This is a genomic window from Saccharospirillum salsuginis, assembly GCF_014651855.1.
Classification (GTDB): Bacteria; Pseudomonadota; Gammaproteobacteria; order Pseudomonadales; family Natronospirillaceae; genus Saccharospirillum; species Saccharospirillum salsuginis.
This window is the reverse complement of record NZ_BMXR01000001.1, coordinates 346,029-402,889: the sequence shown is the minus strand read 5'-3', so window position 1 is coordinate 402,889 and position 56,861 is coordinate 346,029. Positions and strand designations below refer to the sequence as shown.

Below are 56,861 nucleotides of genomic sequence, written 5' to 3'. Positions count from 1 at the left end.
ATCGGAAGACATGGATTCCTCGCTCTGAAAAATAGTGGACACAATCAGGGGAAAAAGGCCCGGCGTTGGGCACAGATGTAGGCAGGTGTGGCCCGACGTATCTCAAGTTTCGTGCCAGGGTGGGGTAGGGCATTGGGGGGTGAGGGATTAACCCGCAGTGTGGCGGTGGTTTTGGTGGGGTGAGTCTGTGAATGTGTTGGGAAATGGTGGACGGGTCGGGCGATTCGAATGCACCAATGTGTGCCGAAACAGAAGCCCCCAACCGAAGCGTTGCACCATACTGGTTCCAGGCTGGCACCACCTGTAGGGCAGAAGAGGTGGAGCCGATATCTGCCGTGGGTAGAATACCGGACCTAAGTATCCGCCATTGCCACCGTATAAACGGCAGATGTCGCTGTCGCTCTTCTGCCCTACTTTATTGCCCTACATTTCACACCAAAATCATGAGATACTGCGCATAACTTGACCGAACGACCAGGAATTTCGCTCATTCAGCATTCACAACCTGAATACTGACTATCACAACGATAAATTAGCGAAATTTCGCTGAAATCCCTAAACTCGGACTCGACAAGAATAACGAGGTCGGCCATTTTTCATTCGAAACGGTCGTCCCAGCCGAACCGAAGAGGCCTATCCCTATGACAGAACGGACCCAAGAAGGCGGCTTGCAGATCGCCTCCTCCCTGCATCGACTGATCAACGACGAAATCGCCCCGGGCACCGGCATCTCCCCGGCGCATTTCTGGCAACAGTTGGAAGCCATCCTGACCGACCTGGCGCCGCGCAACGAACAACTGCTGCGCCATCGCGACACGCTTCAGGCCAAAATCGATGCCTGGCATTCCGAACGCTCGGGCGAGCCGCACGACGCGGCCGCCTACAAAACCTTCCTGGAAGAGATCGGTTATCTCATTCCCGAAGGCGACGACTTCACCATCACCACTGAAAACGTCGATACCGAAATCGCCGAACAGGCCGGTCCGCAGCTGGTAGTGCCGGTCAAGAACGCCCGGTTCGCACTGAACGCGGCCAACGCCCGCTGGGGCAGCCTGTACGATGCCCTCTACGGCACCGATGCGATTCCCGAGACCGACGGCGCCGAAAAAGGCTCCGGCTACAACCCCGTGCGCGGCGAGAAGGTTATCGCCTTCGCCCGCCAACATTTGGACCAGGCCGCACCGCTGGCCGATGGCTCCCACGTTCAGGCCCGGGCCTACCGCATTCGCGATGGCCTGCTGAGCGTCGAACTGACCGACGGCAGTGAAGTCGGCCTGGCGAAGCCGGAACAATGCATTGGCTACCAGGGCGATGCGGAACAACCTTCGGCCGTTCTGTTGAAGAACAACGGCCTGCACATCGAAATCCAGATCGACCGCGACAGCCCGATCGGCAAGACCGACGCCGCCGGCGTTAAGGACCTGCTGGTCGAAGCCGCTTTAACCACCATCATGGACTGCGAAGACTCCGTCGCCGCCGTCGATGCCGAAGACAAGGTCGAGGTGTATCGCAACTGGCTCGGCCTGATGAAGGGCGACCTGAGCGAAACCTTCGAGAAGGGCGGCAAAACCCTGACGCGTACCCTGCATGCGGACCGCGAATACACCGCCCCGAATGGCGAGACCGTCACGCTGCACGGCCGCAGCCTGATGTTCGTGCGCAACGTCGGCCACCTGATGACCACGCCCGCCATTCTGGACCAGCACGGCCGCGAAATTCCCGAAGGCATTCTCGACGGCATGGTCACCGTGCTGGCCGCGCTGCACGATCTGAAAGGCAACGGCAAGGTCAGCAACAGCCGCACCGGCAGCGTGTACATCGTTAAACCGAAGATGCACGGTCCCGAGGAAGTCACCTTCTCCGTCGAACTGTTCGAGCGCATCGAGCAGGCGCTGGGCTTGGCCGAGAACACCCTGAAAATCGGCATCATGGACGAAGAGCGCCGCACCACGGTCAACCTGAAAGAGTGCATCCGCGCGGCGAAAGCCCGCACCGTCTTCATTAATACCGGCTTCCTCGACCGCACCGGCGACGAGATCCACACCTCCATGCTGGCCGGTCCGATGATCCCGAAAGCCGAAATGAAACAGAGTGCCTGGATCGGCGCCTACGAAGACAACAACGTCGACGTCGGCCTGACCGCCGGCCTGCCGGGCAAGGCGCAAATCGGCAAAGGCATGTGGGCCATGCCGGACGAAATGGCCGCCATGCTGGAGCAGAAAAAAGGCCACCCGCTCTCCGGCGCCAACACCGCCTGGGTACCGTCGCCCAACGCCGCCGCCCTGCACAGCGTGCACTACCACCAGATCGATGTGGCCGAACGCCAGCAGGAACTGCGCAGTCGCGAACGCGCCAGCCTGGACGACATCCTCACCATCCCGCTGCTGACCGACCCGTCGCGCCTGTCGGCGGACGACATCCAGAAAGAACTGGACAACAACGCCCAGGGCATTCTAGGCTACGTCGTCCGCTGGATCGACCAGGGCGTCGGCTGCTCCAAAGTGCCGGACATCAACAACATCGGCCTGATGGAAGACCGCGCCACTCTGCGCATCTCCAGCCAGCACATGACCAACTGGTTGCACCACGGCCTGTGCAGTGAAGAGCAGGTCATCGAGACGCTTCAGCGCATGGCCAAGATCGTCGACCAGCAAAACGCCGGCGACCCGACCTACACCCCAATGGCGCCGAACTTCGACGACAGCGTCGCCTTCCAGGCCGCCAAAGCCCTGGTGCTAGAAGGCCGCGAGCAACCGAACGGTTACACCGAACCGTTGCTGCACGCCTACCGCCAAAAGGCCAAGGCGAAAGCCTAAGCCGAGGGTTAATACACCCTGTAGGGCAGAAGAGGCTCAGCCGATATCTGCCGGGGAAGCATACCAGGCCAATGGCCAACCCACCGCCTCGGTGTGCTCCAGTAGGGCAGAAGAGCGACAGCGTTATCTGCCGTGGGGAGTATATGTTGCCGTTGGATAGGCCATTGGCAGAGTATTCTCCCACGGCAGATATCGGCGTAGCCTCTTCTGCCCTACGGGTGGATATCGAGCCGGTGGATAGGCCGGTGGCTCGGTGTTCTTTCCTTGGCAGATAACGCTGTCGCCCGATGTGTCGGACCACTTCTGCCCTACGGTTTATCTCACTACCCACCGGCTAGGTATGCTACCTCCGACAAAAAACGCCTTCGGCTCATCCACCCTACAACCCCACGATTCAACACCCTCCCACCGATTATTAACAAACAGGACAAAGTGTATCCGCGCCTGATGAATGCGGATGGTCGCCGCATCCCTTAGACTCGGCGATTCCGATGTTTTGTTACCGATTCTCAAACCCATGCAGCTGTTCAACGACATTCGATTCGACAACCTGAAAGGCGACATCTTCGGCGGTCTGACGGCGGCGGTGGTCTCGTTGCCCATGGCGCTGGCCTTTGGTGTGGCCTCCGGTGCCGGCGCCGAAGCCGGTTTGTACGGGGCGGTGCTGGTCGGTATGTTCGCGGCCCTGTTCGGCGGCACCTCCACCCTGATCTCCGAACCCACCGGTCCGATGACGGTCGTGATGACGGCCGTACTCACCACCTTGATCGCCGACAACCCTGAAAACGGCAAGGCCATGGCCTTTACCGTGGTCATGATGGCGGGGGTGTTCCAGATCGTGCTCGGCACGCTCAAGCTCGGCAAATACATCACCATGATGCCTTACAGTGTCGTGTCCGGCTTTATGTCGGGCATAGGGATCATCCTGGTGATTCTGCAATTGGCGCCGTTCCTCGGCCACCCGAGTCCCGGCGGCGGGGTGACGGGCACGCTGGCGGCGTTGCCCGGCATGCTGATGTCGATCAAACCGGTCGAATTCATTCTGGGCGCGGTGACCCTGGGCATACTGTTCTTCGCGCCCAAACAATGGACACGCTACATCCCCGCTCAACTGATCGCCCTGATCGTGGGGACGCTGCTGTCCTTGACCGTGCTCGGCTTTTTCGAGATCCGTCGCATCGGTGAAATCGATCTGGGCCTGCCGTCGCTGATCGTGCCCACCTTCAGTTGGGCGCAATGGAACCAGATGATCGTCGACGCCCTGGTGCTGGGCACCCTCGGCTGCATCGACGCCCTGCTGACCGCCGTGATCGCCGACAGTCTCACCCGTCAGGAACACAAATCCGACAAGGAACTGGTGGGTCAGGGCATCGGTAACCTGGTCTCCGGCCTGTTCGGCGGGCTACCCGGCGCCGGCGCCACCATGGGCACCGTCGTCAACATCCAGACCGGGGCGCGTTCAGCGTTGTCCGGCGTGGTGCGGGCGCTGGTGTTGCTGGTCGTCGTTCTGTGGGCCGCCAAATTGACCGAAAGCATTCCGCTCGCGGTGTTAGCGGGCATCGCCGTGCGGGTGGGCATCAACATCCTGGACTGGAGTTTCATGAAACGCGCACACCGCGTCTCCTGGAACGCCACCCTCATCATGTACGGCGTGATGTTTCTCACCGTCTTCTTCGACCTGATCGTCGCTGTAGGCCTGGGCGTGTTCATCGCCAACGTCATCACCATCGAACGGCTCAGCCGCGAACAAACCCGCAACATCAAAACCATCACCGACTCCGACGACGCCATCGCCCTCGACAGCGAAGAAAAACACCTGCTCGACAACGCCCAGGGCAAACTGCTGTTGCTTTATTTGAGTGGCCCGATGATCTTCGGGGTATCGAAAGCCATCGCCCGGGAGCACACCGCCGTCATGAACTGCACCGCCATGGTGGTGGACATCAGCGACGTGCCATTGGTGGACGCAACCGTATCGCTGGCGATCGAAAACGCCCTCAAAGACGCCGTGGAAGCGGGCAAGGACATCTTCATCGTCCGCCCCGAACAGGAAACCTCCCGCTTCCTGGAAGGCGCCGGCGTCTACGACATCGTCCCGAAAGACCACATCTGCGCCTTCCGAGTAGAAGCGCTAAGACTGGCCGCCAACGCCATACGCAAAGCCTAATCGCCGTAAACCAAAAAGTAGGGCAGAAGAGGCTACGCCGATATCTGCCGCAGGGAGAATACTTTGCCAATGGCGAATCCAACGGCTCGGTAACCACCCGTAGGGCAGAAGAGCGACAGCGTTATCTGCCGTGGAAGAATACCGGGCCACCGGCCTATCCACCGGCCCGGTATCCACCCGTAGGGCAGAAGAGGCTACGCCGATATCTGCCGGGGGAGAATACCTTGCCAAAGGCGTATCCAATGGCAACTTATACTCCCCACGGCAGATAACGCTGTCGCCCGATGTGTCGGACCACTTCTGCCCTACTTTTCATCTCACTACCTATCGGCTCGGTTTCCTCCCCACGGCAGATATCGGCAAAGCCTCTTCTGCCCTACGGTTGGGTATCCTCCGCACGGCAGATAACGCCCCACAAACATCCCTACAACCGCTCCCCAAAAAACCGGGCAATCTTCTCCACCACCCCGTCATCCTTCAACACCCGATAATGCCCAAGCCCCCGGGTAAAATGCGTCTCCGCCCCGGTCCAATACCCGGCGGTCAATTCAAAATCCGCCCAATCGACTTCCTCATCCTCCCGATCGGCCACCAACAACCCGTTCGGTGTCAGGACCTGTCGCGCGAAGTCATGATTCAACCGATCCCAAATCGCCACCGGCTCCCCGAGCCAGGTCTCCGCGATCTCGATCGAATACGCCGTCAGTTCATGCTTGAACGCCCGCTTCACCCGGTCCGACAGTCCAATAAACCCACTGAACCGATCCACCATGGCCTCAATGTTCAACCCGGGCGACACCAGGGCCAGATACCCGGGCTGCAAACCCTGCTCCAACGCCTGCACCACCGTCTGACAGCCGATGGAGTGAGCGATTACTCCCGCCGGGCGGCCGAGCTGGTCCTGAATGGCGAGCAACACCTGCACGAACTCATACAAATGAGTCGACCGGCTCGGGTTCAGGCCGTGTCCGGGCAGGTCGAACAGGCACACCTGATACCCCGCCTCGACCAAAGGGCCGACCAACTGCCGGAACTGGCTGCCACTGCCACGCCAGCCGTGCACGCCCAGAATGACCGGTGCCGTAGGCGGCCCCCAGCAATGCAAATCAAGCCCCTCCGGACCAATGTGCATCGGAATGCGCCGGTCCGCGCTGTTCCAGAACGCCCGGGTGCGTTCACCCGGACGGCCGTGTACCGGCGTGAACCACATGCGGTTCAGCACCCGGCCGGCGCTGACTGGTGACACCCAACCCAGAACGTTCAGGGCCGAGCCGAGCGCGCGGTAGCGTTTGGGCATCGGGCGGCTTTGCCGGGTTCCGGTTTCGGGCGAGCGGGTCGACAGTTGGTCGTTCGTCGCGGTGCGGTGCAAGGTCATTCAAGGCTTCCTCTGCAATCTGTGACGGGTCGCAGTGTGCGCCTTGCCGACCGGAGCAGTAAGTGTCATATTTGACATCTTACTGGCGAAAAGGGTCATCCCATGAAAGTCGTGATTCTGCTGACGGACCGCTGCGCGGGCTCCCTGGCGGTCAGCCTGGTCGACGCGCTGATTACCGCGAACTACTGCCACATCAAGTCCGGCGCCGAAGAACCCTTGTTCGAATGGGTGCTGACCTCCATGGACGGAAAGCCCGTCATGCCGTTCAACGGCATCCCCCTGACGCCGGACTGTGCCATCGAAGCGGTCTACCGGGACGACAGCACCCCGGTGGAAGACCAGATCTGGGTTGTCCCGTCGATTTACGACGCCGTCTCCCGCCAGCACAAGATCGCCGACGCACTAGAGCGTCTGACACCGATGACCGAGGTCGTCCGCCATCACTACCAGCGCGGCGGCCTGCTGGCCAGCTGTTGCACCGGCTCCTTCCTGCTCGCCAGCGCCGGCATTCTGGACCACTACCCCGCGCTGATGCACTGGCGCAGCGAACTGAACTTCAAGCGGCTTTTCCCGCATCTGAAAATCGACACCCGCTCACCGCTGGTCGATTACGGACGCCTCGTCTGCACCACCGGCGGCGCCCAAAGCTGTCATCAACTGGTGATCCACCTGGTGGAGAAATTCCACAGCGACACCCTGGCGCTGGCCGTGGCGAAAATGCTCCAGGTCGACCGCTACCCGACGCCACCGGTGGTCTACGGCGTAACCGACGACGACCCGGGGCACAACGACGAGAAAGTGCGCATCGTCCAGGCCCGGTTCCGGGAAAACCTGCACAAGCCCATTTACATCGAGCACCTGGCCGAGGATTTGAACATCAGCGAACGACAACTCGTCCGCCGGTTCCGCCAGGCCACCGGCCTGTCACCGCTGAAATACTTGCAGAAAGAACGCCTGAAACGCGCCTGTCAGCTACTGGAAAACAGCCGTCTGACCTCGGCGCGTATCGCGCTGGAAGTGGGCTACCAGGACGAGAGCAACTTCCGCCGGTTGTTCAAGCGGGAACTGGGGATGACCATGGAGCATTATCGCAGCCAATTTGGCGGGGCGAGGGTGAGTGAGGAAAAGCTGAGTGAGGAAAAGCAACCGGCCCGTTTGTGAATTCCTAAAAAGGACAACGAAGGTCATGGATCACTCCCATTTATTGAGCGACCTCTAAGGTTTGTAAGGGTTTACCTTTCAGACAACACAGTCCGCGATTTTGTGCTTTACTTCAGGTAGAGCGTTGTTTTGATGGGCAATAGTGTGAATGTACAGTCAAAGGCTCTTAATTCAGTCGGTTATGTAATCCGATCGAGGTATGTATTCGGCGGGGCCGTGAATGCCTGAGCCGAATGCGCCCGATATCCGGCACACTCATGACGTGAATCGAAAGATGGGCTTTGTTCACCGTTTATGGTGGAGGTTCGTAACCGTTAACGGGTATTTGACCGAAGAGGATCCCGAATACCGTCGTCTTTACCTGATCAACGTCATGCTGCTGTTCACCTTGATGGTGACGGTCACCTTTACCCAGGTTCATCTATTCTGGACCGGTATCACCGCCCTGATGGCGTTGAACCTGATCGGTTTTGTGGCCACCCTCTCGGCGACCGTCTATTTGAGGGTCAGCCACAACCTTGAAAGAGTGGCCACCTTTCTGAATGCCATCGCTTTCGGAGGGTTGGCGACCTATCTCGTCTTCAGACAGGATTCCAACCAAGTATATTTATGGGCGGCCGCCTATTTCCCGTTTGCTTTTTTCCTGAAGGGCCGTCGTGTCGGTGGTTATTTCGCGGGTGCTTTTTATGTTCTGGTCGTGGCTGGTGCGACGGTGAATTTCACGCTGATCGACCCGGTACCCACAACGACGCTGATCCGTACACTGCTGAACATATCGACCAGCCTGCTCGCGGTCTGCGGTATGCTTTACTATTACGAAGCGACGCGGGCCGATGCAATTCAGCGGCTTTCGCGTGCCAGCGACGAGCTATTCACATTATCGACGACCGATGCGCTAACCGGGCTCTATAACCGCCGGTACTTCGACGATGTACTTCCGGTGATGCTAGCCAGAGCCCAGCGGGATGGCGAGCTACTGTGCATGCTGATTATCGATGCCGACTATTTCAAAGCCTATAACGATTACTACGGTCACCCTCAGGGCGACCAGGCGCTGAAAACCATTGCGAATGTCATGACCGATGCGCTCAAGCGGTCCAGCGACTTGGCGTTTCGGTTGGGTGGAGAGGAATTCGGCGCCTTGTATACCGTCAAGGAGCCCGACCAGGCGAAAACCCTGGCTGAACACATCCGAACAGATCTGGAACGCCAGGCCGTTCCTTCCCCGAAAAGTTCGCTGGGGAAACTGACGGTATCCATTGGCCTGCGGCTGTTCGATGGTTCGGTTGAGACCAGTGAGCTTTCGGCCTGGGACTTGGTGTCCGAGGCGGACCAGGCTTTGTATCGGGCGAAAAGCCAGGGCCGTAACCGAGTGGTTGTTTATCGGCCCGAATAAAGACTCAATCGACCGTGCATCGGAGCGTATTTCGCTTTGCGCAGCCTCATGGGCTGCGCGCGAGACGCTTGCTCAGGGTTTCGATGACCGTCACACCCACAAACCCGGTGAGTGCGCCCGTCAGGAAGGCCCCCGCCTCCGTACTCACGACAAAGACCGGCAGCGCGAGATAACCGACCCCCAATACCCCGGCGACATAGGCGATGATCGCTACCGCCAGGCCTTCAGCGATGCGGGCGCCGCCGGACCCGGACGTCGCTTGCTTGCTGAAACGCCTGGAATAGCCCCCAAGGGCGCCGCCGAACAGGGCGGCCAGCACCGGCCCAATGGGCCATTGTTGCCGAATGGTCAGGGTGTCCGAAAGCGGACCGGCGGTCACCCGTACGGTCGCATCCGTCATGCCGCGCGAGCGGAGGGTGAACTGTGCTTCACCGTCTTCCAGGGTAAGCGTGGAAGGGTCGGGCACGGCGGTGCCTGAGGTCACTTCAACGGTCGCGGTTTGACGGCCCGTCGTGGTTGCTGTGGAGCCGTCGGGCCGCAAGCGAAGCACCCGCACAAGCACTTCGTCCAGGCCGAGACCGGTCATTGCATCCCGGACCGGTCGCAACTCAATGCGGGGCATGGCGTCCAGCGGAAAGTCGATGTCGGTAATGGCTGAACGCAACTCCAGTACCGGTTGCTCGGTGGTGGGGAGAAACAGAAAATCCAGATGTTTTTCGTTCTCGATACCGGCGCGCTCAAGCGTGACGGCATCGAACGGCTCGGCGATCAGGCCCCGAAAACCGAATTGAACGGTGACGGGTTGTTGCAGCGCCGCGTTCTCGGGCAGGTTTTCGCCGCGCAACCCCAGCGACAGCCGCATTTTGTAGCGGTTCAAATCGTCCTGCCAGACCGCGGGCGTCGGGCTCGCCTCCAACGTGGGCTGAAACCAGCCTTCGGAGACGGACGAATCGGCCCCGTCAAACCGGGTAACGGCGACACCGCCCGGCAGATCAACCGCTTCCCGAGTCAACTTCAGGGAGACCGTTTCGGCCGGACGAACGATCACCTGAGTCTCCGGTCGGGTCCGATCCGCCAGGGAATAGGTGCCGTCGTTCTGTAACCGGGGAGACAAGGCTTCTCGAGAAATAGTACGACCCTGGAAGTCCGTGATATTGACCTCCAGCCCCTCGAAATCGGGCCGCTCGATGATCTGCTGCAATTGCGTTGCAACAGCCGGGTTGTCGATGGCCAGAGAGGGCCTGTTGATCAGGGTAGATTCCTCCGCCGACGCCGGTACCGAAAAAAGCGCGGGCAGGATGGCAATGATGAATCCGGGCAACAACCGCCACGCAACCGTTTCCACGACAATCCCTCCTGGACAGTGTTTGCGGGCAGTATAGCCGGGGTTGGCGAGGTCGCCACCTCGGTCCGTGATGGCGGGCTGGTTGCTCTGACTTGCGATTTGTAGGGGCTAAATCGGTTTCCTGAAAAATACTCGGTTAAAGCCGGCTTCGAGTCTGCGGTCGACCTCGATATATCCCATCCTGGTGTACATGGCCAGATTCTCGGTCATTACCTCATTGGTATACAGTTCCACGGCTTTGTACCCGGCATTCAAAGCGTGGTGCTCAACGTGCTCGATAAGCCGCTTTCCAACACCTTGGCCGCTGCACTCCGGCCTTACAGCAACACTCTCAAGGTGGAGATGGTCGCCTTTGGGGTAGAACACTACATAGCCTGCGAACTGTGAACCTAACGTTGCTACGTCTACATAGCCATTGGTGATCTGAATACCAAATTCGGCACTCATTGGTGCAGGTTCTCTATCCATGCGCTCGACATACTTCGCATACGCTTCGAGTGCGCAGTTTTGAATGTCCGGTAGATCGGTTGTTAGTGCTGGACGAATTTCAACTGTAGTCATGATCGAGTCTTCTTTCTGTTACTGTGGTTTGTACGATCTTGCCTATTTATTAGCTCTAACCAAGCCAAACCCGACCAGAATGGACAGAACACCCGCAGTTGTGGAGCCGATCAATATACGGGAGCCGAAGAACCACGTATTCCCTGAGACGGAACCCACCGTAATGTAATGCTGTACAATGATGGCCCCCAATATCACAAAGTAAGTGACTGGTACTGCAATCAGAAGCCAAGTAACAACTTTCACTTTTTGCTTCATGACATTCTATTTTGTGACTTTTTCTTAAGCATATAACGCGAGCAACAGTGGCCAAGCGAAGCGAGGTCCTGGCTCGCAGGGCTGAACTGCTTGCAATTGCTATTCATTCGTTTCTCTGACCTTTGCCTCACTTCCAGGCCATGACTTATATTGAGGAAGTCCGTCAGTAATTTCATACCATGAAGCCTTTGAGGCTGTGAATATATTTGCTTCAGGTTTCGACTCCACGCCCTCCAGAGCCCCTATTGCAATACCAATTACATTGGGCCTATCAGCGTAAGTACTATGGAGCGGAGACCCACAGACTTTACAAAAAAACTTGGTGACGTTTTCCGAGGATTTGAAAGTTGAAAGGCAATTCTCCCCGGAAAGCAATTTGAACTGCGAAACATCGATTGATGCCCTCGTCCTGAACGGGGCACCGTGCCATCGACGACATTTAGAACAGTGGCAATTGTAGACAGCACCCAGTTGCCCGGAAATTTCATATGAAACTGCTTCACAAAGACACTTCCCCTGGATGTTGCTCATGACACTGCTCCGAATGCATTACAGTTTATTCATCTTCAACTGCGCCTCTTATTCCGGCACATTGCTGTTGTGACGATATCATACAGAATTGACCTAGCCCAGTAACCACGGTACCTGCAGGCTTTTACAGGGCACTCCATAACCTGATATCGACTTGCATGGACACTCACTCTCAAGCTTGATGATCTGCTGCAATTGCATTGCAACAGCCGAGTTGTCAATGGCCAGAGAGGAGATCATGTGCCGAATATCGTGAAACTGAGACTTACATATACACCGTAGCCGAGCAAGAGCAGTGCTCCTTCGAGCCTGCTAAGCCGACTGCCCGTATATAGAAAAAGCAATAAAATCAGCGATGTCCCCAGCATTACCCATTGATCAAACTGAAGGATTCGCTCATGGACTGGAAGCGGCTGTAGCAACGCGGAAAATCCGAGTATTCCCAGGAGATTAAAAATGTTGCTGCCCAGGACATTACCGATAGCTACATCGGCATGCTTGCGGAATGCCGCGACAACTGAAATCGAAAGCTCGGGCAAAGACGTGCCAACCGCCACAAGGGTCAATCCAATCACAGCTTCTGAGACGCCAAGCGACTCGGCTATTCCCACGGCTCCTTTTAGTAGTACTTGTGAACCGGCTATCAGCAGGAACAAGCCCAACATAACCGCCATAACTATCCAGAGCGCTGTTCTTGGCAAAGAAGTAACTTCCTCCCCTTCAGCTATGTGTAGTCCTGCGGAAGGCGCCTCTCCCGAGCGTTCCGTCCAGTAGGCCCAAATCAAATAAGCGGCGAGCCCCGAGAGCAATATGGCAGCATCAGATGTTACCAAGTCATTACCACCGACAAGAACTAGAAACAAAATGCTTGCCGCGACAACTGTGACGCTGTCGCGTCGCAGTACGAGTGGCTTTACAGCGAGAGGCGTTATCAGTGCGCACAGGCCAAGAATCAGCAAGATGTTGCCTATATTGCTCCCTACGACGTTTCCGATGGCGATGTCGGGCCGCTCATTAAGAGCGGCATCGATTGAGACCACCAACTCCGGTGCAGACGTACCGAAACCGACGATCAATAAGCCGCTGAGCAGAGGTGAAATGCCCAGCCGATGTGCTGCGGCCAGAGATCCTCTGATCAGAGCCTCTCCACCACCTGTTAAAAGCAATACCCCAATAGCAACGAACAACAAGTTCAACATATTCTTTGGTTTCCGGTAACGAACTCAATAAAATGGTTGCATCAGTTTGGATGACCTCTCTTCGTATAGCGGCCGCGCTTAGCAAGGTCCTGCGTAAGAAGTGCCCCTTTCCCGGGATACCCATGCCAACACTTGAACCAAACCTGACTGCTCTGTCAATGTAGCGGGTTCTGTGGAAATATCAGGGGTGAGAAAAAGTAGTTGTCGACCGGTGAACGACTCCCTTCAAAGGCGTCGTCCTGACCCACCGATACCTCGACAATACCCGCGAGGAAGAGGTTGAACGGGAGGTGGTTACGCCTTCAGGGCGGATTCTCCGGAGTTTTCTTTTAAAATGGCTGTCCTGTCTGTTTTATTCAGCGAAACGAACGGCGGTCCCGATAAGGTATTTTCTCATCAGCCGCACGAAATCCATTTTTCAGTGCGATGCGGTTGTTCTTCCGAAACAGGATGCGGGCCTGTATCCAGCGTTCCCAGAACAGGGCTTTCCAGGTACCGGCCTGCCAGGTTTTATTGAACAGGACCTTCGCCGCCGAAATGGCATCCGGAGATTGATCCGCTATGGAGTTGGCCAAGGATTCGGCTTCAGCCATCGGGTCATCGGACAAACGGCTGACGAGGCTGAGCGCTTTAGCCTCGGTACCACTGAACTGCCGACCGGTCCAGGTCAGTTCCTGAGCGACATCGACAGAGGTGAGGCGAGACAAGGTGGCGGCGCCGCTCATGTCCGGTATCAACCCCCACTTGATCTCCATGATCGACAGATTGGCGTCAGGCCGGGCGATGCGGTAATCCGTAGCTAATATCAGTTGCATCGCGGCACCGAAACAGTTGCCGTGTATCACAGAGATCACCGGAACCGGCAAGTCGCGCCAGCATTGGTTGACGTGCTGAGCCGCATTGGCTTTCTTCCAGGGCCATTTCAGGAACAGGCGCGGGGCCATGGTCTTGCTCTCTGTCAGCGCTTTGAAATCGAGACCGGCACAAAAGGACTCACCCTGGCCACTGATAATGACGCACCGAATACGCCGATCACGCCGGATGCGGGAGGCGGTCGAGATGATGGCCTGGATCATCTCCATATTCAGGCCATTATGCTTTTCCGGTCGAGATAGGGTGACATAGGCAATGTGCCCTCGAATTTCCAGGGTTACCAGCGATGTGTCGATCATTCGGCGGGCCTCCGCGGTTAGCAGGTCGGTATGAGTTGAATGCAAGACTACCGGCACGCCTGCCGCACAGGAAGGATAGTGTGGAGAGTGATGTGCTGACGGTCGGGAATAGGGCGGTTTTAACCGGATTTATTGCTTTTTTCTCAGGGGCGTAAGCTATTTCCTGGGTTTTCCACGGTAATATCATCAATACTGTTCGTTGCTCGTTTATTGTATCGGTGGACAACTTGAACCCTGTTAGAACCAACATTTTAGTTGTTGATGGTTCTACGCTGGCCTAATCTGGTGCTCACAGATACGACATGACCACACGTCCGCTCTGATCGCCAAGCATTGTGCAGACTGGGTATGAATCACAGAGCCTCTACACAGTTGTAGAGGTTACGACACATCGAACAAGGAGAGATAAAATGCCGGACTGTATTAAAACCTTCTTTGAAGCTTGGCAGATAGAGGAAGCCGAGGCTCGGCTGACCAAAATAACCAGCGCGGTGACCGAACACATCGAATACGTCGACCCTCGTACGCCCCAAGCGGTACATGGTGTTGCTGCACTGAGCGATTACGTTGGGATGTTCAGTGCCAATGCACCTGGGTGGTCAGCGAAAGTCGTTGCAAGCGATTCCGTCGCCAACTTTGTACGAGCCAAGGTCGCGTTTAGCGGTAAGGGGCCGGATGGTGCAGAACAAGTCCAGATCGGGCAGTATTTTGTAGAACTGGAAGGGGACTTGATTTCCCGCATGGTTGGCTTTGTGGGTACTGGAGAGTAAACATGGATCCACCCCGTTGCTTGCGCTGCGGATTATGTCTACCGCAACACAATCCGATCGGATTCCTGACTGATCTTGTTCTGTTTCAATAAGCGGCCAATGGCCTTTTTGAAATTGCCTTTGCTCACCTGGAAGGCTTTGTAGATCACCTCCGGACTGGAGCGGTCGGACAGCATCAGCACGCCTCCATTGGCCTCCAGTTCTTTCAGGATTCGGTCGGCAATGTCGAGGCGGGCTTCGTGACCCTGCAGTTGAAGCATCAGGTCTATTTTATTGTCGGAACGCACCGTTTTTACGAAGCCTTTCAACCTCTGGCCAATACTCAGTGGCTGGAGCACGTCTTCATTGAACACCATGCCGAGGCACTTATTATCAACCACCACCCGGTAACCCAGGTTCGTTCGACCAGCTATTAGCAGATCAACCGGGTCATTTGCGCGGTAGGCATCCGTCTCCTCCGGCAGGAAGTGATTCAGCTTGGTGCTGCCGGTTATGCGTTGCGTCAGGCTGTCGACAAACAGGTACACCACCTGTTTCTGGCCGACTTCCATTGGCTTACGCTGTTCGCTGAAAGGGACCAACAGGTCTTTTGGAAGTCCCCAGTCCAGAAAAGCGCCAAAGGGCGTGAGCTCTTTCACTTCAAGAGTCGCACACTGGCCCACCTCGGCTTTCGGCTGAATGCGCGTGGCGATGAGCCGATCTTCTGAATCCAGATAGATAAAAGCCCTGACGGAGTCACCTTCTTGAAGGTTCTCGGGACATTGTTTTTTGGGTAACAGAATAGAACCGAGGTTCTCACCATCGAGGAAGGCCCCGAAGTCGGTGATGGAAGTAACCTCCATCGAATTAAAGGTGCCGATTTTTGCCATGGTGGGGATAGTCCTGATAGATCGCGATTTAGAAGTGGCTCACGTACGTTTAGATTGCACTGTACATCGCTTCATAGGGAACATCCAGTCGGCAGTGTCGGGGTGATCATTGTAGTTAGGGTAGAACAAAAAACTTGGACTCGTACTCAAAGCCACGCTAACGCCCTGCGACCCAATATGGAGCGACTGCACTTGGAGCCGGAAAAATAGCTTTATACCGCTATCCATTATTAGCGTTCTTTCAAAGGCTTCGTCGGAACGGTTCGGTCTATGGTCCTGATTTGCCGGCGTTTGGGCTATCAACAAACGCCTGGGCTTGTTTTCAGGGCTGGTTTTTCGGAGCCTCCTTTCACAATGGTTGTCTTGATTAATTCACATAGAACGAAAAAGGATAGTTCAAATAGTTTTAATTATATGGAAACTCTTGCAGCCACCATGCCATATGGCTATGGTGCCATCCCTTTCGGTACTTATCTTGGGTGGCAGGCTTGACCTTATTTTCACTTTACTTGGGCACGATCTTTTTGATCATTGCCACACCGGGACCATCTGCGCTTCTTGTAATCCAACATGGAGCATCCTATGGGCCCAAAAAGTGTCTGTTTAATGCAGCAGGCAGTGTCAGCGCCTCCTTAGTATTGATTTCTTTATCTTTAGGCGGGCTGACTTTTATTGCAAAAGGATTTTGGATAGATATTCTGTCTATCGCTGGCGCTATTTTGTTACTGTGGATTGGTGTACAAAGCATAAAACCCATCAATATAGCGCCTCAAGAGGACAGTAAAAAGGAAGGGTGGCCAATCTTCAAAGCTGCTTTTTACACCGGGATCAGCAACCCCAAAGATCTGATATTCTTCGCCACTTTGCTACCTCAATTCATACTAGTTGACATCCCCTACTGGCAGTCTGCGATATATCTGGCTCTCGGTTGGTGCTTTTTTGATTTCACGATCATGATGGCATACGCGTTTGCGGCGCACACGTTAACTACAAGATTTAGCCCTTCTGCAATAAATAACACCAGAGCTGCAAGCGGTGCAATGATCATAATTATCGGCTGTACACTATTATTCAAAACGGCAGTACATCTCGTCTAAGCAATACCCAGTTTGCATGGACACCCATTCTCAAGCTTGACCGAGGCAAGGGCTAATTGCCAATATCGCCAAGTGCTGGATGTATATCAAGTTTGAGCGATATGCCAAAGCCAAGTAAAAGCCTCGTTTCACTAGACGCCATGCCTTATAACGCTGTGTGGCCCGATGCGTACGCCGCGTCTTCCCCTGTGGTCAGGATACCATGGCCGGAGCCGACTACGAGTATCAGAGTGCCGTTGCCAGGACACCCATCATAACTAATTGCTTTCAGGGCTGGTTTTTCGGAGGTTTCTTTTGCAGTGGCTGTCCAGTTTATTCTGTTGGGGAAATGTCAAATCTGGCAAAGGCGTAAAGTTGGGTTCGATAGGCATTGTATGGACCAGAAATAGGTGATTAAATTGTGTTGGGTGTCCTGGCTGCTTTTCCCTGATTGTTACTTCGTCATCATTGGAGAAGCCCGTACAATTCTTTAGGCATTATCCAGATTAATACTTCATTGCTTCTCGTTGGAACCGTATCCGTCGTAATATTGAGAGGTGTTGGCACACTTCCTATTGTATGATTTGCTGAACGGTTAAGTTCGAAAATGATTTCTGAAAGAGGTTTTCTCCCATTTGATTCGCCTTCCACGGAAACTGATTCAAGGTTGAAATCATAGATGTCTGCAATCATTGCCTTAACTGCTGCTACTCCTTCAGCGCTTGCTGGGTTAAACTGTATCAGTTTGTCCTTGGTTTCCCTTAATACATAATCCTCCAGATGCCACAGCGCAATTGTTGCCCCAGTCTCAGAAATACGTTTCTTGATCTCTACCGCTTCCTGCAAATATTCAGTCGTGTACACCACCCATATTTCTAATTTACTGACAGCCCGCACTACCCGTTCATCTATATTATTACTCTCGTCCTGCATTAACATGGCGTAGTTTTCCTTAAGCCTCTTTAACTCCAGTTTATACTTCTCTAGTTGCTCCTTAGTTTTGCTTAGTTCATCATCGATTTTTTGCATTCGCTCAATTTTAGTTTGTGAGTCAGTATCGAAGTTTGCTACTTCAAGTATAACTCTGACTGCTCCGACGCCAGAGACGAATCCGACTACTAATACAGACAGAAATACGATAACTGGATTTTGCTCGATGCGTTTTCTTATATCCATAAAAACTAGCTGATACTAACTTTGGGTATATCGTCTGCAGCACGTGCGGCTTTGTAATGACTGTGTAGTCCTAGCAAGAATGTCGCCGTTGTGCCTGCACATGTATATTCAAAACACCCCGATTGAGGGAGTTCAATGAAGCAATATAGTTGAAGCACACAATGTGTAGCCAACTTTCAGTACAATGGCTCGGTACAGCACAGACTCATGCATAGTTTAGACCGTATGCAAAGGTTAGTGCTGAATTGGATTTCTTTTATATCGAACAGTCGAATGGCTGGTCCGAGTTTCGGCTTAAGTCTGAATGTAGCAAGGGTAAGAAATGAACTCAATTCCAAATCGTTACAGTATGAACAGCTACGCCATGTCGGCTAGACGAGGATAAAACCGTTCTTGTGTCTACATCTAAGGCTCAACCACTCTTGGTAGACGGTTAGCGGTGAGAAAGTAATTAAAGAGTATTTTGTTAGACATAATCGCTATAAGATCAGAGGGGCTGGGAACAGAGGCTGAACTGTGGGGTGGTCGAAGGGTTGGCCACCCAGTGGCGTGAATAACTCATGAGCATTATCTGGTTCAGGAGCGCCCTGAACGAGCGGATTGCTTGCCGAGCCAATGCAGAGGACGCGCTGTACGGGCCGATTCTGGAAATGTGTATGCACCATGTTTTCAGGACTGGTTTTTCGGAGATTTCTTTACTGTGGCTGTCCTATTTGTTGTTGGGCTGCAAGCCCCATTCCGTTCGTCTCGAGAATTTTCAAAAAAAAGTTTCATAACCTGTCGATTTCCCGAAGGCGCCAACGACTACTCTGTGACACCACACATCAACACCCAGGAGCTGACTATGAGTTATATCGACGGAATCGTTACCGCTGTGCCCAAGGCCAACAAAGACGCCTTCATCCAACATGCGGAAACCGCTGACGCCGCCTTTATGGAATGGGGCGCCCTCCGGGTTCTGGAATGCTGGGAGGACGATGTACCAGACGGTAAGGTCACCGATTTTCGGCGCGCCGTACAGGCGACAGACGACGAAGTCGTCGTGTTCGCCTGGATAGAATGGCCCGATAAAGCCACCCGTGATGCCGGCATGGCAAAAATGATGCAGGCCATGGACAGTGACCCGCGCCTCAACCCAGAGAAAAACCCGATGCCGTTCGACGGTAAGCGCATGATTTTCGGAGGCTTTTCGCCCGTCGTGGATTTCAAAAAGTAGGGGCCGATACCCGCTTAAACTAAAAGGAGAACACCATGCCCAACCAACACGGTGAATTTATCTGGTACGAGCTGCTCACCACCGATATTGAAGCGGCGTCTGCTTTTTACAGTAAGATTTTGGGGTGGCAGGTGACCGACAGTGGTCAGCCTGGCATGGACTACCGCATCCTGAGCGTCCAGGACGAAGAGACCGAAGAACAGCATGATACCGGCGGCCTGATGCAATTGACTGACGAGATGTGCCAGCAGGGTGCCAGGCCGATATGGCTGGGTTATATCGGTGTTAACGATGTGGACCAGACCGTCTCCGGCATCCTCGAGATGGGTGGCCAGGTACAGGTGCCGCCCACCGATATACCCAATGTGGGCCGATTGGCCATGGTGAGCGACCCACAGGGTACACCGTTTTACGTCATGCGGGGTAACAGCAATGAGGCAAGCCTGGCCTTTGCCTCGGACAAACCGCGTATCGGACACTGTGCCTGGAATGAGTTGGTGACCACCGACCCGGAAGCGGCGAAAGCCTTCTATTTCAAGGCATTTGGCTGGACCAAGGACGGCGAGATGAGTATGGGCCCGATGGGTACGTATGAATTCATCCGCCACAATGGCTTGATCGGTGCGATCATGCCCAAGCCGGACGAGATACCAGTGCCCCTGTGGCACTACTATTTTCGTTGTGCGGATATCGATTTGGCGGTCGACGCCGTTACCGCCATGGGCGGAAAAATCCTCCACGGACCCGAAGAGAGTACCGAAGGCGACTTCATTGTTAAGGGCATAGACCCGCAGGGTGCCCTATTCGCCTTAGTGGGCGGTAGAAAATAGCCGAAATAGAGCCTATTCGGGGAACGAATGTTTCCCCGAGCCTTTATTTACAATGTCCTGTTTGAACCCTGTTTATTGTCAGGAAGTGCCGTAGTTTTTTTACGCCAAACCCAAAAATGTGGTATTCTAGTGCAATAAGTGACTGGGAGAGCACGATGCTGCATAAGTTTTCCGTAAAAAACTTCCGAAACTTTGCCGATTGGCTGAATTTTGATCTATCTAGCCAGCAATATGAATTTAACAGCGATGCAGTGCGAGACGGGGTTGTCGAACACGGTATGATTTATGGGCCTAATGGCGGCGGTAAATCCAACCTTGGGCTTGCCATGGTTGACCCTGTGCTCCACTTGGTTGATTCCCCCAGTTATATCAACACTCTGGACAATAACTATCTAAACGGTGGCATAGGGGTCGGACTGGCTGAGTTCGTCTTTGATTTTCGTATTGACGGAGTTGATATCGTCTATAGCTACGGCAAAGAATCTCTCGACAAGCTGGTGTATGAAATCCTAACGATTGATAATAAAATCGTGCTCGAAATCGACCGGCGCAATACATCAAAAGCTAGTATTTGTTTGCAGGGGGCTGAATCACTTAAGACTGATGTCGGTGATTCTAAAATATCCTTGCTGAAATATGTAAAAAATAACACGTTTCTAGATGACACGCCCACTAATAGACATTTCGAAGCATTGATTGAATATATTGAAGGCATGGTCTTTTTTCGATCGCTAAATTCGACGCGTACCGGCGAGTATGTAGGCAAAGATATTGGCGTTAAACGCCTTTCACAAAGCATTATTGAATCTGACTCTGTGAAAGACTTTGAAGACTTTTTAAATAGCGCAGGTATAGAATGTTCGCTTACTGTTGAAGCGACCACTAATGGTCAGAAAGGTATATATTTTGACTTTGGTGAAACCAAGCTTGAGTTTGGCAGTGCAGCCTCTACCGGAACCCTATCTCTAGGTATTTTTTATTTTTGGTGGTTGCGTTTTCAAAGCAATAAAATTACCTTTGCTTATATTGATGAGTTTGATGCTTTCTACCACCACGCGCTGGCATCGAGCATAGTCGAAAAGGTCGCCCAAGCTGATTGCCAAACTATTATGACCACCCACAACACCGGGGTCATGAGTAACGACCTGCTCCGACCTGATTGCTATTTTGTGCTGGATAAAGTTATTAAGCCGATTACCGCCTTAACCAATAAGGAACTGCGTAAAGCACACAATTTAGAAAAAATCTACAAGGGCATGTCCAGCTAATGGAACGCACGCTGTTTGTATTTGAAGGGGAAGTGCGCGAGAAACAATATTTTCAGAGTCTCGAACGCGTATTTTTTAGTGGTGAAGAAAGCCATATATTGGTAAGCTTTAAAAATGACATCTACGAGTTATATAAAATACTTTCAAATGACAAGGATTTAGACCCTTTTGAGCTTATCAAGGAGATGAACCCAACCGTTCAGCTTCAAGAAGAACTGGCTACATTGAGACGTGATCAAATTGGTCAAATCTATCTCTTTTTTGATATGGAACCATACGACGACTTCTATTCCGACCAAAACCTGATGGAAATGCTTGAGTTGTTCGACAACGAAACTGAACACGGAAAGCTCTTTGTTAGCTACCCTATGGTTGAAGCCATGCGAGATATAGACGACCATACACAGTTCCTCTACCGAACCGCCAGTTTATCTGACTGCACTGGGAAAAAATATAAACGTTTATCCGCTGAGCGAGGTAGTAGAATCTATCAAGATGCCAAGAAAATCGACAAACAACTTTGGCAAGGCTTAGTCACAGCAAATGTTAAAAAAGCAAATGGCTTGGTCAATAGCGAGTTTAGCGATACACCAATTCTAGATCCAATGCTTATTGCTCAGGCTCAGCTTTCCAAATTTTTGCCAAATGAGTATGTAGCGGTATTGAGTGCCTTTCCAATATTTTTGGCAGACTATTTTGGACGGAAGATATACGAATTTTAAAATATATTAAAATATCCCGGTATTTTCCTCTCAGATCACTTGGATAAAGCAAATTCCTTGATATTTTTCTTTCGAGCAGTTTTTTAGACCTACATTCATCCGGAACTGGGATTATCTCAATTCTGGTGCGCCCCTCGTCGGTATCCCCTTAAGGAAGTGCCGGAAGGTTTGCCGTTCCGTCTTCAGGACTATCTGGAACTACTGGACTGGACCGGTCGGCAGTTCCGTCAAGGCAAACGCGGTACCATTGATGAATCCCTGCCGCCCATTATGGAGCGACTGAACTTGGAGCCGGACAAGTGGCTTTATACCGCCATCCATTTTGAGCGTTCCTTCAAAGGCTTCGTCGGAACGGTTCGGTCCATGGTCGAGACTTGCCGGCGTTTGGGCTATCAACGAACGCCTGGGCTCTCAGCGGGAAAAATTCTAACCTAGAACTGCCTTCCCACCCATATAAACATTACTGAAAACTTTTCAGGGTGTGCCCGTGCTTGAAATCGGGCTTTAACCGGCATTTTTCGCTTGTTCTCTGGCGGCGTTCCGATCACCGACCTTGGTTCTGTATGAACCTAGTTTGCAGGGCTGGTTTTTCGGAGGTTTCTTTTGCAGTGGCTGTCCTGTTTATGGAAAAATCCTCCACGGACCCGAAGAGAGTACCGAAGGCGACTTCATTGTTAAGGGCATAGACCCGCAGGGTGCCCTGTTCGCCCTGGTGGGCGGTAGAAAATAGCCGGAATGAAGACAAAACGGGGAACGAACGTTTTCCCCGAGCCTTCCATTGGCAATGGGTGTCCTGTTTATCTGTCGTTTATCCGCTGCCATCCTCTTGCTGGTTGAATGGCGACGTAGAGCTCGTGTGATGTCTCATTTCCGTTGGCCGAGTACCCGATGTCCAGCTTGAATTCAGCGGCGTTGTAACCATTGGCCTTGGCCCAGTCATAGATTTGGCCGAAGCTGTTAGCTATGCCTGCCGTTGGTCCATCATGACGATGGTAGATATATCGTTGAGCTGGCACATCGACAGCCATCATGCCTTCAGGCACCCGATCTACTTCAAGCACTTCGGAGCCGACGAGCTGGAGATATACGCCGTTCTCGACCTCAAGCGAAGTATCCACGAATCGATCAGAGTGGCGGTGATTGATCTGGGCCACTTGCTCAAAGAGCTTTTTCCAGGCTTTCGGCATCTCCGTCCATAGTTCGCGCCATTCTGCCCGCACGGGCAACCCAACCAATTGGAGTCTCTCCAGTTCTACGATTTCCATACAGATTCCTCTTCGTCAATGTGTTCTGACTTTCTAAAACACGCCAACGCCCGGCTCATAGAGCAAATTTTTGTGGCGGCTTAATGTGGGACAAAAAAGGAGACGTCAAAATTTGTCCGGTGGAGCCGTTTGTGTACGCTCGCATGGGTCTGAATTAGTGGGGTGAAAGCCGCCTATGGGAAAATCACCGTCGAAAACCATGCTGTGATTAAACGATAACCACTAGCGAATCGCAACGGCCGCACCGCGAGGAATGGTCTGGAGGAATCCGCGAGCCAACAGATCAGAAGGGGTGCCAGCTGCCGAACAGAAATCTAGCCGTCAGCGTAGAATTTGGTGTCGGACAGACTGGCATTGCTAGGCTTAAGTCACTTACGGATATAGCGCAAGTGTGTGGCATCTTGACCATCAAGTGTAGTGTCAATGCGAAACTGCGGCACCGGCTCGCGTAGATTCTCGAAGAGACGCCGCCCTCCGCCAAACAGAACGGGGGCCAAAGCGATTTCCAGCTCGTCGATGGCATTAAGGCTCAGGTATTGCTGAATCACATCTGCGCCACCCGAAATACGTATATCGCGATCCTCCGCCGCCTCCCGAGCAAGCGCCAGCGCACGCTCCGGGCCTTCATTGACGAAGTAAAACGTCGTTCCGCCTGGGCGCACCCATGGTTCTCGTTTCTCGTGTGTTAGAACATATACCGGCGTGTGAAACGGGGCTTCCTCTGGCCAACTGACTTCGCCTTGATCGAACATTCGCTTACCCATGATGTTTGCGCCGGTGCGCTCAAAAGTATGACGAACCATTTCGTTGACCGGGCCGGTCTCGCCCCCCGGGCCGAAGTCAAGCTTCTTGCGCATATATTCTTGGTTGAGAAGCCAAGCCATTAGCGCCCCCCACTTTTCTCCCCAATTCTTGTACCCGGGGTCGTCCATGTTCATCCCTTCAGGTGCCAAGTAGCCATCAAGACTAAGACCTATGTTAACGAAAACTTTGCTCATCGTATGTTCCTCGCTTATTCATGTTGTACTCACATGTAGTCGATAACAGTGATGAAAAATCGACATCCAGCCCATATGTTAATGCCGATTTTAGTTTTCCACTGTGCTGCCAAGACTGCCTAACGGTGAGTCCATGGGGCGCAGTGTAGGCGCGAAGCGCCGGATGTATTTATTTCACAGCTTGCACAGCTTGCATGGACACCCATTCTTAAGCTTGCCCGAGGCTAGGCCTATCTGACAATATCGTCAAAATACTGGATGTATATCAGGGTCGGGCAATATGCCAAAGCCAAGGAAAAGCCTCATTTCGCTGGAAGCCACGCCGTATTACCACTGCGTGGCCCGATGCGTACGTCGCGCCTTCCTCTGTGGGCAGGATGCCATCACTGGAGCCGACTACGAGCACCGACCTTGGTTTTGTATTAACCTTGTTTTCAGGGCTGGTTTTTCGGAGGTTTCTTTAACAATGGCTGTCCTGTTTATTTCTGATTATTTGTTTATTGTCACATTGCATTTCCTGGCACCATCGACGGGAATACGGCCTGCGCCGCATGAAGGGGCAGGTTAAGCCTCAGTGGTGCCCTGTGCGAGTCAGATGTCAGCAAGTAATGGTCGGTTAATGACTGGACCACACGCCGGGCGGTTCGTTCTGAAGTACCCAAGAGGCCCGGGACATGGCTCCGTTCGATGGATCCGTAGATGAGAATCTGTTCAATGATCCGGTCGCCTCGGGCGATGTCCGGCTGGCTGCGTATCCACTCAAGCAGGGACCTTGAGAAATCATCGGTCCGGAGGATGCCGCTCATGAAGTTCACTTGGTCCAGCGCTGTTTCCAGGAAGTAGCGGGTGAAGTCCACCAGACTGGATTCACTCAGCTGGCCGCGGCCGTCCCGATCACCTCGCCGAGGTTGGTCACAGCACTGGAGGAGATACCGATACCGATCCCTGTCCCGGGCAAACCCGCGAGAGACCGACCACATTTCCACACCGGCAATCCCCTTCTTCAACATAGCATGGGTGATCAGACGCGCCACACGGCCATTGCCATCCAGCATTGGATGGATCCAGATCAATCGGTGATGAGCGGCTGCCGCTGCTATGGGGAGCTTACGCGCGGGAAGGTTGGCGTATACCGCCTCCCATCGGTTCATGCACCGTTGGATCTCATCAGGAGCAACGGGGATATGGTTACCCACCTGAACGGTGTTCTCCCGATATCTTCCAGGTACCACAGAAAGCTGCTCTTGAGTCTGCGGATGGGTAACAAGGTGCATGTGGGGCGGGAGGGCTTCATAGAACCGTCGGTGGACCTCGCGTACCCCGAATTCACCAAATCCTATGTCCGCTAAACCTCCTTCCTCATCGATCCAGCTCTGTACCTCAATATGAGCCTTGGCTTCCTGCTGCAGGTCGCGCTGGTGTTGATCTTCCTCAAATTGGTTAGCCAATGCCCGGTCTATCTCGATTGGCCGGGTATTGTGACCTTCGATAAGATTGGAGTAGTAACAATTCATTGCCCGAACGAGTCGGGCCACCGCGCCACGGACCGGGTCGAGCTGAGGAGAGGCTATTTGAGGTGATCGTTGGCCCAGATCCCAGGCTAAATCCAGAAGATCCGCCAGATCCGGATGCCCCTCTCTGATCATCATGGGTTCCATTTGTATTTCAGCCGGTGGTGGCATTCAATCTCCGTGTGGCGGACAGGTCTGACAGTGGCCGGCCTGAACAATTTGCTCAATTAGGTGGCCGGATGGATGGCCAGATAATTGGCCGGTTAGAGGCATTCTAAACCCGACCTATATTAACCGCAATGATTTCGTTTTGGCCCATTATGACGGCATTTGAGAGGGTTTTGAAGGGCGTGGCTCTGAATATTCTGCTGACATTTTGGCCGGTTTGTTCAGGCGCAGTGGCCGGTTTTGGTGGTCAATGGTGGCCGACTATGAGCACCGGCGCGGGTGGATCAAAAACCGCATTCTAGAGCTGTCCCAGGTCTTCGCCCTGGATGTTTGCGCCTACGCCGTCATGTCCAATCACTACCATATTGTCCTGCACATGAATGCCAGGCCCTGCTGGATGAAAAAGCGTTGGCGGCTTGTCTGGCTTACGTCGATCTCAACCCCATACGCGCCAAGATGGCCGATACTCCCGAAACATCGGACCATACTTCGGCGCAGCAACGCATTGAGGTTGCCAATAGCGGTGCGGACCCCCTGGCACCCAATCAACCGAACCAGCTATTCCCCTTCGTGGGTTATCCCCGTCAAGAGATGCCGGAAGGTTTGCCGTTCCGGCTTCAGGACTACCTGGAATTGCTGGACTGGACCGGTCGGCAGTTCCGTCAAGGCAAACGCGGTACCATTGATGAATCCCTGCCGCCCATTATGGAGCGACTGAACTTGGAGCCGGACAAGTGGCTTTATACCGCCATCCATTTTGAGCATTCCTTCAAAGGTTTCCTCGGAACGGTTCGGTCCATGGTCGAGACTTGCCGACGTTTGGGCTATCGACGAACGCCTGGGCTCTCAGCGGCAAAAATTCTGACCTAGAACGGCCTTCCCACCCATATAAACCTTACTGAAAACTTTTCAGGGTGTGCCCGTGCTTGAAATCGGGCTTTAACCGGCATTTTTCGCTTGTTCTCTGGCGGCGTTCCGATCACCGACCTTGGTTCTGTATGAACCTAGTTTGCAGGGCTGGTTTTTCGGAGGTTTCTTTTGCAGTGGCTGTCCTGTTTGTTGTCCTGTTTATTGTGTCCTGTTTATTTGTCTCTGCAGTGGCTGTCCTGTTTATTTGTCTGGTTTCTTTTTCGTCTACTTTTCCCATGGCTCACTTTGCAGCAGACCATCCTGCACTTTGACTAGTCTATTTTCTAAAAAATAAAAGTTATGTACTACTACACCAATGAAACGAGAGTGTTCGTAAGCTACTACTCTTTGCATCTCATGATCTGGTTCACCCATTAAGTCAGTGATTTGTTCCTTAGTCATTCCAAGGCCAACTTGAGATAGTTCTGAGTTGCTGGAGGTATTGATTTGAAGCAAGTAGAATATTGGAAGTAAGACAATGTCGCTTTTTGGCCCAGTCGACCCGACTTGCCACTCTTTACTTTCACCTTGAAAGTCAACTTTACTTCCATTATTTAGCTTTGCCCATTCATCGACTTGCTGATCACTAAGATATGAGTTTGATAAAACATCATTCCTGTAAAGCAAATGAAGTTGATCATAGTTGCGATGATCTAAGGCATATGATACATGACGGTGTTCTACTGTTTTGTTTAATTCCAATCGCAACAAAAAACCAGGCCCATCAAGTAGCGAAATAACATCGGATCTGTTCATGCCATGGTTAAGCTTTGATACTTCAGTGACTCCCCTGGTGCTGCACCCAGACATTAGAATCACTACAAAGAGAGCAAGATATTTCATAATGCATTTCCAATTAAACGAATCTCGATTTAAATTTCAGGCATGTGATGGATGTCCTATTTGCTCGCCAGTCGTCCTGTTTATTCAGGCGGTAGAAAATAGCCGGAATGAAGACAAAACGGGGAGCGAACGTTTTCCCCGAGCCTTCATTGGCAATGGGTGCACTGTTTGAACCTCGGACCGCCGTTTGGAACGCCAGCGAAAAACGGTCGGCTTAATTCACTGGTTAATCGATTTATGAATTTCTCTTTTAGCTTGCGTTAAGAGCCGAACAAAGTCTTTTGCGTCCGAAAAATAGTTTTTGAAAGCCATTCTTATTTCTTCGCTTGTATCGGCTTTTACCAAAACGATGTCTAACTCCGGATTCTCATTTTCAAGCCTGAACAGATCGTCCAGCGCTTCAGTAGAGTCCCTGTAGGAGAAAACCTCTAGATCACCATTGGGCTTAAACACTAGTATCGTATTCCGGTTTCTAGATGCTTCAGTTTCTGCAGTATTGAGTCCAGTAAGGGTCCTAATTAAGTTTAGTTCGTTGTCTAGGTTATCGAATTTATTGATCAAATCATCGTTAGAAAGATCTGGATGAGGACCTGTATTATCCTCGTAAACCCTAGCTAGAATCTCACTTGCGAGTGACATGCACTTCAAATAACGCCTATCTCCCTGCTGAAATTTTGGCTGGTTTTCTGTAATAAAACCGATAACTTCAACAGCCGTAGCCCAAGCGTGCTGAACCAAGGTTCTATATTGAATCTCGATTAGAAGGCCTTTGTACTTGTCTCCATTTTTGGAGTTTACATCATAAGAATAAACGTCATGTATTCCTCTATAACCTGTGTTTTTAGGGCTTTTTATATAATCATACTTATCAATTTCGTTCTTTCTCTTGTGCTTAAATCTAGCCTTGTGAAATTGTTTTCGGAACCTATAGAGATCTTCAATCGATTCAAAAATCAGCCTACAACCCGCAATATCATCCATCCTGGACAATTCCATTTTCGGAAGGCGGCGAAGTTTGTTGAAAATTGTATTCCGACGCTTATGCCTCTGCGCTACCACAATCGATTGGTTTCTAGTTCTCGTGCGTAGACTTGCTTGAAAAGTATTTAGAACTGCTCGGTGGGCTGCCCGCCATTCCTCAATAGACCGCAAGTCGTCTATACTGGCTGTGTTAGCTCGAACATTCGCTCCTGCTCTGTTGACACGACTTTTTGAACCTCCCGGAAACTCTGACATACTCAAGATCCTATTATTTTGGGTGCTATACTATTGGAACGCTTAACGTCGCGTACAGAGGCGCGAGCTTGCGAGCGTCCTGCCGCCGCTTGCGGCGGCGAACTGGTACGCTTGATTAAGCGGTAATAACTTTTGACGCCACATACACAATTGAGCTTAACCCCAAGAAGAAAGCACTGACGCCGAACAGTCCGAGCCCCCACCCTACCAAGTTTGTTTTGTTGGTATTGGTGTAAAATCGTGAACTATTAGCTCGCGCATACGCCTGACCAATAAGGTGTACTTTCAAGAGTGAAAATAGCATAATGGCTGCTAACAACGATACCCAAGACTGCACAGCTTCGCCAACAACTTCCTCTGGTAGTCCAGCCTTGGAGGACTTAAGTTGCACCAGCGCTGTAGCTGATAGAGTGATAGCGCCTCCCGAAAGAACAAAAATCGTATTGGCAAGCGAATCGACTCTTGATCGCAGCTCCTTCCATTCTTCATGATTCATTTCATTGAAACTCATAATCGACTCTTTTGACTGCTTAACGCTTCGAACACCGGCGCAGCTTTGCTGCGTCCGAGTACTTTGACTTGTTAGCGCAGTCTATGCTTGGCAGTTGTATCGCTAAAATATTGATTGCGCAGAAAGGGGCGACACACCCAACTGTTTTAGATAGATTCATTGTTTCCCTTGACTTTCTTTACTGCTCGGTTTTCTAAAGAGTTAGCCTCTATCAGGTTCGATAAATTTCTTACATCTAGATTGAGATTGCCTACTTTTTTTCCTAAACCGTCAATGGAGTCCACGATCTTTAGTAAGTAAGGCTTGTTAACAAGACCCGGCAGATCAGCGTACGGCTTTACATCCAATAGATAGTCTTCACATTTTGCATCCGCTCCATTCAAGCTAGTCCACTCCAAGCGAACATTAAAAGGGGGCATAGGCTCTTTAGCGTCGGAATCTTTAGGATTGAATAGTTGAAAGCCGATAGCAAACAATATTGAAATCTTCTCTCCTTGCGGAATTAGAGTTATAGGGCCTCTCTTTGTGGTGCAATCCAGAATTAGATTATAGCGACTGAAATGGTCTGACTCTCCCAGGAATTGAAAGTAAACATTTCTTGCGGGGCCTGTACCTACATTAGCGATTGAAATGTTCAGGCCACCTGTTCCATCTGGATGCGGCTCAAAGTACGCAACTAAATTGGGCTCAGAGCCTGCCTTCCGCAGCAACCGATTCTCACGCCACAAAAATACGGTAAGAATAGCTATTACAACCGTGGAGAAACCGCTGAGAATCGTAGCTATGTCGTCTAGGCCCATTACGGCTTCCTCTGGTATCGATGCCTGTTGGTTAGAGTGCTAACGCGAAGCTTTGCGGCAACTTTGGAGCCACAAAGCGGTGTAAAAATTGTCCGGCAACAGAGCCTGGTTAGGCCTCTTCGAGCTTAGCTTTGACTCTTGCAGCTAGAGCGGCATAATCCCGGGCGGTATCAGGTGTAATATCGGAATCAGTGGTATGCACGGCATCATTCCTGATTCGCCTCAACTTATCTAACATCTGCAAGACGCCTTGTCCCAACGTTGGAGCGTCTAGATTGTTCCACTGTATGCTTTGGATTCTACGATGAGGCGGCGCATGCGAATTGGCATGCTCTATACCATGCCTTTTCTCGTAGTCGGTCATAGCCTCCTCAACCGATAGCCAAGCATCCAAAATAGCTCCCCTTGGACTGTCCTCGGCAAGCCTATTGATTCTCTCTCGCTCCGAATCTGAATTGGCTTCCGCAACGCCACCTAAAGCTTTGTCCGCGCTGCTTGCTGCGGCCTCGACCTCTCCAGCGAGATCGATTTCTGAATCTTTATGCTTAATCTTCGTGATTCTGGCTAAAAGGTTGGCTACCTCTTTCCGTAAGAGAATCACTATGACAACCACCGCGGTAGGCCATGCTAAGGAATTGATCGTAGCTGCTGTGAAATCTAGTAAACCCATATCGCCTCATAGGCATAACGCGAAGCTTAGCGGCGCCCTTGTAATGGAGGCGAAGCCGCAATGAAAAGGGCGTCCGGCGGCCATCGGCCGCGTACTACAGCGACTGGTTAAATACAGGCTTACTCAGCCTCTGAGCCCCATGAGTAGCTGGCATTTTTACCCTTTCCCTTGCCGAGCTTTTTGCGGTCAATCATCCGGGACTCAAACCTAAAGCTCTCGTCTATTTTGACAACGAGTAGCTTGTTGAAATTGCCCGCCCTCTTGACCACTACCTTACCTTTACCTTTTTCAGGGGAAATCGTCTTGATCTCTACCCAATCATTCCCCATGCGACCATCTGAGCCGGCCATGCCGGGACGGTGGCGCTCGATCCCATATTTGATCTCAGCGTAAAGTTCGCCGAGCTCTCCCCAAATTTGAAGGTAACGACCAGTGAGCTGGTAGTACTCTTCTGCGGAATAAACCAAGTCCTCAAACACTTTGATAATTTCGATGGGTGCATTGGGAAACTCAGCCTTGAGGTCTTGCTCGTGCAATTGACCATTAATCCACTCCCAACTGATCCATTCGCCATCATCCCAAATGCCATCAGTTGGATCGCTTATGGGAAGTCCTGTCATTGCACACCGCATCTCGGTGCCTCCCTGTATTTAACGCCCCGCTCTGCCGGCGGCAACGCGGAGCTTTTTAAGGGTGACAATGGAGCGCAGCGACAGCCCACAAAAAGTGGAGTGTTGACGCTCGGACAGCAGCGGTTTGTTAAGCATGACCAAGCTCGATAGCCTCTTTGTGATCAAAAAGTAAATCCACAACACTAGAAGCCAAAGTCGAATCAAACTCCTCGCCCATGCTTTCCACTTGAATGCCTTTTAACAATCCAAACACCCCTTCGCGGTCTCCTGCCTTTAGCTTCTCCAAAACCGCGGGCACATAGGATCTGTACTCCGCACGAGCCGATACATAGTGATTTACCCCGACAGGGTCCCACTTGTAAAAGAGAACCTCATCAACTCGCCTTTCTAATTCATCGACCTTAAATCGATCCATCAATGATAATTCCGATTAATGCTTAACAGCTATTTTTAATCGTCGCTCGTGCCTCTTATTCCGGCACATCCCCGCTGTGACAATACCACACAGATCCGAGCGAGCCCAGCAACCACGGTACTTACAAGCTGCCATGAGATCCACCTTAACCGGATATCAAATCCAAAAAAAACGTCTCACCCGACGCATATCTCGGGGATGAGCGTCTTCTCCGACGCATTTACCAGGAAATATCCGAAATATCCGTCGAACATGACTCCATGTTAAGAGCAATTTGTGACGGAGTGCAAGTTCTCAAAATGGAGCTGTTGCACACGTGTCCGCCTCGCCATCCTACCCAAAGCCTGTTCCCGCCTCAGAAGGAAGAATACATCCATCACAATCCAGAAAAACGCTCGCAAAACCAACCAAAAAACGGTTGATTCACCCAGTGTTTCATGAGTGAATGGAGGGGTCTTTTCTACACACGGAAAGCACAGGAAGTAAGCAAGAAAAGCTGCAAGAACCAAACAGAGAGAAGGTCACACTATAGAAACAGTGGATCACTAAACAAGCGCTACCAACGGGTGCGGCAACACCCGAAGGCAGCTAACCATACAACCTAGCATGGAGGTTATAATGGCTGATCGCAATCATACGCCAGAACCACGCTCGTCCCAAAATAATTGTCTCACCATCCTCTCCCATCCCGTTCGCATACGGGACGATTTCTATTCCCTGAACGATCTGCACGCGGCCGCCGGTGGCGACTCGGCGCACCATCCCGACCGGTTTCTGGAATCGCCGTTGGCGCGTGCCTGGGAGGCGAGTTTGGTGGAGCGGTTTGGGGGTCGCGCACGGAGTGCGCTCCCACAATCGGAGCATGGGGGCTCGGTTTCTGTGTTTGCTCGGCGGGAGTTGGCTCAGGGGTATGCGCTTTGGGTCGGGGAAAGTTTTGCTTTGGCCGTTTTGCGGGCTTTGGGGGAGCGGCCCGATCCGGCCGCGTTGGGTTCGTATCCCCACACCCGGTACGACCTGGGGTACGTGCGGGACCTGCGTTGGGATGAGGACCGGCCGGGCGATATCGCCTGGTGGGAGTACGACGGGCAGGGCGCCCTGACGGCGGAGGAGGCCGCCGCCCGGGGGCGGGATTTCTTCGAGCAGACGCGGCATCTGGCGCGCACCAACCCCGGGGATGCGGAAATGGCGCTGAAACACTGCCTGTTGCGCTGGTTCGAGGGCGGTTTTCCCGGTCGGGGGTTCCATTACTGCGAAATGGTCTTCTGCGACTGGCTCAGCCGGGCCGCCGTGACCGGGATGGCGGCCGGTGACGACGGCGTATCCAACGCACCGGGTTCCGGCTAAAATGCGCGCCGTCTGAATCACTTCGAGGTCATCATGCCCAAAGCCCCCGATATCAAACCCGGTCACATCATCGAGCTGGATGGCGCGCAGTACGCCGTGCGCAAGGTGGACGTTCACAGCCCCAGTGCCCGGGGCGCGGCCACCTTGTACAAGATGACGCTGGCCGAGCTGGTCACCAAGCGCAAGCGCGAGGAGGCCTTCAAGGGCGATGACCTGCTGACCCTGGCGGATTTCCAGTCCCGGTCCATGCAGTACCTGTTCGCCGACGGCGAAATGCACACCTTTATGGACAGTGAGGATTATGCACAGCATCTGCTGTCCAGCGAGGAACTGGGGGACCAGTTGGATTGGCTGCACGAAGGCATGGAAGGGCTCACCGGTCTTATCGTGAACGATGAGCTGGTGGCCATCGAACTGCCGCAGTCGGTGGTCAAGACCATTGTCGAAACGGCGCCGGGCATCAAGGGCGCCTCCGCCTCGGCGCGCACCAAGCCGGCCGTGCTCGATGGTGGCATCACCGTTCAGGTGCCGGAATACATCGAGCAGGGCGAACGCATCAAGGTGAATACCGAAAGCCGCAAGTTCATGTCCCGCGCCTGATTTACTGCTCCCGTACGGGCTCCGGGCTACCCTCCGGGGCCCGGTTCTGCCCGCTACCGACGACTCATTGCTCACGACCGCCGTTCGAGGCGGTTTCGACTGGCGGCATTCGTGTCCTCCGACTAAGGTATGAGACAGGATGATGTGATGCCGTTCTCAATTTGGCACAAAAACTGGCCGTCCCCTGGACATGGACACCAACCAACCCCTGGTAAGAGGTGCTCCGGATGCTCCGTATTCGCCATTCGCTACTCGTTTTACTCGCCCTGGTACTGGGTTTCGCCCAGGCCGATACCATTACCGCCGCTCAGGACCCGTGGCCGCCCTTTGTTCAGGACCAGGCCGAAGCCGGCCTGTCCGTCGATCTGGTTCGCGCCGCGCTTGAACACGAAGGCTACGAAGTCGAAATGACCATCATGCCCTGGGCCAGGGCGATCGATCAGGTCAAAAACGGCAACATCGATGTGTTGGTGGCCACCTGGTACACCGAAGAGCGGACCGCCTACCTGCGCTACAGCGAACCCTACATGCAGAACCAGCTGAAGTTCATCAAGCAGGCGGGGGACGATTTTGAATTCGAAGGCCTGGAGAGTCTGTCGGGCAAAACCGTCGGTGTAGTTCGCGGCTATGGGTATGGTGACGAATTCCTGAACGCAACCAATTTCTCTCGGCCGGAAACGAACAACATCGCGTCCAACCTGCTTAAACTGGACGCCGGACGCATCGATCTGACCCTGGAAGACGAAATTGTCGCCTTGTCGACGATGAAGAACGAGGGTATCGATCCAAGCAAATACGACTTCACGAACAACGCCCTGTCCGTGAACGATCTGCACGTCAGCAGCGGCATTGCCAATGCCCGCAGCGAGGAAATCATCGCCGCCTTCAACCGTGGGCTGGCCGCCATCCGCGAGAACGGCACCATGGCGGAACTGTTGAGCAAGTACGGCGTCGAGTAAGGGGACGGGACCCGTTCGACCCAGCGGAGCTTCGGCCGGGTGCCGAAGCTCTTTTTTTGAGCCGATTACGGTTACTGGCTCAGCAAAATCGCGAGCCACCGCGTTTTCGGGTACACCTCCAGCCCGATCTTGACCACCACGGTAAGCGGCACCGCCAGCAGCGTGCCCACCGGCCCCAGCACCCAGCCCCAGAAGATCAGCGAGACGAACACGACCAGGGTCGACAGGTCCAGCGAGCGTCCCATCATTCTCGGCTCCAGCAGGTTACCGATGATGGCGTTGATGGCGCCGTAACCGGCCATGCTGATCAGCATACCCGGAATGCCCTGTTGAATGGTCGCCAGAATGATGGCTGGCACGGCCGCGATCAGCGAACCGATGTTGGGAATGAAGTTCATCAGGAAGGCGAAAGTGGCCCACAGGATGGGGTAGTCGATGTTGATCAACTCCAGAAAGCCCCAGACCACCAAACCGGTCAAGGCACTGACGAGGGATTTGATCACCAGGTAGCGCTGCACCGAGCGGGTAAACCGCTGGGCGTATTCCACGCTGTGGTTGTTCCCCAGGGCCCGGTGCAGCTTGTCCTGAATGACCTGGGCTTCGTACAGCATGAAAATCAGAATGAAGATGGTCAGCACGATGGCGAGCAGAAAGCTGCCCAGGCCGGAGAACAGGCGCCCAGCGAAGCTGATGAAGCTGTCCGGCGGCGCCATCGACTGCAGGCTGGAGCGCAAATCGGTCGCCAGCCAGGGTGCGCGTTCGCGCAGCAGGCCGATCCACTGGTCGAGCTGACGTTCGTATTCGGGAATGCGGCCGAAAAACTCATCGGCCGAGGTGGCGACCAGAGAGCCGATGCCATACAGCACCCCGAATACGAGCACGACCACGCCGCCAATGGCCACGCCGGTGGGTATTTTGTACCGCACCAGCCAGCGCACGGCCGGTGAGGTCAGCACCGCCAGGAAGGTGGCCATTAGAAAGGGCACCAGAATGGGCTGGGCCACTCTCATGCCGGCCAGAATAACGACCAGCGCCGCGATGACGACCAGTGCCCGGGCCAGCGGGGCATCGGTGATGGGCGACAGGGATTTACGATTCATAAAAGTCCTTGATCAGTCAGGCAATCGTCCGGCCGTGAAGCATTCCACCGTCCATTAAAGCATGCCCGGTTCATCAGAACAAAAACACCGTTTGAGCTGGACAGAGTACGAAATCGGGCGGTGCCGGGTCGGATACTCAGTTCCAGCTTACCGGTATTCCACACAATTGGATCATTTCCGTGTTAGACCAATGACTGACTGGTATTCCGAGTGGATTGTACCTAATATTAGGTATTACTAATGTAATAGCATAGGTGCACCATGACTCAAGAATACCACGTTGTAATCGCCGGGGGCGGTGCGGCCGGCATTGCCATGGCCGCTTCGCTTCGGCACCGGGATGCCGGGCTTCGTATCGCCGTTATCGAACCCAATGAAACCCACGTCTATCAGCCGGGCCAGACCCTGGTCGGTCGGGGTGTGATGACTCTGGCGCAGTTGAAGCGGCCGACCCGCTCCCTGCTGCCGAAAGGTGTGGACTGGATCCAGGCCAGCATTTCGGCCTTCGAACCGGACGCACGCCAGGTGCGGCTCGACGACGGGCGCGCCGTCCTGTATGAGCAGTTGGTCGTCGCGCTCGGGCTCAAATTGAACATCGACGCCATCGAAGGCTTGGGGGAGACGCTCGGCAAGAACGGCGTAACCAGCAACTACGTGACCGAGCTGTCCGGCTATACCTGGGAACAGGTCCAGTTGATGAACTCGGGCAAGGCGATCTTCACCCAGCCGCCGATGCCGATCAAATGCGCCGGTGCGCCGCAGAAGGCGTTGTACCTGAGTTGCGATTTCTGGAAGAAGCACGCGCGCCTGAACAATATCGATGTCGAGTTTCACAATGCCGGCCCGGGCATGTTCGGCGTTGCGGATTTTGTGCCGGTTCTGGAAAGCTACATCAAACGTTACGGGGCCCGAGCTCAATTCGGCAGCAATCTGGTCCGGGTCGATGGTCCGAAACGCAAAGCCTGGTTCGCGCAAAGCGACGGCACCGAGCGCGAAGTCAGCTTCGACTTTCTGCATGTGACGCCGCCGCAATGCGCGCCGGATGTGGTGCGTGACAGCCCGCTCGCCAACGAGGCCGGCTGGCTGGAAGTCGACCCGACCACGTTGCAACACGTGCGCTATCCGAATGTCTTCGCGCTGGGCGATGTCGCCTCGACACCGAACGCGAAAACCGCTGCGGCCGTTCGCAAGCAGGTTCCGGTGGCGGCGCTCAATCTGCTGGCGGTACGCGAAGGGCAGGCACTGGAAGCCGGGTACGATGGTTATGGCGCCTGCCCGCTGACCGTGGAAGCCGGCAAGGTCGTCCTGGCGGAATTCGGTTACGGCGGAAAACTGCAACCGAGCTTCCCGTTGAACCCGAGCAAGCCCCGTGGCCTCTACTGGTGGATGAAAACCACACTCTTCCCCTGGGTGTATTGGAACCTGATGCTCAAAGGGCGTGAATGGTGGCTCAAAACACGGGCGTCGGGACAATCGTGACATGAGTGAACAAACGATGCTGCGTAAACGACACCAGCCCGTGGTCCAGGCCTTTTTGATGTCGGTGTTGATGGTCACCCTGATGACTGCGGTCATCACCGCCCTCAATACCGGGCTGGACGACGGCTTCCCGTCGCGTTGGGGGGCCGCCTTTGTGGTGGCCTGGCCCATCGCCTTTACCATTATTCTGATCTTCGGCCGGCGGGTAGCGCACCTGGCGGCGCGGTTGTGTGGCGAAGACTGATTCAATGATTGCCTAACCAAAAAAAGAAGCCGGCGGGATGCCGGCCATAAAAAAAGCCGGTCAACTGACCGGCTTTTTTTGTTAGGTGGGGGCGTGATCACCCCACGCAGGCTTCGTTTTTCTGGTGACGCAGGTGCTTGTAGTGCTCCCAGCGCGCCAGTCCCCACTTGGTGGCGAAGGTGCCGGCCACATAGGCGACCACGATGGTCACGATGCTGCCGTCGGCGAAGCTCAGCGAGGTGAGCATCGGGCCCGGGCAGTAGCCGGCGAGACCCCAGCCGATGCCGAAGACAACACCACCGACAACGATGCGGCTGTCCACTTCGGTCTTGGCCGGTACGCGGAAGAACTCGGCCAGAACCGGGGTGCGACGTTTCATGATCAGCGGTGTGGCGATGGCGTTCACCAGCAGGCCGCCACCCATGACGAAGGCCAGGGACGGATCCCAGGTGCCGAAGACATCCAGGAAGTTGACCACCTTGGCCGGGTCGATCATCTGGGCGACCGACAGGCCGAAGCCGAACAGAACACCGGCGATCAGCGCGACGGCGAGATTCAACGATTTAGTCATGATCAGGCTCCCATTAGGTGACGAACGATGAACACGGTGACGAAGGCCGTTGCCATAAAGCTGACCGTGGCCACCAGGGACCGCGGGCTGCGCCGGGCCAGGCCGCAAATGCCGTGGCCGCTGGTGCACCCGGTGCCGATGGTGGTGCCGATGCCGACCAGCACACCGGCGACGATCAACATCGGGGTGTCGACTACGGCCTGGATGTGATCCACGCCCGCGCCGAGGCCGATCCACTGGTACAGCAATCCGCCGATCACCAGGCCGCCGATGAACATGAAGCGCCAGTCCATGTCGCCTTTTTCCGGGTAGATGATGCCGCCGGCGATGCCGGAAATACCGGCGATGCGTCCTTTCAACAGCAGCAGCAGAGCGGCGGAGAGGCCGATCAATGCGCCGCCGAGAAAGGCCGGCAGAGGTGTGAAGTTCACAATAGTCATAACAACCTCTAATTTAGAAATAACTAATATATTGGTTAAAATAATACGGCCTAAGGCCGCAAAATCAATATCGGTGTATTAACGGGGTCAGACCGTTTTGGTCTGACCCCGTTACCCGACGTTATTGGGCGCGTGCGGACCCGTAGAGAGTAGGTTGGATCGGTCCGACGCATCGGTAGCGCGTGAGCGCGTAATCCAACATCCAAACTGTGCCCATAACGCAGACCGTGCCAGCGATGCAGGTGTTGGATTACGCCTTCGGCTAATCCAACCTACCGTCTGCTCTCCGATAGCCTCCCAGGGTTATTGGGCGCGAGCGGTCTGAATATTCAGCGGAATCTTCAGATAGCGGCTGCCATTGCTTTCCTGTTTCGGCAGGTGACCGGCTTCGATGTTCACCAGTATGCTCTGGTAGATCAGCTTCGGTGCCTGCAGGGTGGCATCCTTGGTTTCGCGGAATTTGACGTACTCGTCTTCGGTGGTGTTGGCGTTCAATTGAATGTTCTTCGCCTTTTCCTCACCGATGGTGCTCTCCCAGGCCACTTCGCGACCGCCGGGCTGGTAGTCGTGTCCGACGAACACACGGGTGTCGTCCGGCAGGCTGTAGAGGTTCTGGGTTACGCCCTTGTACAGCGTTTTGGCGTCGCCGGCCGGGAAGTCGCAACGACCGGTGCCGAAGTCCGGCATGAACAGCGCGTCGCCGGTGAAGACGGCATCGCCGATCAGGTAGGAAACACAAGCCGGGGTATGCCCCGGTGTCGGGATGGCCCGGATGCTCAGCGTGCCGGCGGTGAACTCCTCGTTGTCCTTCAACAGGCGGTCGAACTGCTGACCGTCGGTGACGAAGGTGTCCGGCAGGTTGTAGACGCCTTTAAAGACTTCCTGAACCTGGCGGATGCGCTCGCTGATCGCGACCTGGATGTCCGGGAACTCATCCCGGAACAACTGGCTGGAGCTCAGGTGGTCCGCATGGGCGTGGGTTTCCAGCACATAGTGCAGTTTCAGGTTCTTCTCGGCCACGAAATCGACGACTTTCTGATAGGACTCATCGGAGATCTTGCTGCCGATGGGGTTGTAGTCCAGTACCGGGTCGATGACCACGGCGTCACGGCTGTCGGCGTCGTAGACGACATAGGTCAGAGTGAAGGTGTTCGGGTCGTAGAAGGTTTCGATTTGCTGGTTCATGTCGCTTCTCCTAACTTGGATTTGGACAGTCGACCCGCGGTTCGGGTCGGTTGTTGCAGAACATGTTGCGAAAGGCGTGCCAAGTTTTAAGGTGTTGATTTAAAAGGGGTTTATAAATATTAGTTAAAGCTAATGTTTAAAGCTGTTGCAACGGTTGTTTCATGTTTCACACCGTTGCACGGTACGAGTAGGGCAGAAGTGGTCCGACACATCGGGCGACAGCGTTATCTGCCGTTTATACGGTGGCAATGGATGGGCCACAGCCTAGGTATCCTCCCCCGGCAGATAACGCCCTTCGGGCTCTTCTGCCCTACGGGTTGGGTGGCACTGGCATAGCTACGGGTGCCGTATCCTCCCCACGGCAGATATCGCCTGGGGCTCTTCTGCCCTACGATGGGCCGGTGGCTACTAATACCTGTAGGGCAGAAGAGCGACAGCGTTATCTGCCGTTTAATACGTTGGCACTGGGTAAGCCACTGGCCAGGTATCTTCCCCACGGCAGATATCGCCTGGGGCTCTTCTGCCCTACGATGGGCTGGTGGCTATCAATACCTGTAGGGCAGAAGAGCGACAGCGACATCTGCCGTTAATACGGTGGCAATGGGTAGGCCACAGCCCCGGTATCCTCCCCCGGCAGATATCGCCTACGGCTCTTCTGCCCTACATAAAAAAGCCCCGGCATCCTGGATGCCGGGGCAAGGCTCAGCACTTCACCCTATCGTTGCTGATCGACATAATCCTGGGCGGCGTCCATGGCCTCCCGGGTGGTGAGGAAGAAGTGGTCCTCACCCAGGGTTTCGACGAAGCCGCTGCGTTCCATCACATCCCTCACCGGGCCTTTGACGTTGGCGACGAAGAGGTCGACGCCGCGCAGTCGGTAGTCCCGCAGCAATTCATGCAACGCGGTGTCGGCGGAGGAGTCGAGCTGGTTGATCGAGCTGGCGTCGAGCACCACCGCTTTCAGTTCGGTTGCCATATCGGCTTCGGCACGCTTAATGGTGTCTTTCAGGAAGCTGACGTTGCCGTAGTAGAACTGGGCGTCGAAGCGGATGGCCAGGATGTTGCTCTTGGTCTCCGCGTCGCTGTGACGCTTGACGTTACGGTAGACGTCGGTGCCCGGCAGCCGGCCCAGTACCGCGTAGTGCGGACGGGTGGTCTTGATCACGAACCAGACCATGGACAGGCCGACCGCGAGGAAGATGCCGGTCTTCACACCCAGGATCAGGGTCGCCAGGAAGGTGAAGGCGAGCAGGCCGAGGTCGTCTTTCTTGACCTTCCACAGGTGCTTCACTTCGTGGATGTCGATCAGGCCGAATACGGCGACCATGATGACCGAGCCCAAAATGGCTTTCGGGATGTAGTAGAACAGCGGTGTCAGGAACAACAGCGCGAAACCGATCAGCATGGCGGTGATGATGGCCGCCAGGCCGGTGTTGGCGCCGGCGTTGTTGTTGACGGCGGTCCGGCTGAAGCCACCGGTGACCGGCATGGCCTTGAAGAAGGCGCCGACGATGTTGGCCAGGCCCAGGCCGACCAGCTCTTTGTTGGCGTCGATTTCATAGCGCTTCTGTGATGCGATCTTCTTGGCGACGGCGATGCTTTCCAGGAAGCCGACAATCGAGATGGTGATCGCGATCGGCAGCAGATCCGTGAGATCGGTCAGGCTCATGCTGGGTACGGAGAATTCCGGGAACCCGGCCGGGACTTCACCGACGACGGAGACGCCCGCGGTTGTATTGAGGTCGAACAACCAGACCACCAGGGTCGACAGAACCACGGCGATCATGGCGCCGGGCATCAGCGGGCTCATGCGTTTCAGTCCCAGCAGCAGGATGACACCCCCGACGCCAATGGCGAAGGCCGCCATGTTGATGTCGGTGATTTGAGACACCGTCAGCCAGAGCGTTTCAGCGATGTTTTCGGTGCGCGGCAAGGGCAGCCCCACGATGTGTTTCAACTGGCTGAAACCGATGATCAGGGCGGCGGCGCTGGTGAAGCCGGAAATGACCGGGTGGGACATGAAGTTGGTCAGGAACCCGAGCCGGAACACGCCCATACCGAACTGGATGGCACCGACCATCAACGACAGGAGAATCGCCAGCGCGATGTAGCGGTCCGAGCCGATGTCGGCCATGGCGCCGACACCGCTGGACACCAGCAGGGCGACCATGGCCACCGGGCCGACGGCCAGCTGGCGCGAGGTGCCGAAGACGGCGTAGATAATCAACGGCAGTACGGAAGCGTACAGGCCGATGTAGGGCGGCAGGCCGGCCAACAGAGCGTAGGACATGGCCTGGGGAATCAACATCATGGCGACGGTGATACCGGCGACCAGGTCCCCGCGGAAATCGCGGCGCTGGTAGTGACCGAGCCAGTCGATGGCCGGCACCCAGCGACGCAGGCGGGGTAGGGTGGCTGTGTTATTCATCGTTTACTCCTCGATTCAAAGACGGATGTGTTCAACGGGTAATTCCGGCGCCAGGCGTTCCAGCGTTTGCTCGGCGGCCTGGTTGTGCGCGGCGATCAATTCCCCCCAGGCCGCACGCGGCAAACCGGGCCGATGCGACGCTTCGATGCGTTCCAGAAAACGTTCGGCCAACGCTTTTTTGAGCGGGCGGTGGCAGAAGAAGCTGTTTTCGGACATGGGGGATTCGAAATACAGCGCCGACTCGGCTTTGTCCTGGCGACCGCGCTGGACGTCCAGCAGCAGCACGCGTTCTTCCTGATGTCGGCCCGACAGCACGTCGAACATCAGTCCTTCATGACCGTTAAAGTAGAGCGTCATGAAGGCCTTGATACTGCGCTGGATCAACAGAAGCGGTATGCCGTAGTCGGCTTCGTTCGTCATCATCAGATGCAGGTGACCGCAGCCCTGCAGTTCCGGTTCGGTCGCCAGTTCGCAGAACGAACGGCGTTGGTTCGCGGTCAGTTCTTTCAGTTTGATGTCCTTCGACACGCCCATGCGCGAGTAGATGCAATCCAGCTTGTGCTGGTCGCTGTGCAAATAGACGGGGCCGACCTCATCGGCGAACAGTCGAACATAGTCTTCGATTTCCGACTGTTGCAGATTACGGCCGAGCTCGGACTGGATCCGGCCCAGGGTATGCAGGATCAGACCGAAACTGCCGCCGGCGACGCTATAGCGCATGCCGGGGGTGCGCCCGTCGATGCAGGTGCAGGGCACTTTGTTTATGATTTCGTCGGTGGACATCCACACCATGGAATGAGCCATTTGTTTTCTCCGGTGTCGGATTGAGTTATGGAGACATATATCAAGAGGCGTGCCAATTATTAACTTGTTGAAATTAAAGGGATTTTTCAGAAAACGCACAGCGCGTCATTGCAGGGTGTTTCAACCTTTGTTTCAGGTTGCAACCTTGCTGGCCGCTCTGACACTCGCCGGTTGCGGGCAGGGCGGGGACGACTTGATGGACGATTACGTCGCCCGGGTCGCCAATGTTCTGGATGCCGAACCGGCGCCTGTCGACCCGATGGCATTGCCGTCCTACCCCCGTCCCCGACAACTGCGCCAACCGGTGCCCGACATTCGCATCGACCTGCTCGACGCCTGGGCCTTGCGCGGCTGCGAAGTGTTCAAATTGCTGGGCGAGCGCAATTCCATACTCGGCAAGGTCGCCGAACCCGAAATCCGGCTCGATTACGAACGGCGCCTGTTGACCCTGTTGCCGCAGTGCCTCGGGTCGGACATCGAGATCGAGGATGACCTGCGGGCGGAGCTCGAATCCGCCCTGGCGGCCAAGCGGTCGGCGTTTCCGGTGCATCTCTGGAATGCCTCGGTGGCCAATCCGGATTACGCCGCCTACTGGACCGGCGGTTCCGAGCCGTTCGCGGCCGAAGACACGATCGATACCGAGGGTTACAAAGCCGCACAAAGTACCCTGTCGCAGTTGGTGGAATCCCCGATGGAAAGTACCGGGTCGGATTGGCTGGGTGCCTTGGAGCGCATGGGTCAATACCCGATGGGCGGGCACAGCCTGCAGTCGATGCGCGTGGCGATTCAGCGGCTGGAGCAGGCCGAGCGGCTGTTGCGGGCGGCGGCCGAAGACCGGCGCCTGTGCCCGATGGGACCGGCGCTCAAGGAGCTGGGTTTCGCGCGCAATGTCATGGTCAACATCTTTACCGGTGAGGTGCAGCCCTGGCTGGTGACGGTGGACCAGCGATTCCTGGCCGGGTTCGACCCCTTGTCGCGAATACACGACACCCTGCCGATTCAAAACGAGCCGATGGCCGACTATGTGGGCGTTTTACAGGCCTGGCACGACCGGTATCGGCTGCGGATCCGGCAGCAGGTGGACGCCTGGCAGGCCCTGTTCGCCGCCTGCGGCAGTCAGGCGACGTCGGCCGGCTGAGCTGGCGTTTGGTCGGAGCCTTGGGCACACTGAACCGGTCCGAATTCAACACAGGTACAACCATCCCATGAGTGAGAAATTGAAGGCCTTTGAGCGGGATTACCCGGTCATCATCGACCTGCCCCTGCAGTGGGGCGAAATGGACGCCTTTAACCACATCAACAACGTCACCTACTTCCGGTATTTCGAAAGCGCCCGCATCGCCTACTTCGAGCGCGCTGGCCTGATGGACGAGATGAAGCACAACGGCATCGGCCCCATCCTGGCCTCGACCGAGTGCCAGTATCGCCGCCCGCTGACTTACCCGGACACCATCAAGGTCGGCGCCCGGATCGACGAGGTTCAGCCGTTCGGCTTCTTGCAGACATACGCGATCTACAGCACCGCCCAGGACGCCATCGCCACCCTGGGCAGCGGGCGGATCGTGTTGTTGGATTACAACACCCAGAAGAAGGTCGCGCCGGATGAGGGGTTGTTGGAGACGTTGAGGAAGTTGGAGGGTGATCGATTGACCGAGGCGGAGGAGTAGGAGAATGATGCAACCGTGAACGTCCAATGCCACCGAACCTCGTAGGGCAGAAGTGGTCCGACACATCGGGCGACAGCGTTATCTGCCACTTTCGACCGTGGCGAAAAGAACACTCTTGGCAAAATAACGTAGGGCAGAAGAGCCCCAGGCGACATCTGCCGTTCTAAACGGTGGTGAAGGCCGTGCCAGGGGCAAAAAGTGTACCTGGCCAAGGTAGCGGGGTTTGCCAAGCGTTTTTCATGTGCCACGGCCGCAAACGGCAGATGTCGCCTGGGGCTCTTCTGCCCTACGGTTGGTTGCCTGTCGTTTGCCATATGCCACCGTATAAACGGCAGATGTCGCCTGGGGCTCTTCTGCCCTACGGTTAGTTGCCTGTTGTTTGCCATTTGCCACCGTATAAACGGCAGATAACGCTGTCGCTCTTCTGCCCTACGATAGGGTGCCGAGCGTATTAGCTCAGCTACCTTTACTCCGGCACCGGGATCAACGCATCCCGGTCCCATCCTAAACGCCCGGTCTTCACCGCCTGGCGCCTGACCCCCGGCACCGGGCCGATAAAGAACAAATCCCCGTTCTCCCCGGTTAATTGCCGGGGTACGCCACATTCCTTCGCTACGCGCGCATTCGCCGCCATGTGCTCCACTTCCCCATGCACGGGAATCGCGAGCTGCGGTTGCACCCATTGATACATCTGTTTCAACTCATCCTGCGCCGGGTGGCCGGAGGCGTGGATCGGCAGGCCGTATTCTTCGGCGGTGACGACGTGGATGCCACGTCGCTTGAACAGGTTGATCAGGTTTTCCACCAGTCGTTCATTACCCGGTATAACCCGGGCGCTGAAGACGACGGTGTCGCCGGCGTCTAGTGTGAGGTCCGGGTGTTGGTCCCGCGCCAGGCGGTGCAGGGCGGCGCGGGGCTCGCCCTGGCTGCCGGTGGCGATGGCCAGGAAGTGGGCCTTGGGGAAATACCCCAGGTCGAACGGGTCGATGAAGGGCGCCTGGTGTTTCCAGTAACCGGTGGCCTTGGCGGCCGAGACCATGTTCTTGAGCGACCGGCCCAGGATAGCCACGCGCCGGTCGCTGTCTTCGGCGACCCGCATCAGCGTTTTGAGCCGGGCGACGTTGCTGGCGAAGCAACTGACGACGACCCGTCCCTCGGCTTCGGTCACCACCTTGCGCAAACCTTCGTACAGCACGGCTTCGGACACCGAATGGCCTTCGACCAGGGCGTTGGTGGAGTCGCACACCATGGCGTTCGGCGGGTCCTCGGCGAGCCGCTGGAAGAGTTCGGCCTGGTAGCGGTCGCCGAGCACCGGGTCCGGGTCGAGCTTCCAGTCCGCCGTGTGAAACACCGAACCCACCGACGTGCGGACCATGATGGCGTTCGGCTCGGGGATGGAGTGGGTGATGTGCAGCCACTCCACCTCGAACGGGCCGATCGGGATGCGATCCCCGGCCTGGACGACGGTGACCGGTACGGTCCCGATCAAACCGAATTCGGCCAGTTTGCGCTTGAGGATCTCGACCGTGAAGGCGGTGGCGTAGACCGGCGCTCGAAAACGGCGCCACAGGTAGGGCACGGCGCCGATGTGGTCTTCATGGGCGTGGGTGATGACGATGCCCGCCAGTTTGTCGCGGTGTTGTTCGATAAAGCTCGGGTCGGGCATCTGGACATGAGGCTGGTGTGTCTGACCGGGGTCGGCGAAGGTGACGCCGCAGTCGACCATCAACCATTGGCCGTCGTGGCCATAGAGGTTCAGGTTCATGCCGATTTCGCCGCAACCGCCGAGCGGCAGGAACCAGAGATCGGTGTGGTCGGGTGTCATTGAACGGTGGTAAGAAAGTATGTGGGCCAAGTGTAACGGGTTTGCCCGGTCGATCACATCAACTGCAGTGTTTTCATCTTTCGCCACAGCGTCGCCCGGGAAATCCCCATCTCGTCGGCCACCGCCTGCTTGTGCCCTTTGTGGCGCTGCAGCAGTTCCAGAATGCGGTCGCGCTCACTCTGCACCAGGGTGGATTCGGTCTCGTCGGGCGGGGCTTCGCCGCGCAATTCGGGCGGCAGGTCCTGCAGTTCGATCGCCTCGCCGGTGCCGATGGCGTGGCAGTAGGTGATGACGTTGTTCAACTCGCGAATGTTGCCCGGCCAGGCGTACGAGAGCAGGGCATCGTAGGCGTCATCGCTGATGCGCGAGACGGAGCGTTCGTTCTCCCGGTTCAACCGGTCGATGAACTGCCAGGTGAGCATCTCGACATCGCCCACCCGGGCCTTCAGCGGCGGCAGGTACAGTGGCACAACCCGGACCCGGTACATCAGGTCCTCCCGGAAGTCGCCGTTGGCCACCTGGCGACGCAGCGACGTATGGGTGGCCGAGACCAGCCGTATGTCGGTATGCACCACTTCGCTGGAACCGAGCGGGGTGAAGCAGCGGTCCTGCAGGACGCGCAACAGCCCGGCCTGGATGTCGAGCGGCATCTCGGCGATTTCATCCAGAAAGAGGGTGCCGCCGTCGGTCAACTCCAGCAGACCGGTGCGGTCGTGGGTCGCGCCGGTGAAGGCGCCACGCTTGTGCCCGAACAATTCCGAGGCCATCAGTTCGCGCGACAGGGCGGCGCAGTTGATGGCGCTGAAGGTCTGGCCGGCCCGGCGCGACTGGTTGTGGATGTAGCGCGCCACCAGTTCCTTGCCGGAACCGGTCTGGCCGCGCACCAGAATGGAGGCGTTGGTGCGCGCCACACGGTCGGCCTGGGCCATGAAGTCCACCATGACCTGCGCCACGGTCAGCAGTCCGCCGAAGTTGTGCGGTTGGACATCCGGTGCCTCATGGTAGCGGGTCATGTCAGCCTCCCGGCGATCGGGTCTTGTTGCACCATCCGTTGCTCCAGTCTGGCTTCGCACCAGGGTAGGCGAATGCCCATGGTGTCCGCTATCTGTTTCAGGTTGGCCGGGTAGCCGCAGATATCGACCCGGATACCGCGATGCTCGCACACCTCCAGAAACCGCAGCAGCGCCTGAATGGCGGCGATTCGGGGTTGGTGGGCGTGGCTCAAATCCAGCGTCAGGCGCTCGGTGTCGTCCGGAATCATCGGTTCCAGGCGCTCGGGCAATTGCCGGGCGGCGGCGAAATAGAGGCTGCCGGAGACCTGAATCGCATAATGATGTGTTTCGTCGCTGGGTTTCGTATGCAACCAGCCTTCCCGGTCGACGCTGAACCTGTGCAGTTGCGGCACGCTCGCCTGCAACAGGAAGATAACCACGCCCAGGGCGGCGCCGAGCAGAATGGCTTCGTGGAAGCTCAGCACCAGGGTGCTGACCACGGTGACGATAAAGAGCGTGCGCGTCTGCGGGTTGGCTTTCAGCACGCTGCGGATCTGGGCCGGTTTCAGCATCGACAGGGCGGTCGCGACCAGTAAACCGGCGATCACCGCCTGGGGGATGGCGCGAATCAGATCGGCGCCGTAGAAAATGATGGGCAACAGGATCAGGCCGGCAATAAAGGGCGCCCAGCGGGTGCAGGCGCCGCCGATGTCGAGCAACACCGAGCGGGTCAGAGAGGTGCTGGCGGGAAAAGCGCCCACCAGGCTGCCGGCCAGGTTGGCCACGCCCTGGCTGCCGAGTTCGGCGCGCAGCCAGCGCTGTTCCTGGCGGTTGCGCAGCGTGACGATCAATTCCAGCGAACCGATGAAGGCTACCGCGAACCCGGGCACGATCAACGCCTGGATCATCGCCCAGTTGGGCAGTTCGCCGGCCAGTCGGGGCCAACCGTCGGTGATGACGGTGCTTTCTTCCAGCGTGATCCAGTTGTCGATGAAGGCGAAGGGCGTGAACCAGACCAGGGCGAGGCTGGCGACCAGCACCAGCAACGGAATCGGCCAGCGCGGCAGGTAGCGCCGGCCCAGCACGACCGACAGCAGAGCGACGGCGGCCAGGGCCGACGAGGCCCAATCCAGGTCCCGGGGCGACAGCTGGATCAGCCGCCATGCCTCATCCACCACGGTGCGTACCCCGTCGAAGGGCGCGCCGAGGAATTCATCCAGTTGCATCAGGGCGATGATGACCGCCGCGCCAGTGGCGAAGCCGAGCATGACGGCCTCGGGCACGAAATCGAAGACGCGTTCGGCTTTCAGGGCGACGATCAGCAGGCGGGACAGGCCGGCCAGTACGGTCAGGGTCACCATGGCGGTGAGAAGTCTGTCGGGCTGGTCGGCCCAGGGGGCGAGGCTGGCGAGAATGATCAGGCCGGTGGTGTTGGTCGGCCCGACCGTGACATGAGCGCTGCGACCGACCAGGGCGGCCACCATGCCCGGCACGGCGGCTGTGACCAGACCGTACATCGGCGGCAACCCGGAGAGCATGGCATAGGCCAGGCACTGCGGGATGCCGACGAGCGCGACGAGAATGCCGGCGTTGAGGTCTCCGGCCTTGGGCAGCGACAGCTTCATCCTTGGCGAGTGAACTCAGCCCTCGCCCTTTACGGCACGGTACAGAACGCTGCTGCGATTGCCGGTGCGGCAATAGCCCAGGATCTTTTGCTGGCTGTCGAGCAGCGAGGACAATGTATCGACCTGCTCTTTACTGTAGTTGGGACCGCGCATCGGCAGTTCGACGAACTTGATGCCCTGGTCCGCGGCTGCGCGGGCGATGTCCACGGCCGGTGTCTGATCGTCGGATTCGCCGTCCGGTCGGTTGCAGACGATGGTGTCGAAGCCTTGGTTTTTGGCCTCGGCCACGTCCTCGACGGTGATTTGCGGGCTAACCCAGTAGTTGCTGTCCAGTTGTGTCAGATTCATGGTGGGCTCCTGAATTGAGTGCGGGACGATCTGTCGGTCATGCTAGCACAGCCGACCGGTTTCAGTGACCGTTTGTATCCGCACGGGGTTGTGTCTGTATATTAGCAAAAATTAATATAGGAGCGAACGACGAAATTTAAAGTTCTGTTCGGAAATCAATACCCCGACCGATCTATGTTTTTTGATATCGGTCAGTTCAAAGGCCTTGCAGTCTTATGCAGATACTCTATTTTAGGTGGTGTAACTGGTCGAAAAATCCAGCCTGTTCATGGTGTTAGCCTAATCGGGCACGTCTTATTGGGCTTATTGAACAACAACAACAACGACCGGTCCCAAATCAGGAGACTGCTATGATTCTCGATCATACTCTAGGTATCTTCACTCACCCCGATAGTGAGTGGTCACTAATCCGTCAACAACGTCGTACCAAGGTCATGGAGTTCCTCACCCATGTGCCCATCCTGGCGTTGATTCCGGCCATCTGCTTTTACATCGGTGTGGTTCACGTTGGCTGGTCGGTCGCCGACAGCCCGCTGACCACCCTGACCCCCCGCAGCGGTCTGATCCTCTGCATTTTGAGTTACGCCGCCGCACTGGTCGGGGTCTGGGTGTTCGCGGAGTTCATCAACTGGATGGCGCGGACCTATTCGGACGAAGAGGTTAACCCGCACCACGGCATGGCGATGGCGGTGTACGCGACCACGCCGATCTTCCTGGCGGGCATTGCCGGTATCTGGCCGGTGCTGTGGTTCAATGCGGTGGTGTTCATCATCGCGGCGGCCTATGCGGTGTACCTGATCTACGAAGGCTTGCCGATCATCATGAACATCCCGAAAGAGCGGGCCTTTATGTATGCGACCTCGGTGATCACCGTGGCGCTGGTTCTGCTGGTCTCGCTGCGCGGCGGCACCGCCATCATCTGGATGGCCATGTTCGCGCCGGAGTACGTGGTGCACGGGGGCTGATCGGTTCCTGAAAGACTGAAAAAAGGCGACTCGGTCGCCCTTTTTTATGTAATGGTGGTTTAACCCGCACCGGGTACCGGGTGGACCTATTCGGGGTCGCCGTGAACCCGTCCATGGGGGCTTGACGGCCGCCATCCGGGCGGCCGACATCCCCGAATAGGACCACCCGGTTCCCGCCGCTAGCCAATAAAGGCTCTCGATTCATTGTTTGTGTAGGTTGGATTAGCCGCAGGCGTAATCCAACAACCCAGCCACGGTTAGTATTCGCAGGGTGGGCACCGCCCACCAAAAAAATGCCGCCACGGTAACGTATTCTGGCATCCCCGAATCAAAAACTCCCCCAACTCCGATACTCCCGATACCCGTCACTGTCGTACCGGTGAACGCCGCCCTCGGTGAAGGTGAGCGTCACCCAACCCCGGTACCCTTCAATTTTTACCCGCCCGGCATGCGGGTGTTCGTCATTCTGATACCAATGAACCCCACGCTCGGTCTCCAGGCTGGCGCTGCGCTCGGTCCAGCTGTCATCCAGCCATAAACTGGCGAAGGCATCGATACGGAAGTCGGTGGACGACAGTTCCACGATGTCGGCCTCGATGCCGCTGAAATTCACGTCCTTGTAGTCGCCCCGCATCCGCAGTCGTCCATCCATTTGACCTTCCAGGGATTCGATACGCCCGAGTGCGTCGTCGTACCAACCGGTGACGTCGAAGTCGAGCCGGCTGTTCAGCGTGATGTTGCCGAGCCAACTGGTGGTGCCGCAGTGGTCGGCGGTGGTGAGGACATCCATGGTGACGAAGGTCATGGCGTCGGAGTAGGTTTCGGTCTCGCCGGTGGCTTCGACGCTGGTCGAGCCGCCGTATTCGCACGGGCCGGACTCGAACAGGTAGGTGGAAGTGGTCTCCACCGGGTCGTGGTGGCGGGCCAGGAGGCTGCGCTGGGTGGGCGTCAGAAACGCCTCGGGGTTGGCCACCATGTCGATGCTAGCCGAAGCGAGGGAATAGGGGACCAGGGCTGTACGGGTCAGGAAGGTGGTGCTGAAGTCGGCCACCGATTCAGTGACTTCCGTGTCGTAATCGGCCTCATGCTCATATGCATCGGTGACTTCCACATGGCAACCCGTTAAAGCTGTGGTCAACAAAGCACCCGCCGACAGTGCGCGCCAGGGGGCTTGAGTCAAATGGTGTAACCGTGTTGTTTTGTCCATCGTTCCGCATCTTTCCGTGTGGTTTGTGCAGAGGATGGCAGACGGTATCTGAATGCTTTCTGAATAGGCGGGGTTTCTTCGCAAGCGTATTCAGGTGCCGTTCAGTTTCGGCCTACGCCCACCGTTCGTCGATTTCCGCCCCATGGGGAGGATGTCAGTGTTGTGCAATCACTCTAGGCTCCGGCTACCTGATACCCGATCCAATTGACCCAACAACAATAAGAGGCACGTTATGTCGAACTACCGTTTCCGTGTGGCCGGTGGTCTGCTGGTCGGTGCGTTGATGACCGCACCGGCCATGGCCGACTGGTACTTTCGCGGCACTCCCAATGATTGGTCGACCCAGGCGATGAACACCGCCGACGGTTCGATCATGGAAACCTGTCAGACATTCGCCGATGGCGACGACCAGGGCGGCCCGCGTTTCAAGATTGACCGATACGGCGACTGGTCGGAGAATTATCCGGTCAGTGATTACCTTGTCGATAGCCACACGGCGTATCACATTGAATTCGATACGCAGTCCCATGCATTGAGCGCCACGGCTGTTGCCGACTGTACGGACTCGACCGACGTCTGGTATTTCCGGGGTACGCCGAATGGCTGGAGTACCTGGCCGATGACCGCGAACGCCGAGGGTGATTTCGAAATCGAAGTCACGTTCGACGGTGAGGATCCCGATCCGCGTTTCAAGATCGACCATTACGGTGACTGGACCGAAGCCTATCCACAGGCCGATTATCCCGTGGACGATCACACCACCTATCGCATCCGGTTCGACAGCGACGATCACAGCATCACCACCACGCCTTTGGCCGGCGATGACCGAACCGCGCCGACAGTCGGTGCCGATCCTTCACCGGGTACGTACAGTCAGACGCAGGACGTGGTGCTCTCTGTCAGCGACAATCAGGATCCGAACACGAGTCTGTATTACACGCTGAACGGCGACGAACCGACGCGCCAGTCGACTCCGTATTCCGGTGAAGTGCTGACGGCCGCCGATGTCGGCCCGGGCATCGATCTGACCATTAAGACACTGGCGGTGGATGAGAGCGGAAATGAGGCCACCCGGTCTTTCGATTATCGGATCGGCGATGCGACAGCGGGGACGGATTTCCGTGAAGAGACGATCTATTTCCTGTTGACCGCCCGTTTTTATGACGGTGACAGCGGCAATAATTATTACAACCGTGACCGGATCGAACCCGGAGATCCACACTGGCGGGGTGATTTCAAAGGCCTGATCGAACAGCTCGACTACATCAAGGATCTGGGATTCACCGCCATCTGGGTCACACCGCCGAACGAAAACCGCAGCGGGCTGGATTACCACGGTTACCACGCCTACGACTGGACGCGGGTGGACCCGAGGCTTGAATCGACCGATGCCACCTATGAGGACTTCATCGACGCCGCCCACGCCGAGGGGCTCAAGGTGATTCAGGACGTGGTCATCAACCACTCCAGCCAGTACGGTATTCGCGACCAGGTGTGGATCGATCATCTGCCGATCAAGTATTTCGTCCCCGAGGGTGGCCAGCAGGGGATGATCGACAACGATCCCTATTTCGGCAACCTGGGCGACTACCAATCGGAATTCCGCGACGACAACGATAACCCCGTGGCGCCCGCCTGGTTCCGCGAGCGTCACACGTCGGATCCGGATGGAACCGTACCGTTGGTCGATCCGAAAACCGGCGTGACCGTGCCCAAGCCGGGATACGACCCGAACCGCTTTTTCGGTATCGATTCCAATACGCTCGATCCCGCCTGGTATCACCAGGACGGTTTCATGGCCGGTGGCGATTGGGAGAACCCCGACGCCCTGCAAAACAAGCACCTGGCCGGCGACACCATCGATCTGGCGACCGAAAACGCGAATGTGCGGGATTATCTGAACCAGTCCATCAAGCGCTACCTGGACATGGGGGTCGATGCCATTCGCGTGGATACCGCCAAGCACGTTGAACGGGATGAACTGCTCGGTTACGTGCATGAATGGCAGGCGCACAAACCGAACCTGTTCGTGTTCGGCGAGGCTCTGGTCAAGGGGTTGGGTTTCGGTTCCGAACTCGGTAACGACAATGCGTCCGCTGTCATTCGGCCCTGGTGGTATACCCGCACCGGATCCGATCCGTCGAACCCCAGTGGCGACGCCAATTTCTCGGTCATCGATTTTCCGTTGTTCTCGACCTTCCGCGACAACATCACGCGCGGTTCGTTCAGCGGCATTGGCGGCGCTCTGGCATGGGACTGGACCTACGCCGAGCCGACCGAGTTGGTGACCTTCTTCCAGAATCACGACGTCGGTCCGGATAACGACTTCAAATACCGCTACTGCTGCAGCGAGGAAAATGCGGCTCTGGCCTACACCCTGTTGTGGACCCTGCGCGGCATTCCGACCTTGTATTACGGCGAGGAAGTGATGTTTCAGGCGGGCTTGCCGCAAGACATACAAGGCAGCGACGACGTTCTGAAAGACACCGGCCGGGCTTATTTCGGACCGGTGCTGGACGACCCGGCCAGTGCTCGGGCGCACCCGCTGTACCAGCACATTCAACGTCTGAACGAGATCCGCCACGCGCTACCGGCGCTGCAAAAAGGGTCCATGGACCGGGTGAACGAATGGGGCGCGGGCATGAGCTTTACCCGCACCCATGACGGCCAGATCGCAGCGGTGGGCCTGGCGGCCGGGTCGGCGCAATCGGTTCTAATAACCGCCTTACCGAACGGTACTTATCGGGATGCGGTCACCGGCGACAGCCGGACGGTATCGGACGGAACCCTGCAGTTCACCGTTCAGGCCTATTCCGCCGGCATCTATGTACTGGACGGACCGGGGCAGATCGGCCAGGACGGGCCGTATTTGAGATAGCATTAGCGATCGTCGTCACTCTCCAACTCAAGTTTTGGCGTTCGCTGTTCCGGCTGCCTGGGTACCCCCGGTAGCCGACGTGAGCCACTGCCCCACAGTTGGCTCGAACTCCGAAACTCGGGTTTTTAAGCTTCATTTTAACCAGGTGGATGCATGCTGGGCTTCTCACACATGGAGGAGCCTTGGTATGAACACAACACCCATGGCGGAGCACGTCTCGTCTGCCCAAGAATCCGTTCGAGTATGGGACCCTCTGGTCCGAATATTCCACTGGTCGTTGGTGGCGTTCTTCGGTCTGGCCTGGTTGGCATCGGAAGAATGGCAGTCGTTGCATGAATGGTCGGGCTATACGGTAGCCGGCCTGGTCGGTTTTCGATGGGTATGGGGCCTGATCGGTACCCGACACGCCCGGTTTTCCGACTTTGTCCGGCGACCCTCCGTGGTCGTCGATTACCTCAAGGGGCTGGTGTCCGGCCGGGCTCGTCACTATAAGGGCCATAACCCCGCCGGTGGCTGGATGGTTGTCCTGCTGCTGGTCTCACTGACGGTTCTGACGCTGACCGGAATGACGCTGGCCGGACTGGAGGGCCGGGGACTCCTCGCCGGAACCGCCTGGGCCGCTTTGCCGGAAGACCTGGTCGAAGAGGTCCATGAAGTGTTCGCCAACATGTTGCTGGCATTGGTGTTCGTACATGTGGCCGGCGTCGTGGTCAGCAGTTGGCTTCATCGCGAGAACCTTGTCCGGGCCATGATCACGGGTCGAAAACCGTCGGTGGACTCTCGGGAGGACGACTGATGAAGGGCATGGTTTGGATGCTGGTTCTGTTGCTCGGTTCGGGATTGTCCGGCATCGCGACGGCCGACGTCGCTGTGGATGAACTCATGGCCGAATACCGGGCTTGGGGTGTTGAAACGGCGAACCCGGAGGCGGGCGCGGACTTGTGGCGGCGCACGTTTGAGAACGACCGCGGCTGTTCCGGGTGTCATACCGCCGACCCGGCCCGAACAGGGCGCCACCTCACAACGGGAAAGGTCATTGACCCCATGGCGCCTTCGGTCAATCCGGAGCGACTGACCGATGTCCGGACCATTCGGAAATGGTTGTACCGGAACTGCAAGTGGACTCTGGGTCGTGAATGCACCGCTCAGGAAAAGGCCGATCTGCTGGCCTGGCTACGGACTCAATAGGAGGCTATCGATGAACGAACGCATTGCACTGTGGCGCTGGTACCTTGGCACTGTTCTTTTGGGAGGTGCCCTGGGCCTGGGGATCATCGGGCTGGCGAGCGCCGATGGCGTCAGCGGGTATACCGGCGAGGAAGATGAAGACCGGTGGGAAGAAGACTATGATGACGGACGTCAAAGCGGGCTTTCGGGCACCCCGGGTGCGGGGCGCGAACTGTATCGGGCCGAGTGCTCGGCGTGCCATCTGGCGTATCCGGCGGGTCTGTTGCCCCGGCGAAGCTGGCAGGCCCTGATGTCCGGACTCGACAACCATTTCGGTGAAAACGCCGAACTGTTGCCCGACGATTCGGATCGGATCAGCAACTACCTGTTGGCCAACGCCGCCGATACACAGAGCCGGGTAACCCGCCGGTTCCTGCGGGGATTGACGTCGGATGAAACGCCGTTGAGAGTAACCGACACTCCGTTTTTCAAGCGCCAGCATCGTGAGATACCCGATCGCCGGGTAACGGGTAACCCCGAGGTGGGCGGATTCAGCCAATGTCAGGCGTGCCACGGGGATGCGGCGCAGCGAGGAGTCTTTGATGAAGATACCGTGGTTATACCGGGTTATGGTCGTTGGGACGATTAGCGTGCTCGGCCTGCCGGATGTTGCACTGGCCTCGGAGCGTCATCTGCGCTCCGAAGACGTGCGCGAGATGGTCGCGCAGGGGACGATCCTGTCACTTGAAACGCTGCTGGAACGACATGCCGACTTGCTCAACGGGCGATTGCTGGACGTCGAGGTCGAGGCGGAAGAGGAACATGGCGTGAAGCGATTTCTCTACGAAGTCGAGGTATTGGGTGCCGACGGTATCGTGCGTGAGTTCGAATTCGATGCGGCGACGGGGCAAATGATTGAAATGGACATCGAGGACTGAAGATGCGCTTGTTGTTGGTCGAGGATGATGTCGCCGTCGTCGACGACTTACTCCCTCGTCTGCGCCGGGGCGGGTATGCCGTGGAATGGTCCGACAATGGGCTGGACGGTGATTTCCTCGCCCGTGAGGAATCATTCGATCTGGTCATCCTCGACCTTGGCTTGCCCGGTTGTTCCGGGTTGGATGTGCTGACCGGTTGGCGCCGCGATGGCCTGGCTGTGCCGGTATT

The 56,861-nt window shown here is 55.9% G+C and carries 56 protein-coding genes (2 of these 56 cut by a window edge); 26 read left to right on the top strand and 30 right to left on the bottom strand.

The features are described 5' to 3' along the window. Nucleotides 1-12: the 5' end (the start) of a NarK family nitrate/nitrite MFS transporter gene (locus tag IE111_RS01735; protein WP_189606761.1), read on the bottom strand. 1,461 nt of this gene lie to the left of the window's left edge; 12 of the gene's 1,473 nt are visible here — the first part of the coding sequence; the start codon lies at nt 10-12; the stop codon falls past the left edge of the window. Between the two features lie 629 nt (nt 13-641). On the opposite strand from IE111_RS01735, the gene IE111_RS01730 reads away from it, so the two are divergent. Both IE111_RS01730 and bicA read left to right on the top strand, forming a co-directional pair. Continuing rightward, a complete protein-coding gene (locus tag IE111_RS01730) occupies nt 642-2,816 on the top strand; it encodes a malate synthase G (RefSeq protein WP_189606760.1) in 2,175 nt (724 codons plus the stop codon). Nucleotides 2,817-3,273: 457 nt separating this feature from the next. Then, on the top strand, nt 3,274-4,983 hold the full coding sequence (gene bicA, locus IE111_RS01725) for a bicarbonate transporter BicA (protein WP_229805106.1): 1,710 nt from the start codon (nt 3,274-3,276) through the stop codon (nt 4,981-4,983). 424 nt (nt 4,984-5,407) lie between these two features. On the opposite strand, the gene IE111_RS01720 is transcribed toward bicA, so the two are convergent. After that, entirely contained in the window at nt 5,408-6,358 is a 951-nt protein-coding gene (locus IE111_RS01720) for an alpha/beta hydrolase family protein (protein WP_189606759.1), read from the bottom strand. A gap of 102 nt (nt 6,359-6,460) precedes the next feature. On the opposite strand from IE111_RS01720, the gene IE111_RS01715 reads away from it, so the two are divergent. Both IE111_RS01715 and IE111_RS01710 read left to right on the top strand, forming a co-directional pair. Next, entirely contained in the window at nt 6,461-7,519 is a 1,059-nt protein-coding gene (locus IE111_RS01715) for a GlxA family transcriptional regulator (protein ID WP_189606758.1), read from the top strand. A gap of 220 nt (nt 7,520-7,739) precedes the next feature. Beyond that, on the top strand, nt 7,740-8,915 hold the full coding sequence (locus tag IE111_RS01710; RefSeq protein ID WP_189606757.1) for a GGDEF domain-containing protein: 1,176 nt from the start codon (nt 7,740-7,742) through the stop codon (nt 8,913-8,915). 46 nt (nt 8,916-8,961) lie between these two features. Here IE111_RS01710 and IE111_RS01705 read toward each other — a convergent pair whose 3' ends face one another. The 5 genes from IE111_RS01705 to IE111_RS01685 form a co-directional block, all read right to left on the bottom strand. Then, complete coding sequence (locus tag IE111_RS01705) at nt 8,962-10,260, bottom strand: hypothetical protein (protein WP_189606756.1); 1,299 nt, start codon at nt 10,258-10,260, stop codon at nt 8,962-8,964. 108 nt (nt 10,261-10,368) lie between these two features. Continuing rightward, nucleotides 10,369-10,821, bottom strand: coding sequence for a GNAT family N-acetyltransferase (locus tag IE111_RS01700; RefSeq protein WP_189606755.1), 453 nt, complete (start codon nt 10,819-10,821; stop codon nt 10,369-10,371). Between the two features lie 357 nt (nt 10,822-11,178). Beyond that, nucleotides 11,179-11,610, bottom strand: coding sequence for a GFA family protein (locus tag IE111_RS24765; protein WP_189606754.1), 432 nt, complete (start codon nt 11,608-11,610; stop codon nt 11,179-11,181). 236 nt (nt 11,611-11,846) lie between these two features. Further along, complete coding sequence (locus IE111_RS01690; protein ID WP_189606753.1) at nt 11,847-12,809, bottom strand: calcium/sodium antiporter; 963 nt, start codon at nt 12,807-12,809, stop codon at nt 11,847-11,849. A gap of 356 nt (nt 12,810-13,165) precedes the next feature. Next, the gene (locus tag IE111_RS01685) at nt 13,166-13,981 is read right to left on the bottom strand and encodes a crotonase/enoyl-CoA hydratase family protein (RefSeq protein WP_189606752.1); all 816 of its coding nucleotides are present in this window, start codon (nt 13,979-13,981) and stop codon (nt 13,166-13,168) included. Between the two features lie 410 nt (nt 13,982-14,391). Between IE111_RS01685 and IE111_RS01680 the strand changes: the two genes are divergently transcribed. Then, on the top strand, nt 14,392-14,751 hold the full coding sequence (locus tag IE111_RS01680; RefSeq protein WP_189606751.1) for a nuclear transport factor 2 family protein: 360 nt from the start codon (nt 14,392-14,394) through the stop codon (nt 14,749-14,751). A 38-nt stretch (nt 14,752-14,789) separates the two neighbouring features. On the opposite strand, the gene IE111_RS01675 is transcribed toward IE111_RS01680, so the two are convergent. Continuing rightward, the gene (locus IE111_RS01675) at nt 14,790-15,620 is read right to left on the bottom strand and encodes a CvfB family protein (protein WP_189606750.1); all 831 of its coding nucleotides are present in this window, start codon (nt 15,618-15,620) and stop codon (nt 14,790-14,792) included. A gap of 488 nt (nt 15,621-16,108) precedes the next feature. Between IE111_RS01675 and IE111_RS01670 the strand changes: the two genes are divergently transcribed. Beyond that, complete coding sequence (locus IE111_RS01670; protein ID WP_189606749.1) at nt 16,109-16,717, top strand: LysE family translocator; 609 nt, start codon at nt 16,109-16,111, stop codon at nt 16,715-16,717. A gap of 444 nt (nt 16,718-17,161) precedes the next feature. On the opposite strand, the gene IE111_RS01665 is transcribed toward IE111_RS01670, so the two are convergent. After that, nucleotides 17,162-17,872 carry a hypothetical protein gene (locus IE111_RS01665; RefSeq protein WP_189606748.1) on the bottom strand — a complete coding sequence of 237 codons (711 nt, stop codon included), beginning with the start codon at nt 17,870-17,872 and terminating at the stop codon, nt 17,162-17,164. Between the two features lie 700 nt (nt 17,873-18,572). Here IE111_RS01665 and IE111_RS01660 point away from each other — a divergent pair. The 5 genes from IE111_RS01660 to IE111_RS01640 all read left to right on the top strand — a co-directional run bounded on the left by IE111_RS01660 (nt 18,573) and on the right by IE111_RS01640 (nt 22,343). Beyond that, complete coding sequence (locus tag IE111_RS01660) at nt 18,573-19,088, top strand: DUF1428 domain-containing protein (protein ID WP_444544496.1); 516 nt, start codon at nt 18,573-18,575, stop codon at nt 19,086-19,088. Between the two features lie 35 nt (nt 19,089-19,123). Next, nucleotides 19,124-19,918: a VOC family protein gene (locus tag IE111_RS01655; protein WP_189606747.1), complete on the top strand. Its 795-nt coding sequence runs from the start codon at nt 19,124-19,126 to the stop codon at nt 19,916-19,918. A 155-nt stretch (nt 19,919-20,073) separates the two neighbouring features. Continuing rightward, on the top strand, nt 20,074-21,186 hold the full coding sequence (locus tag IE111_RS01650; protein WP_189606746.1) for an AAA family ATPase: 1,113 nt from the start codon (nt 20,074-20,076) through the stop codon (nt 21,184-21,186). Then, on the top strand, nt 21,186-21,908 hold the full coding sequence (locus IE111_RS01645; RefSeq protein WP_189606745.1) for a hypothetical protein: 723 nt from the start codon (nt 21,186-21,188) through the stop codon (nt 21,906-21,908). The genes IE111_RS01650 and IE111_RS01645 overlap by 1 nt, the downstream gene beginning before the upstream one ends. Before the next feature lie 168 nt (nt 21,909-22,076). Then, nucleotides 22,077-22,343, top strand: coding sequence for a hypothetical protein (locus IE111_RS01640; protein WP_189606744.1), 267 nt, complete (start codon nt 22,077-22,079; stop codon nt 22,341-22,343). 362 nt (nt 22,344-22,705) lie between these two features. Here the strand turns inward: IE111_RS01640 and IE111_RS01635 are convergent, their stop codons facing one another. From IE111_RS01635 to IE111_RS01625, 3 genes are all read right to left on the bottom strand, one after another. Continuing rightward, complete coding sequence (locus IE111_RS01635; protein WP_189606743.1) at nt 22,706-23,173, bottom strand: GyrI-like domain-containing protein; 468 nt, start codon at nt 23,171-23,173, stop codon at nt 22,706-22,708. A 368-nt stretch (nt 23,174-23,541) separates the two neighbouring features. Then, the gene (locus IE111_RS01630) at nt 23,542-24,171 is read right to left on the bottom strand and encodes a dihydrofolate reductase family protein (protein WP_189606742.1); all 630 of its coding nucleotides are present in this window, start codon (nt 24,169-24,171) and stop codon (nt 23,542-23,544) included. A 503-nt stretch (nt 24,172-24,674) separates the two neighbouring features. Continuing rightward, entirely contained in the window at nt 24,675-25,853 is a 1,179-nt protein-coding gene (locus IE111_RS01625) for a Fic family protein (RefSeq protein WP_189606741.1), read from the bottom strand. A 405-nt stretch (nt 25,854-26,258) separates the two neighbouring features. Between IE111_RS01625 and IE111_RS01620 the strand changes: the two genes are divergently transcribed. Then, a complete protein-coding gene (locus IE111_RS01620) occupies nt 26,259-26,720 on the top strand; it encodes a hypothetical protein (RefSeq protein WP_229805104.1) in 462 nt (153 codons plus the stop codon). A 264-nt stretch (nt 26,721-26,984) separates the two neighbouring features. Here the strand turns inward: IE111_RS01620 and IE111_RS01615 are convergent, their stop codons facing one another. The 7 genes from IE111_RS01615 to IE111_RS01585 all read right to left on the bottom strand — a co-directional run bounded on the left by IE111_RS01615 (nt 26,985) and on the right by IE111_RS01585 (nt 31,866). Then, nucleotides 26,985-27,602, bottom strand: coding sequence for a hypothetical protein (locus IE111_RS01615; RefSeq protein ID WP_189606740.1), 618 nt, complete (start codon nt 27,600-27,602; stop codon nt 26,985-26,987). 219 nt (nt 27,603-27,821) lie between these two features. Continuing rightward, entirely contained in the window at nt 27,822-28,838 is a 1,017-nt protein-coding gene (locus tag IE111_RS01610) for a RelA/SpoT domain-containing protein (protein ID WP_268245009.1), read from the bottom strand. A gap of 115 nt (nt 28,839-28,953) precedes the next feature. Further along, on the bottom strand, nt 28,954-29,349 hold the full coding sequence (locus IE111_RS01605) for a hypothetical protein (RefSeq protein ID WP_189606739.1): 396 nt from the start codon (nt 29,347-29,349) through the stop codon (nt 28,954-28,956). Nucleotides 29,350-29,495: 146 nt separating this feature from the next. Then, the gene (locus tag IE111_RS01600) at nt 29,496-30,149 is read right to left on the bottom strand and encodes a DUF8453 domain-containing protein (protein ID WP_189606738.1); all 654 of its coding nucleotides are present in this window, start codon (nt 30,147-30,149) and stop codon (nt 29,496-29,498) included. Nucleotides 30,150-30,258: 109 nt separating this feature from the next. Then, the gene (locus IE111_RS01595; protein ID WP_189606737.1) at nt 30,259-30,819 is read right to left on the bottom strand and encodes a hypothetical protein; all 561 of its coding nucleotides are present in this window, start codon (nt 30,817-30,819) and stop codon (nt 30,259-30,261) included. 119 nt (nt 30,820-30,938) lie between these two features. Next, on the bottom strand, nt 30,939-31,439 hold the full coding sequence (locus IE111_RS01590; protein WP_189606736.1) for a hypothetical protein: 501 nt from the start codon (nt 31,437-31,439) through the stop codon (nt 30,939-30,941). A 139-nt stretch (nt 31,440-31,578) separates the two neighbouring features. Continuing rightward, nucleotides 31,579-31,866: a hypothetical protein gene (locus IE111_RS01585; RefSeq protein ID WP_189606735.1), complete on the bottom strand. Its 288-nt coding sequence runs from the start codon at nt 31,864-31,866 to the stop codon at nt 31,579-31,581. A gap of 618 nt (nt 31,867-32,484) precedes the next feature. On the opposite strand from IE111_RS01585, the gene IE111_RS01580 reads away from it, so the two are divergent. From IE111_RS01580 to IE111_RS01570, 3 genes are all read left to right on the top strand, one after another. Continuing rightward, nucleotides 32,485-33,210, top strand: a complete 726-nt coding sequence (locus IE111_RS01580; protein ID WP_189606734.1) for a KilA-N domain-containing protein — start codon at nt 32,485-32,487, stop codon at nt 33,208-33,210. A gap of 33 nt (nt 33,211-33,243) precedes the next feature. Next, nucleotides 33,244-33,810 (top strand): elongation factor P-like protein EfpL, encoded by a 567-nt coding sequence (gene efpL / locus IE111_RS01575; RefSeq protein ID WP_189606733.1) that lies wholly within the window; start codon nt 33,244-33,246, stop codon nt 33,808-33,810. Nucleotides 33,811-34,037: 227 nt separating this feature from the next. Next, nucleotides 34,038-34,769: a substrate-binding periplasmic protein gene (locus IE111_RS01570; RefSeq protein WP_229805099.1), complete on the top strand. Its 732-nt coding sequence runs from the start codon at nt 34,038-34,040 to the stop codon at nt 34,767-34,769. A 71-nt stretch (nt 34,770-34,840) separates the two neighbouring features. On the opposite strand, the gene IE111_RS01565 is transcribed toward IE111_RS01570, so the two are convergent. Further along, nucleotides 34,841-35,869 (bottom strand): AI-2E family transporter, encoded by a 1,029-nt coding sequence (locus IE111_RS01565; RefSeq protein ID WP_189606732.1) that lies wholly within the window; start codon nt 35,867-35,869, stop codon nt 34,841-34,843. Nucleotides 35,870-36,130: 261 nt separating this feature from the next. On the opposite strand from IE111_RS01565, the gene IE111_RS01560 reads away from it, so the two are divergent. Then, a complete protein-coding gene (locus tag IE111_RS01560; protein WP_189606731.1) occupies nt 36,131-37,348 on the top strand; it encodes an NAD(P)/FAD-dependent oxidoreductase in 1,218 nt (405 codons plus the stop codon). Between the two features lies 1 nt (nt 37,349). After that, a complete protein-coding gene (locus IE111_RS01555) occupies nt 37,350-37,592 on the top strand; it encodes a DUF2798 domain-containing protein (protein ID WP_229805097.1) in 243 nt (80 codons plus the stop codon). Nucleotides 37,593-37,689: 97 nt separating this feature from the next. On the opposite strand, the gene IE111_RS01550 is transcribed toward IE111_RS01555, so the two are convergent. From IE111_RS01550 to IE111_RS01530, 5 genes are all read right to left on the bottom strand, one after another. Next, entirely contained in the window at nt 37,690-38,163 is a 474-nt protein-coding gene (locus IE111_RS01550) for a DUF6691 family protein (RefSeq protein WP_189606730.1), read from the bottom strand. A gap of 2 nt (nt 38,164-38,165) precedes the next feature. Continuing rightward, a complete protein-coding gene (locus tag IE111_RS01545; RefSeq protein WP_189606729.1) occupies nt 38,166-38,603 on the bottom strand; it encodes a YeeE/YedE family protein in 438 nt (145 codons plus the stop codon). 303 nt (nt 38,604-38,906) lie between these two features. Continuing rightward, the gene (locus tag IE111_RS01540) at nt 38,907-39,788 is read right to left on the bottom strand and encodes an MBL fold metallo-hydrolase (protein ID WP_189606728.1); all 882 of its coding nucleotides are present in this window, start codon (nt 39,786-39,788) and stop codon (nt 38,907-38,909) included. A gap of 715 nt (nt 39,789-40,503) precedes the next feature. Then, nucleotides 40,504-42,216, bottom strand: coding sequence for a SulP family inorganic anion transporter (locus IE111_RS01535; protein ID WP_189606727.1), 1,713 nt, complete (start codon nt 42,214-42,216; stop codon nt 40,504-40,506). 15 nt (nt 42,217-42,231) lie between these two features. Beyond that, a complete protein-coding gene (locus tag IE111_RS01530) occupies nt 42,232-43,020 on the bottom strand; it encodes a hypothetical protein (RefSeq protein ID WP_189606726.1) in 789 nt (262 codons plus the stop codon). A gap of 127 nt (nt 43,021-43,147) precedes the next feature. On the opposite strand from IE111_RS01530, the gene IE111_RS01525 reads away from it, so the two are divergent. After that, nucleotides 43,148-44,158, top strand: a complete 1,011-nt coding sequence (locus IE111_RS01525; RefSeq protein ID WP_189606725.1) for a DUF3080 family protein — start codon at nt 43,148-43,150, stop codon at nt 44,156-44,158. Between the two features lie 67 nt (nt 44,159-44,225). Then, entirely contained in the window at nt 44,226-44,687 is a 462-nt protein-coding gene (locus tag IE111_RS01520) for an acyl-CoA thioesterase (RefSeq protein WP_189606724.1), read from the top strand. A 466-nt stretch (nt 44,688-45,153) separates the two neighbouring features. Here the strand turns inward: IE111_RS01520 and IE111_RS01515 are convergent, their stop codons facing one another. The 4 genes from IE111_RS01515 to IE111_RS01500 are packed head-to-tail and all read right to left on the bottom strand — an operon-like array spanning nt 45,154 to nt 49,477. After that, the gene (locus IE111_RS01515; RefSeq protein WP_189606723.1) at nt 45,154-46,512 is read right to left on the bottom strand and encodes a ribonuclease J; all 1,359 of its coding nucleotides are present in this window, start codon (nt 46,510-46,512) and stop codon (nt 45,154-45,156) included. Between the two features lie 53 nt (nt 46,513-46,565). Further along, on the bottom strand, nt 46,566-47,525 hold the full coding sequence (locus tag IE111_RS01510; RefSeq protein ID WP_189606722.1) for a sigma-54 interaction domain-containing protein: 960 nt from the start codon (nt 47,523-47,525) through the stop codon (nt 46,566-46,568). Further along, nucleotides 47,522-49,129 (bottom strand): SulP family inorganic anion transporter, encoded by a 1,608-nt coding sequence (locus IE111_RS01505; protein ID WP_189606721.1) that lies wholly within the window; start codon nt 49,127-49,129, stop codon nt 47,522-47,524. The genes IE111_RS01510 and IE111_RS01505 overlap by 4 nt, the downstream gene beginning before the upstream one ends. Nucleotides 49,130-49,144: 15 nt before the next feature. Then, nucleotides 49,145-49,477 carry a protein tyrosine phosphatase family protein gene (locus IE111_RS01500; RefSeq protein WP_189606720.1) on the bottom strand — a complete coding sequence of 111 codons (333 nt, stop codon included), beginning with the start codon at nt 49,475-49,477 and terminating at the stop codon, nt 49,145-49,147. Nucleotides 49,478-49,827: 350 nt separating this feature from the next. On the opposite strand from IE111_RS01500, the gene IE111_RS01495 reads away from it, so the two are divergent. Next, nucleotides 49,828-50,442, top strand: coding sequence for a Yip1 family protein (locus IE111_RS01495; RefSeq protein ID WP_189606719.1), 615 nt, complete (start codon nt 49,828-49,830; stop codon nt 50,440-50,442). Nucleotides 50,443-50,770: 328 nt separating this feature from the next. Here the strand turns inward: IE111_RS01495 and IE111_RS01490 are convergent, their stop codons facing one another. Further along, nucleotides 50,771-51,649, bottom strand: coding sequence for a hypothetical protein (locus IE111_RS01490; RefSeq protein ID WP_189606718.1), 879 nt, complete (start codon nt 51,647-51,649; stop codon nt 50,771-50,773). A gap of 232 nt (nt 51,650-51,881) precedes the next feature. On the opposite strand from IE111_RS01490, the gene IE111_RS01485 reads away from it, so the two are divergent. The 6 genes from IE111_RS01485 to IE111_RS01460 all read left to right on the top strand — a co-directional run. Continuing rightward, a complete protein-coding gene (locus tag IE111_RS01485) occupies nt 51,882-54,527 on the top strand; it encodes an alpha-amylase family glycosyl hydrolase (protein WP_229805095.1) in 2,646 nt (881 codons plus the stop codon). Between the two features lie 187 nt (nt 54,528-54,714). Beyond that, nucleotides 54,715-55,323 carry a cytochrome b/b6 domain-containing protein gene (locus IE111_RS01480; protein ID WP_189606717.1) on the top strand — a complete coding sequence of 203 codons (609 nt, stop codon included), beginning with the start codon at nt 54,715-54,717 and terminating at the stop codon, nt 55,321-55,323. Then, complete coding sequence (locus tag IE111_RS01475) at nt 55,323-55,715, top strand: DUF1924 domain-containing protein (protein WP_229805094.1); 393 nt, start codon at nt 55,323-55,325, stop codon at nt 55,713-55,715. Before IE111_RS01480 ends, IE111_RS01475 begins: the two co-directional genes overlap by 1 nt. A gap of 10 nt (nt 55,716-55,725) precedes the next feature. After that, on the top strand, nt 55,726-56,343 hold the full coding sequence (locus IE111_RS01470; RefSeq protein WP_189606716.1) for a diheme cytochrome c: 618 nt from the start codon (nt 55,726-55,728) through the stop codon (nt 56,341-56,343). Further along, on the top strand, nt 56,297-56,632 hold the full coding sequence (locus IE111_RS01465; RefSeq protein ID WP_189606715.1) for a PepSY domain-containing protein: 336 nt from the start codon (nt 56,297-56,299) through the stop codon (nt 56,630-56,632). Before IE111_RS01470 ends, IE111_RS01465 begins: the two co-directional genes overlap by 47 nt. Nucleotides 56,633-56,634: 2 nt before the next feature. After that, a protein-coding gene (locus tag IE111_RS01460; RefSeq protein WP_189606714.1) for a response regulator transcription factor crosses the window boundary here: on the top strand, nt 56,635-56,861 show its 5' end (the start). Its footprint extends 445 nt past the window's final position; only the first 227 of its 672 coding nucleotides appear in the window; it begins with the start codon at nt 56,635-56,637; its stop codon lies off the right edge, out of view.

What these genes read in the sequence shown, in the direction of transcription:
- IE111_RS01730 (WP_189606760.1), top strand. Translation starts at nt 642, where the DNA reads ATGACAGAACGGACCCAAGAAGGCGGCTTGCAGATCGCCTCCTCCCTG.
- bicA (WP_229805106.1), top strand. Translation starts at nt 3,274, where the DNA reads ATGGTCGCCGCATCCCTTAGACTCGGCGATTCCGATGTTTTGTTACCG.
- IE111_RS01720 (WP_189606759.1), bottom strand. Translation starts at nt 6,358, where the DNA reads ATGACCTTGCACCGCACCGCGACGAACGACCAACTGTCGACCCGCTCG.
- IE111_RS01715 (WP_189606758.1), top strand. Translation starts at nt 6,461, where the DNA reads ATGAAAGTCGTGATTCTGCTGACGGACCGCTGCGCGGGCTCCCTGGCG.
- IE111_RS01710 (WP_189606757.1), top strand. Translation starts at nt 7,740, where the DNA reads ATGCCTGAGCCGAATGCGCCCGATATCCGGCACACTCATGACGTGAAT.
- IE111_RS01700 (WP_189606755.1), bottom strand. Translation starts at nt 10,821, where the DNA reads ATGACTACAGTTGAAATTCGTCCAGCACTAACAACCGATCTACCGGAC.
- IE111_RS24765 (WP_189606754.1), bottom strand. Translation starts at nt 11,610, where the DNA reads ATGAGCAACATCCAGGGGAAGTGTCTTTGTGAAGCAGTTTCATATGAA.
- IE111_RS01690 (WP_189606753.1), bottom strand. Translation starts at nt 12,809, where the DNA reads ATGTTGAACTTGTTGTTCGTTGCTATTGGGGTATTGCTTTTAACAGGT.
- IE111_RS01685 (WP_189606752.1), bottom strand. Translation starts at nt 13,981, where the DNA reads ATGATCGACACATCGCTGGTAACCCTGGAAATTCGAGGGCACATTGCC.
- IE111_RS01680 (WP_189606751.1), top strand. Translation starts at nt 14,392, where the DNA reads ATGCCGGACTGTATTAAAACCTTCTTTGAAGCTTGGCAGATAGAGGAA.
- IE111_RS01675 (WP_189606750.1), bottom strand. Translation starts at nt 15,620, where the DNA reads ATGGCAAAAATCGGCACCTTTAATTCGATGGAGGTTACTTCCATCACC.
- IE111_RS01665 (WP_189606748.1), bottom strand. Translation starts at nt 17,872, where the DNA reads ATGGATATAAGAAAACGCATCGAGCAAAATCCAGTTATCGTATTTCTG.
- IE111_RS01655 (WP_189606747.1), top strand. Translation starts at nt 19,124, where the DNA reads ATGCCCAACCAACACGGTGAATTTATCTGGTACGAGCTGCTCACCACC.
- IE111_RS01650 (WP_189606746.1), top strand. Translation starts at nt 20,074, where the DNA reads ATGCTGCATAAGTTTTCCGTAAAAAACTTCCGAAACTTTGCCGATTGG.
- IE111_RS01645 (WP_189606745.1), top strand. Translation starts at nt 21,186, where the DNA reads ATGGAACGCACGCTGTTTGTATTTGAAGGGGAAGTGCGCGAGAAACAA.
- IE111_RS01635 (WP_189606743.1), bottom strand. Translation starts at nt 23,173, where the DNA reads ATGGAAATCGTAGAACTGGAGAGACTCCAATTGGTTGGGTTGCCCGTG.
- IE111_RS01630 (WP_189606742.1), bottom strand. Translation starts at nt 24,171, where the DNA reads ATGAGCAAAGTTTTCGTTAACATAGGTCTTAGTCTTGATGGCTACTTG.
- IE111_RS01625 (WP_189606741.1), bottom strand. Translation starts at nt 25,853, where the DNA reads ATGCCACCACCGGCTGAAATACAAATGGAACCCATGATGATCAGAGAG.
- IE111_RS01615 (WP_189606740.1), bottom strand. Translation starts at nt 27,602, where the DNA reads ATGAAATATCTTGCTCTCTTTGTAGTGATTCTAATGTCTGGGTGCAGC.
- IE111_RS01610 (WP_268245009.1), bottom strand. Translation starts at nt 28,838, where the DNA reads ATGTCAGAGTTTCCGGGAGGTTCAAAAAGTCGTGTCAACAGAGCAGGA.
- IE111_RS01605 (WP_189606739.1), bottom strand. Translation starts at nt 29,349, where the DNA reads ATGAGTTTCAATGAAATGAATCATGAAGAATGGAAGGAGCTGCGATCA.
- IE111_RS01600 (WP_189606738.1), bottom strand. Translation starts at nt 30,149, where the DNA reads ATGGGCCTAGACGACATAGCTACGATTCTCAGCGGTTTCTCCACGGTT.
- IE111_RS01595 (WP_189606737.1), bottom strand. Translation starts at nt 30,819, where the DNA reads ATGGGTTTACTAGATTTCACAGCAGCTACGATCAATTCCTTAGCATGG.
- IE111_RS01590 (WP_189606736.1), bottom strand. Translation starts at nt 31,439, where the DNA reads ATGACAGGACTTCCCATAAGCGATCCAACTGATGGCATTTGGGATGAT.
- IE111_RS01585 (WP_189606735.1), bottom strand. Translation starts at nt 31,866, where the DNA reads ATGGATCGATTTAAGGTCGATGAATTAGAAAGGCGAGTTGATGAGGTT.
- IE111_RS01580 (WP_189606734.1), top strand. Translation starts at nt 32,485, where the DNA reads ATGGCTGATCGCAATCATACGCCAGAACCACGCTCGTCCCAAAATAAT.
- efpL (WP_189606733.1), top strand. Translation starts at nt 33,244, where the DNA reads ATGCCCAAAGCCCCCGATATCAAACCCGGTCACATCATCGAGCTGGAT.
- IE111_RS01570 (WP_229805099.1), top strand. Translation starts at nt 34,038, where the DNA reads ATGCTCCGTATTCGCCATTCGCTACTCGTTTTACTCGCCCTGGTACTG.
- IE111_RS01565 (WP_189606732.1), bottom strand. Translation starts at nt 35,869, where the DNA reads ATGAATCGTAAATCCCTGTCGCCCATCACCGATGCCCCGCTGGCCCGG.
- IE111_RS01560 (WP_189606731.1), top strand. Translation starts at nt 36,131, where the DNA reads ATGACTCAAGAATACCACGTTGTAATCGCCGGGGGCGGTGCGGCCGGC.
- IE111_RS01555 (WP_229805097.1), top strand. Translation starts at nt 37,350, where the DNA reads ATGAGTGAACAAACGATGCTGCGTAAACGACACCAGCCCGTGGTCCAG.
- IE111_RS01550 (WP_189606730.1), bottom strand. Translation starts at nt 38,163, where the DNA reads ATGACTAAATCGTTGAATCTCGCCGTCGCGCTGATCGCCGGTGTTCTG.
- IE111_RS01545 (WP_189606729.1), bottom strand. Translation starts at nt 38,603, where the DNA reads ATGACTATTGTGAACTTCACACCTCTGCCGGCCTTTCTCGGCGGCGCA.
- IE111_RS01540 (WP_189606728.1), bottom strand. Translation starts at nt 39,788, where the DNA reads ATGAACCAGCAAATCGAAACCTTCTACGACCCGAACACCTTCACTCTG.
- IE111_RS01535 (WP_189606727.1), bottom strand. Translation starts at nt 42,216, where the DNA reads ATGAATAACACAGCCACCCTACCCCGCCTGCGTCGCTGGGTGCCGGCC.
- IE111_RS01530 (WP_189606726.1), bottom strand. Translation starts at nt 43,020, where the DNA reads ATGGCTCATTCCATGGTGTGGATGTCCACCGACGAAATCATAAACAAA.
- IE111_RS01520 (WP_189606724.1), top strand. Translation starts at nt 44,226, where the DNA reads ATGAGTGAGAAATTGAAGGCCTTTGAGCGGGATTACCCGGTCATCATC.
- IE111_RS01515 (WP_189606723.1), bottom strand. Translation starts at nt 46,512, where the DNA reads ATGACACCCGACCACACCGATCTCTGGTTCCTGCCGCTCGGCGGTTGC.
- IE111_RS01510 (WP_189606722.1), bottom strand. Translation starts at nt 47,525, where the DNA reads ATGACCCGCTACCATGAGGCACCGGATGTCCAACCGCACAACTTCGGC.
- IE111_RS01505 (WP_189606721.1), bottom strand. Translation starts at nt 49,129, where the DNA reads ATGAAGCTGTCGCTGCCCAAGGCCGGAGACCTCAACGCCGGCATTCTC.
- IE111_RS01500 (WP_189606720.1), bottom strand. Translation starts at nt 49,477, where the DNA reads ATGAATCTGACACAACTGGACAGCAACTACTGGGTTAGCCCGCAAATC.
- IE111_RS01495 (WP_189606719.1), top strand. Translation starts at nt 49,828, where the DNA reads ATGATTCTCGATCATACTCTAGGTATCTTCACTCACCCCGATAGTGAG.
- IE111_RS01490 (WP_189606718.1), bottom strand. Translation starts at nt 51,649, where the DNA reads ATGGACAAAACAACACGGTTACACCATTTGACTCAAGCCCCCTGGCGC.
- IE111_RS01485 (WP_229805095.1), top strand. Translation starts at nt 51,882, where the DNA reads ATGTCGAACTACCGTTTCCGTGTGGCCGGTGGTCTGCTGGTCGGTGCG.
- IE111_RS01480 (WP_189606717.1), top strand. Translation starts at nt 54,715, where the DNA reads ATGAACACAACACCCATGGCGGAGCACGTCTCGTCTGCCCAAGAATCC.
- IE111_RS01475 (WP_229805094.1), top strand. Translation starts at nt 55,323, where the DNA reads ATGAAGGGCATGGTTTGGATGCTGGTTCTGTTGCTCGGTTCGGGATTG.
- IE111_RS01470 (WP_189606716.1), top strand. Translation starts at nt 55,726, where the DNA reads ATGAACGAACGCATTGCACTGTGGCGCTGGTACCTTGGCACTGTTCTT.
- IE111_RS01465 (WP_189606715.1), top strand. Translation starts at nt 56,297, where the DNA reads ATGAAGATACCGTGGTTATACCGGGTTATGGTCGTTGGGACGATTAGC.